Source organism: Lawsonibacter sp. (genome assembly GCF_022777125.1).
Lineage (GTDB): Bacteria > Bacillota > Clostridia > Oscillospirales > Oscillospiraceae > Lawsonibacter_A > Lawsonibacter_A hominis.
Window position 1 is genome coordinate 1 of sequence record NZ_JALFGV010000159.1, and the last position, 57,671, is coordinate 57,671.

The window sequence follows — 57,671 nt, forward strand, 5'->3', positions numbered from 1 at the left end:
GAGCAGGCGGGCAGCCAGATGGCGGCCATTCTGGCGCGGAACAACCGGCGGGAGCGATCCGGGACCGTCCAGGCCGCCCTGGAACGGGCGGCGGAGGAAAAAGGAGACAAAATGAAAGAAAACGGGTAGAAAGTTGCGAAATTGGCAAAAGCGATCCTTATACTCCACAATCGTTGCCGCGGCGAAGGCGCAGAAAATCGCGGTTTTACCTGCTTGACAAAAATTTTACCACATGGTATTTTTAAATTACCAAATACGGGAACGATCCGGCGCAGAATTGCTGAAGATTCAACGGCGGGACGGGTACGGCAAGGGCGCTGAGAGGTTGGTTCTCAGCGCCCTTGTTTATCGCCCGACTTCTCGTGCAGGAGGTGGAAGCAGAAGGAAAGCAGGTTGCATCAGGATGGTATCATCATTCATAAGGAGGAAGGAAGAATGACTCAAAAGACCAAGTGCTCCAAGCGCGTGCGGGGAGTGTCCCTGCTGCTGGTGCTGGCGATGCTGGCGTCCCTGCTGATGCTGCCCACCTCCGCTGCCGAGACCGCTTCGCTGGAGGTATCCGGGAGCAGCATCTACCTGTCTGAGGAAGGACAGTCCTTTACCGCCAAGCTGACCGTTCCTGCCAGCCAGGTGAGCGGCGATGTTCAGGCCTGGGCCGAGGGCCTTACCTGGACCCTGAGCCGGGACAAGAGCGAGCAGGACCCTGCGCTCTACCCCTACTGCTACACCGGCGACGAGCTGAAGGACTGGCAGTCGTGGGGCACCAACGGTACCGACGGCGCCGGCTACTTTGAAGTGGGCGAGCCGGTTGCCGTCTCCGCCGATGGCAAGGTCACCGTCACCCTGACCTTCACCAACAACGCCTTTGTGGTGAACAAAGAGGGCGCCAACGCCCTGGGCGGGAACGGCGTATCGAACCGCAACGTGTATATGAGCTTCACCGGCGACTATGATCTGGCGGCCAGTGTTGACGGAAAAGTGCTGGCCAGCACCGTGATGGACGTCAGAATGTACGCCAGTTATCTGCATTATTACGAATCCTATGAGACACTGAAGGAGATCCAGAAACTGGCGGAAGAGAACGGCCGCTATCTGGGCATTGAGATTTACGGTGAGTCGGAAGGCGGCTATCCCCTGATTTATGCCTACCTGTCCGACAGCGAGAAATCTGTATCGGACTTTATGTCTACAAACGCGATTGCCGAGACCGATCCCGCCGCCCTGCAGGCGAAAATCAAGGAGGGCAAGCTGGGCGGCAAGGATTACCGCATCCCCTTCCTGATCAACAACGTGCACCCGGACGAAAACCCCGGCGCAGACGCCCATGTCAACCTGCTGCGCACGCTGGCCACAGAGGACACCATCAGCTACTGGACCCTCACCGGCCTGCTGGAGGGCGAGGTGGACACCTCCCTGTTTGACCCCAAGGTGGCTGCCATCGACGGCTTCACCGGCCTGGGCTCCCACCGGATCAGCGGCAGTGAGGAAACCGGCCACAATACCGGCAAAGAGGACGCCAGCGAATACTATACCATCAGCGATGAGATCGTGGTGGATGTGGACGAGATCCTGGATAACATCATCTTTGTCTGTGTCCCCAACGAGAATGCCGACGGCCGCACCTACAACTCCCGCCGCAACGGCAACGGCTTCGATCTGAACCGCGACGCATCCAACCAGACCCAGAACGAGACCTATTACCTCTACCAGGTGGTCAACAAGTGGAATCCCGTGGTCTTTGCCGAACTGCACGGCTACATGGAAGAGTACCTGATCGAGCCCTGCACGCCTCCCCATGAGCCCAATATGGAGTATGACATCCTGGTGGAGAACTTCCTGAGGGGCGCCGAGGCCTGGGGCAGGGCTTCCCTGGGCAGCATGTCCGCCGACGGCTCCTATGACTATAAGTTCCAGTCCTACTACACCCCCCTGCGCGACGACTTTACGCCCGGCGTGGGCTGGAGCGCCTGGGACGATCTGTGCACCAACTACGGCCCCAGCTATGCCATGCTCAACTGCGGCGCCATGGGCTACACGGTTGAGATCCCCTGCTCCAACGAGGCCAGCACCCGCGTTCTGGAGTACGGCCTGTACGGCATGATCGACTATGTGATGGAGCATAAGGACGACATCTACCGCAACCAGCTGGAGTTCTTCCGCCGCGGCGTGGAGAACGAGGACCACCGTGCCGACATGGAAAAGTGGTACGTGGACATGAGCAACAATACCCTGGAGAGCGACACCTGGCGCGTGCCCTACGCCGAGAACGGCAAATACTTCCCCGAGTATTACGTCATCCCCGTGGATGCCGAGAGCCAGCGCGACACTGCCGACGCCTGGGCCATGGGCGGCTTTTTGACCCGTAACGGCGTTGAGGTGCGCAGGCTGACCGCCGACGTCACCGTGGGCGGCACCACTTACAAGGCCGGGTCTCTTGTGGTGGATATGTACCAGGCCAAGCGCAACTATGCCAACACGGTGCTGTGGCAGGGCGCCGACGCCTCCAGCTCCGGCTTCCCCGACCTGTATTCCGAGTCTGTCTCCAACTTCCCCGAGATGCGCGGCTTTGACTGCGTCCCCGTCGCCACCGTGGGCGCGTTCAGCGGCAAGCTTTCCGACGTGCTCACCGACTTTGCCGGCGAGAGCCTGCTCTCCGGCTCCGGCGCGGCTGTGGTCCTGTCCAACAACGGCGCCGAGGCCGTCCGCGCCGTTAACGCCCTGCTGGACGAGGGCAAGACCGTCGGTATGATCACCGAGGGCGCGTATCAGGGCGACTTCCTGGTCAGCAACGCGGTCTTTGCCTCCGTGAAGGACGAGTTCGTCCTCACCGGCACCGCCGTCAGTGAGCTGCCCGTGGCCTATGCCATTTCGAAGCCCACCGTTTTCCTGGCCGGACGCTATGATGCGTTCTCCGGCTATCAGATCACCGAGGGCTATTATGCGCAGTGGTTCTCGGACGGCTACGGATTCATCAATTACCGCAACGTCCACCAGAACGGCACCTCCAACTACGATGTGATGGCCTATGACAAGCAGCTGGGCTTTACCATTACCGACGAGCCGGCCCAGGCGGACGTGATCGTGGGCAACGTGGCCCTGAATCAGGGAGAGAGCGGTGCGGCCGCCGTGGCCGCCGTCAAGGCGGGGGTCCCCTACATCGCCACCGGCACCAGCCCCCTGAAGTACATCCAGGAAAACCTGATCACCGATCTGGAGTATGCCAGCCTGGGCATGGAGGCCCTGCACACGGTGGAGTATCCCACCGCCAGCCTGATCACCGCCAGCCAGGTCAAGGATGCGGACAATGTCATCTATACCTACAACTGCGGCGTGATCACCTCCGTACCCGAGGGCGCGCAGGTGCTCATCAAGGCTGCCGATCAGGACGCCTTCCTTGCCGGCTGCTGCCTCAATGAGGACGGTACCCCCCTGGATGGCTATGTGGAGGCCTTCGCCATCGAGCGCTCGGGCATGGACATCACCGTCTTTGCCAACTCCACCAATAACCGCGCGCACCAGCAGGACGACTATCAGTTCGTCACCAACGCCATCTATGCCAAGAGCCTGACCGGGGCCGCCCTGACCGCGGCCGCCCTGGACCAGCCCGCGCCCAAGGGCTTCTCCGACGTGAGCGCCGGCTATTGGGCCGCAGAGGGCATCCGCTACGCGGTGGCCAACGGCCTGATGACGGGCACCTCCGCCACCACCTTCGCGCCGGCCGCTACCACCACCCGCGGCATGCTGATGACCGTGCTGGCCCGTCAGGCCGGCGAAGATACCACCGGCGGCAGCGTGTGGTACGAGAAGGGGATGGAATGGGCCAAGACCGCGGGCGTGTCCGACGGCACCAACCCCGGCGGCGCCATCACCCGCGAGCAGCTGGCCACCATGCTCTACCGCTATGCGCAGAGCAGGGGGGACGACGTGAGCATCGGCGCGGATACCAACATCCTCAGTTACAATGACGCCCAGGAGATCAGCGAGTGGGCCATTCCCGCCATGCAGTGGGCCGCGGGCGAGGGGATCATCACCGGTAAGACCGGCGGTCTGCTGGACCCCGCCGGCACCGCCTCCCGCGCCGAAATGGCCGTCATCCTCATGCGCTTCCTGGAAGCGTAAGCAGACCGGTCTCCGGAATCAAAACAGAAACAGCCGCCCGCCTTCCAACGGAAGGCGGGCGGCTGCGTTATGCGCTATTCCGCAGCGGCGGGGGGGAGGGGGATCTCGGGCATCAGTTCCGCCGAGACGATGGTGAGCATCTCCTCCAGCTTGGCGGCTTCCTCGGGAGAAAAACGCTCCTGGATCCGGCCCATCACCGTGTTCAGATATCGGTAACTGATGTTGTAGTAGTCGATATACTTTTGGGTGACTTCCAGATGGTACTCGCGCTTGTCGTCGGGGGACTGGACCTTGCGGACATACCCCTTCTGGATCAGACTGTTGACCTTATAGGCGGCGTTTGGGGGCGAGATCGCCACAAAGCGGGAGAATTCGTTGATGGTGGGCTTGCCCAGGGCCATGATGATCTCCATGCAGAAGGTCTCCACCGTGGTGAGGCTGGCCTCCCGCTTCTGAAAGCGGGCGAAGACCGCCCGGTAAAAATGCAGCTTGAACTTGGTGTATACCTGGTTGAAGGCTGCCTCCAGCATATGCCACACTCCTCTGATCTGCTTCGTTCCAGCACAGTATAGCAGATTGCGGCCCATCCGGCAAGTCAGCCGACGGCAAAGGTCAGCTCCGCCTGACAGGCAAGCTTGCCCGCCACCCTGGCCTCCGCCTTGCCGAAGCCCACGCCGCCCCGCTGCTCCACCAGCGTGCAGGAGAGCTCCAGCACGTCGCCGGGGACCACCTGCCGCCGGAAGCGGCAGCGCTTTACTCCGCCGAAGAACGCCAGCTTTCCCCGGTTTTCCGGCAGAGACAGGGCGGCCACCGCGCCGGTCTGGGCCAGAGCCTCCAGAATGAGCACCCCCGGCAGGATCGGGCGGCCGGGGAAGTGCCCGGCAAAAAAGGGCTCGTCCAGGGCGACGCATTTGTACCCCCTTGCCCACACGCCGGGTTCGTAATCGGTGATGCGGTCCACCAGCAGAAAGGGCGGCCGGTGGGGCAGGATGTCCATGATCTGGACCGTGTTCAGTTCCATGCGCATCCCTCCCAGCGCCGCAGCAGCAGGCTGACGTTGTGGCCGCCGAACCCCAGCGAGTTGGACATGGCGTATTCCACCCCGGCCGCCCGTCCGGCGTTTGGCACTACGTCCAGATCGCAGGCCGGGTCGGGCTTCTGATAGTGGATGGTGGGGGGGAGGAAGCCGTCCCGCAGGGCCAGGGCGGTAAAGAGCGCCTCCACGGCGCCGGAGGCCCCCAGCAGATGGCCGGTCATGGATTTGGTGGAGCTGATGGCTAGGCGCCGGGCGTGAGGGCCGAAGGCGGCTTTGATAGCGGCGGTCTCGCAGGCGTCGTTGAGCGGGGTGGAGGTGCCGTGTGCGTTGAGATAGCCCACCTGCTCCGGAGCGATCCCGGCATCCGCCAGGGCGGCGCGCATGCAGGCGGCGGCTCCCGCTCCGCCCGGGGCGGGGGCTGTGATGTGGTGTGCGTCACAGGTGGCGCCGTATCCGACCACCTCGGCCAGGATATCGGCCCCGCGCCGCTGTGCATGGGAGAGCTCCTCCAACAGCAGGATGCCCGCCCCCTCTCCCATCACGAAGCCGGAGCGCTCCGCGTCGAAGGGGATCGAGGCACGCTCCGGGTCGGGGCAGAGGGTCAGCGCATGCATGGAGGTGAAGCCGCCGATGCCGGAGGGAGTGATAGCCGCCTCCGCTCCGCCGCAGAGCATCACCTCGGCATAGCCGTCCCGAATGTGGCGGAAGGCGTCGCCCACGGCGTTGGAGCCGCCCGCGCAGGCGGCCGCCGGACAGGCGCACATGCCCTGAAAGCCGTACCGGATGGCGATGTGCCCCGCCGCCAGATTGGTGATGGTCATGGGGATGTAGAAGGGGGAAATGCGCTCGAAGCCCTTTTCCGCGCCCTTTTGGATTTCCCGCTCCAGGGTGGACAGACCGCCGATGCCGCTGGAGACCAGCACACCGCAGCGGGCCGGGTCCTCCCGCTCCGCGTTCAGGCCGCTGGCGGTCATGGCCTCGGCGGCGGCGGCCAGGGCAAACTGGGCAAAGCGGTCCAGCTTGCGGACGTCCCGTTTGTCGATGCAGTCTTCGGGGACAAAATGCTTGACCTCGGCGGCCAGGCGGACCTTCTGTCCGCCGGCGTCATACAGGGTGATGGGGGACACGCCGCATACGCCGGCACGGGCGGCGGCCCAGCTCTCCGGGGCATTGCGGCCGATGGGGGTCAGCGCCCCCGCGCCGGTGATCACGACCCGTCGTTTTTCCATAGTCAATCTCCTTTTCAGACGGCTCCCCGGCGGCCTGCCGAAGAGCCTGTCGGCTGCGCGCCCAAGGCGCGCGGCGTGTGCCTTAAACGGCCATGCCACCGTCCACGCAGAGGACCTGCCCGGTGATGTAGGCCGCCTCGTCGCTGGCCAGAAAGGCCACGGCCCTGGCTACGTCCTCTGCCGCGCCCATACGGCCCATGGGAATGGAGGCGAGCAGGGCGGCCCGGGCCACTTCGGGCAGCGCGGCGGTCATATCTGTGTCGATCAGGCCGGGGGCCACCAGATTGACCGTGACGTTCCGGCTGGCCAGCTCCTTTGCAAGCGATTTGCCCAGGCCGATGAGGCCCGCCTTGCTGGCGGCGTAGTTGGTCTGGCCGGGGTTGCCCCGCAGCCCCACCACGCTGCTGACCGCCACGATGCGGCCGCAGCGCTGCTTTACCATGGGGCGGCAGGCGGCCTTCATGCAGAGGAAGGCGCCCTTCAGGTTGGTGTTTATCACCGTGTCGAAGTCCTCCTCCCGCAGGCGCAGCATCAGCTCGTCCCGGGCCACTCCGGCGTTGCAGACCAGAATGTCCAACCGGCCGAAGCGCTCCAGCACCGCCTGCAGCATAGCCTGACAGGCGGCGGAGCTGGCCACGTCGGCCTGAAGGGCGAAGGCCTGCGCGCCCACGGCGCGGCATGCCTGGACCGTTTGTTCGGCGGCGCCGGCGCTGCCGGAATAGTTGACGGCCACGCTGGCCCCCTGCCGGGCCAGCTCCAGACAGATGGCCCGCCCGATGCCGCGGCTGCCGCCGGTGACCAGCGCGGTTTTCCCGGTTAAACGCATGTGGATGCTCCTTTCAGGGCGGCCACCGCCGCCTCCAGTTCGTCCGCCGTCTCCACCGCCAGCGTGCGGATGGAGGGGGCGGCCTTTTTCACAAAGCCGGAGAGGACCCGGCCGGGGCCGATCTCCAGGACGGTGTCCACCCCCAGCGCCTCCAGACGGCGGATGGTGTCCTCCAGGTAGACGCTGCTCTGCACCTGCCGCTCCAGCAGGTCGGGAATGCTTTGGCCGGGGCGGAGACAGTCGCCGGTACAATTGAAGAGCACCGGAAACGCCATGGGGCCGAAGCGGAGGGAGCGAAACCGTTCCCGCAGCGCGTCCCCCGCGGGGGCCATCAGGGAGGTGTGAAATGCGCCCGAGACCCGCAGCGGCTGGCAGCGCCTGGCTCCGGCCTGCAGGGCCAGCACGCAGGCCCGTTCCACCGCCGCCGCGTCCCCGCCGATGACCAACTGGCCGGGACAGTTGTAGTTGGCGATGGATACCGTGCCGCAGGCCTGGGCCGCCGCGCAGACCTGCTGCAGAGCGGAACGGTCCAGCTTGAGCACGGCCGCCATGGTCCCCGGGCGGCCCCGGGCCGCCTGCTCCATGGCCCGGCCCCGGAAGCGGACCAGACCGATGGCGGTCTGGGCGTCAAACACCCCGGCGGCGTGGAGGGCGGAATATTCGCCCAGACTCAGGCCCGCGGCGTAATCCGGACGGATGCCCCTCTCCCGGAGCAGAGCGGTCATCCCCGCGGCAAAGGCCACCATGCAGGGCTGGGTGTGCTGGGTCTGCCCCAGCCGTTCCTCCGGCCCGAAAAAGCACAGCTCCTTTAACGCAAGGTCTGCCGGAGCGGCGTCGAATACCGCCCGGAACGCGGGGTAGGCCGCATACAGGTCGGCCCCCATGCCCGCGTGCTGGCTGCCCTGGCCGGCGTAGAGAAAAGCCAGCTTCATCTCAGCGCACCTCCTGCTCCAGCGCGGACAGCCGCTCCCGGCAGCCGTGCCACAGGTCTTCGAAAATGGCGCGCAGGGGGCGGATCTCCCGGAGCATGCCCGCCACCTGCCCCGCCATGAGGCTGCCGGTGCGGGTGTCCCCGTCGAAGACCGCCCGGCGCAGGCTGCCCAGCGTGAACCGCTCCAGCTCTTCCGTGCCGGCGCCGGCCTTTTCCCGGGCCAGATAGTCCCGTGCCATCTGGTTTTTCAAAAGACGCACGGGCGTGCCCCCAATGCGCCCGGTCACGGTGGTGGAGCTGTCCCGGGCCTTGAGCAGGGCCTGCTTGTAGTTGGCGTGGATAGGGCACTCCGCGCTGACCAGCAGGCAGGTGCCCAGCTGAGCGCCGCAGGCGCCCAGGGCGAAGGCGGCCAGCAGCTGGCGGCGTCCGCAATGCCGCCGGCGGCCACCACGGGGATGGACACCGCGTCGCACACCTGGGGCACCAGAGCCATGGTGGCGGCCTCGCCTACGTGGCCGCCGGACTCGGTGCCCTCGGCAATGACGCCGTTCGCCCCGGCCCGCTCCACCAGCTTGGCCAGCGCCACCGCCGCCACCACGGGGAAGACCTTGGCCCCGGCCTGCTTCCACAGGGGAAGATAGGGGGCGGGGTTGCCCGCCCCGGTGGTGATGAAGCCTACGTGCTCCTCCGCGGCGATCTGGGCCATGGCCCCGGCCTGGGGGTGCATGAGCATGATGTTCACGCCGAAGGGCTGGTCGGTCAGGCGGCGGCAGAGACGGATCTGCGCCCGAAAGGCGTCGGCGTCCATGCCGCCGCCGCCGATCAGACCCATGCCGCCGGCGTTGGAGACGGCGGCGGCGAAGGGGGCGGTGGCAATGTTGGCCATGCCGCCCTGGATCAGGGGAAATTCCGTCCCCAAAAGTTCGTTTAAGTTCATTGTCAGCCTCACAAGAATCCGCGCGCAGACACGCGCGGAATAGCGCCAGGGCGGCCCGCGGCATAAGACAAACGGCCCCCGAAAAGCCGCCGCTTTAGAACGTCAGCAGGACCCCGCCCCAGGTGAGCCCCGCGCCGAAGCCCGCGCAGATCACCTTCTGCCCGGCGCGCAGCAGGCCCGCCTGGGCCATCTCGTCCAGGGCGATGGGGATGCTGGCCGCGGAGGTGTTGCCGTAGCGGTCCATGTTCTGATAAAACCGCTCCAGCGGAAGGCCCAGCCGCCGGGCGGCGGCGGAGACGATGCGGGCGTTGGCCTGGTGGGGCACAAACCAGTCAATCTCCTCCCCACGCAGGGCGGACTGCTCCAGCAGGGTGCGCACGCAGCGGGGCAGGGCCTCCACGGCGAAGCGGAACACAGCCTGGCCGTCCATGTGGATGACGGGGTGCGCCGGTCCGGGGCCTTCGATCCACAGCGGGGCCGCGTCGCCCCGGCTGCCCAGGGTGCAGGCGTAGGGGACCTGATCCAGGGTGACCACCGCCGCCCCGGCTCCGTCGCCGAAAAGGACGCAGGTGTTCCGGTCGGTGAAGTCCGTAATGCGGCTGAGCTGCTCGGCCCCGATGACCAGCGCGTAGGGGCGCGCGTCCTGCAGCAGCAGCCCCCGGGCCGCCTGCAGCGCGTAAATAAAGCCGGTGCAGCCCGCGCTCAGGTCAAAGCAGGCCAGTTCCTCCGGCAGGCCCAGCCGCTGCTGGACCAGGCAGGAGACCGAGGGGGAGGCGTAGTCGGGCGTGACGGTGGCGGTGATACAGGCGCACAGCTGTCCGGGGTCCGCTCCGGCCCGCTCCAGCGCCAGCCGGGCAGCGTCCGCGGCCAGGGAGGCCGCCGTCTCCTCCCCGCAGCAGAAGCGCCGCTCCCGGATGCCGGTGCGGGAGGCGATCCAGGCGTCGCTGGTATCCACCCGGCGGGAGAGCGCGTCATTGGTGACGATCTGCCGGGGCAGCGCCCGGCCGGTCGCGCAGATGCGAAGGCCCTTCATGATCCGATCCTCCGGAATGTTTCATAGCGCCGGGCGGCGAAATGCCCTTCCCGCTCCACCTGACGCAGGTGCCGGGAGAGGGCGCGGTCCACCGTGGCAAACGCGGCGGCCGGGTCCAGATGGGCGCCCCCCTCGGGTTCGGGGAGGATCTCGTGGATCACGCCCAGCGACAAAAGGTCGGCAGCCGTGAGCTTCATTACCTCGGCGGCCTCTCCGCTGCGCCCGGCGTCCTTCCACAGGATGGAGGCAAAGCCCTCCGGCGAGAGGACGGAGTAGACCGCGTTTTCCAGCATCAGTACCCGGTTGGCCACGGCGAGGGCCAGCGCGCCGCCGCTGCCCCCCTCCCCGGTAATGACGCAGAGGACCGGCACCTCCAGCGTGGAGAGCAGGGACAGGCAGGAGGCGATGGCCTCCCCCTGGCCCCGGGCCTCGGCCTCCAGGCCGGGGTAAGCTCCGGGAGTATCCACAAAGGTGATGACCGGCCGCCCGAATTTTTCCGCCTGGCGGAAGAGCCGCCGGGCCTTCCGGTAGCCCTCCGGGCCGGGCATGCCGAAGTTGCATTTCAGGTTTTCGCTCAGGTCGCGGCCCTTGCGGTGGCCCACTACCGTGACGGGACGGCCGTGGTACAGGGCCACGCCGCCCAGAATGCTGGCGTCCTCCCGGCATTCAAAAAAGTCGGTGAACAGCGCGGCGATGTAGTCCGCCGTGCCGGGCCGCCCCGCATGGCGGGCCAGCGCGACCCGCTGCGCGGGCGTTTTATCCGCCATGGGCGCGCGCCTCCTTTCCATGCAGGCGCAGCAGCCGGGCAAGGGCCGCCCGCAGCTGGGCGCGGGGGACGATCTGGTCCAAAAAGCCGTGCTCCTGCAGGTATTCCGAACGCTGGAAGCCCTCGGGCAGGGTCTGACCAATGGTCTGCTGGATCACCCGGGGACCGGCAAAACCGATCAGCGCCCCCGGCTCGGCCAGGGTGTAGTCCCCCAGGGAGGCAAAGGAGGCGGTCACGCCGCTGGTGGTGGGGTGGGTGAGGATGGAAATGTACAGCCCGCCCGCCTGAGAAAACCGGGCCAGGGCCGCGGAGGTCTTGGCCATCTGCATCAGGGACACGATGCCCTTCTGCATCCGGGCCCCGCCGCTGGCGGAGCAGATGATGAGGGGGCGGCGGGTGCGCCCGGCGTACTCGACGGCGCGGGTAAGCTTTTCCACCACCGCCGCGCCCATGCTGCCCATCAGAAACTGACTGTCCAGCACGGCGGCCACCACGCTGCGGCCGTCGATCATTCCGCGGGCGGTGACCAGCGCCTCCGCAAGGCCGGTGGAGCGGCGGGCGGCGCGGAGCTTCTCCTCATAACCGGGAAAGTCCAGAGGATTGGCGGCGGTCAGCTTTTCGTCCAGCTCCTGGAAGCTGTGGGGGTCCAGCAGCAGGCTCAAACGCAGATAGGCCCCGATGGGGTGGTGGTACCCGCAGGCGGGGCAGACGTACAGCGAGCGGACCAGCACGCTCTTGGGCGTGACCCCGCCGCAGGCGGGACATTTGCCGAACACCGCCTTGGAGGGCTTGCGGCGGGGCACGTCCCGCTCCTTGCCCTCCCGCCGCTGCTTGAGCTGGATCAGACGGGCGCGGCGCTGGCTGAAATTGGGTTGTTCCATGGGTTACCTCCAAACGGACTGCAAAACAGCGGCAGTTCAACGGCGCCGCCTGGGCGGGGCTTATCCGCCCGCCCAGGCCAGCAGTTCGTCCATGTGCTGTTCCAGAAAGCCGGTATCGTAAGTTCCCTTCACAAACTTCGGGTGGTGGAGGATCAGGTGGGCCAGGTCGGCAGTGGCGGGGTAGCCCCCAATGACCAGCTCCTCCAGCGCCCGGCGCATCCGGCGGATGCACTCCAGCCGGGTGGGGGCGTAGACGATGAGCTTGGCCGCCAGGGAGTCGTAATGGGGGGGGGCAGGTCATAGCCGGGGAAGAGGGCGGTGTCCACCCGCACGCCGGGACCGCCGGGCAGGTGGAGGAACGCGGTGCGCCCCGGCGCGGGCGCAAAGTTCCGGCGGGGGTCCTCGGCGTTGATGCGGCACTCCATGGCGTGGCCGGAGGGCCTGAGCTGCTCCTGGGTCGCGCTCAGCGGCAGCCCTGCGGCGATGCGCAGCTGCTCCTGCACCAGATCCACGCCCGTGACGGCCTCGGTCACCGGGTGCTCCACCTGGATGCGGGTATTCATCTCGATAAAATAAAAATGGCCCGTCCGGTCCAGGACAAACTCCACCGTCCCGGCGCTGCGGTAGCCGGCGGCCACGGCGGCGGCCACGGCGGCCGCGCCCATGCTCCGGCGCAGGGCCTCGTCCAGCGCGCGGGAGGGGGACTCCTCGATGAGTTTTTGATTTTTTCGCTGGATGGAACAGTCCCGCTCCCCCAGATGCACCACATTTCCGTGGGCGTCGGCCAGGATCTGGAACTCGATGTGCCGGGGCGCCTGGATCAGCTTTTCCACATACAGCGCGCCGTCGCCGAAGCAGGCCTCGGCCTCGCCCCGGGCGGCGGCAAAGAGCGCGTCCATCTGCTCCGGGGAATCCAACCGCCGCATCCCGCGGCCGCCCCCTCCGGCAGAGGCCTTTACCAGCACGGGATAACCCACTGCGGCGTCGGCCGCGGCGGCCTGGGCGGCGTCGGCCACCGGTCCGTCCGAACCGGGGACGACCGGCACGCCGCTTTGCCGCATCAGCGTCCGCGCGGCGGCCTTGCTGCCCATCTGACGGATCACATCCCCGGGCGGGCCGATAAAGCACAGGTCGCACTTGGCGCAGAGGTCGGCAAACTCCGGGTTCTCCGACAGAAAGCCGTAGCCCGGGTGGACCGCGTCGCAGCCGGTCTCCAGGGCTGCGGTGAGGAGGGCGGACAGGTTCAGGTAGCTCTCCGCAGCGCGGGGCGGGCCCACGCACACCGACTGAGTGGCCAGCTGTACGTGCAGCGCCCCGGCGTCGGCGGTGGAATGGACGGCCACCGTCTCGATGTCCAGCTCCCGGCAGGTCCGGATGATCCGCACCGCGATTTCGCCCCGGTTGGCGATGAGTACCCGCCGGAACATCTCAAAGCTCCCGGACGCGGAACAGGGGGGCGCCGAACTCCGCCAGCTCCCCGTCCTTCCGCAGGACTTCCTCAATGACGCAATCGAAGGGCGCGGGCACCTGGCTCATCATCTTCATGGCCTCCAGCACGCATACGGTCCCGCCCTTGCGCACGGATGCGCCCACCGGGGCGAAGGGAGCCTCCCCCGGCGCGGGGGCGGCGTAAAAGGTGCCGACCAGCGGGGCGGTGATCAGGCATCCGGAGAGCTCCGGCGCCGGAGCGGGCGCATGAAGCTGGGTCTGTAGCGGAGCAGAGGACGCGGGCGCGGCGGAAGCGGGGCCTGCACCGGCGCTCTTTTCCAGCTTGACGCGCCCTCCTTCCAGCGCTACCTCCAGCCCGGTCAGGGGGGAGGCGGCAAAACGCTCCATCAGGGCGAACACTTGCTGCATGTCCATGGCTTACTTCTGGTGGGCCCCCAGATAACGGACGATATCGCCCACGGTCTTCACATTTTTCAGCTCCTCGTCGGGGATGGACACGCCCAGGGCCTCCTCGATGGCCATGTTCAGCTCCACGGCGTCCAGGGAGTCCGCCTCCAGGTCTTCCGCCAGGTCCGCCTCGGGGGTGACGGCCTCCAGATCGCAGCTCAGCGTCTCCGCGATGATATTACGTATCTGCTCAAACATAGGGAAAAGCTCCGTTCTGTTTTGAAAACCAGTTCTAAAAATATAAATTATTTTAATTAAAATTATTTACTAAATAATTTAACTAAAATAATTTAAGCGATATTGCAGCAGGTTTCCGGGAAGTGTCAAGTAAAATTTTGGCGCGAAAAAACGCGGCCATGCAATCTGCATGGCCGCGTAAGCGTGCCTCCAAGGGGAAAAAACCGCATTGGGGCGCCCGCTGCGGGGCGTTCCCGTGGGGAAACGATGGATCGGGCGGGACCGTCTGGTCACAGCAGTTCAAACGACAGCAGCTCCTGGGTACACTCGCGCTCCGGGTCGTCCAGGCCGCGTCCGTCTACCATCAATTCCCCCCGCTGATTGTCATAGGGGTCCTGCCGCCAGCCGGGCATGGGCGGGGTGAGGGGGGCGTAAAACTCGCTGTTGGCCACCATCCGCCAGGGGTCCAGATTGCCGAAATAGTGCCGGCGGCGCTGCGCCTGGCCCTGACGGCGGGCGGAGGAGCCGTAGGAGCAGTCGGCCCACAGCCAGCCGTGGGGGGCGATAAAGAACATGGCCCAGTCGTGGGGGCCGACGGAGTCGGGGCGGACCGCAAGGCCGCTCTGCCACCGGGCGGGGATGCCCACGATGCGGCACAGGGTGATGAACAGCAGAGCGAACACGCCGCAGTCCCCCCGCAGTTCCCGGGCGCAGGTGTCGGCGATGTCGTCCAGCTGCAGGTAGGCGGGCTGATAGCGGTAGTCGACATAGCCCGTTACATAGTCGTAGAGAGACCTGGCCTTTTCAACAGGGGAGGACAGGCCGTCCGTCAGGCGCTCGGCCAGCGCGCGCAGGTAGGGGGTAAAGACCACATGGGGCCACTGCTCCTCCAGGTCGAAGGAGGGTTGGACCCGGCTGGGACGGATGGTCAGGGGATCGATGTAAACCGCCCGGTAGAGATACCGGTAGGTGACCGTAAAGGAGTCACGTCCGCGGCTCTTCCACCAGATCGTACGCTGCGGCGCGTCCTCCGGGGCGCACACCCCGCCGGGTGTGGCGTCCAGGATCTGGATCTCACTCTGCTGGGGGCAGGCGGCGGGAATGGGCAGCCACGCCTGGACCTCCCGTCCCGCCGGATCGATCCGGGCACGGATACCGGCGCGCAGCGTGATGCGCGCGGTAAGAGCGCCCGCATCGCGCAGCCGCTCCAGCGTCAGCTCCCGCTCCGTCTGGTCCGTGTGCTCCTGATGCAGGCCGGGGGCCTGGGCGGGGTAGAGGCGCAAAGACTCCAAAAACCGCTCGTGATAGTGGGGAACGGAGCCGATCATACGCCAGTCAATGCGTCCGGCATCCACCAACCCGTCAAATTGTTCCTCGGAGCAGCCGGGCCATTCGGCGCGGATCATGGCCAGGGCCTGGGCACGGTCGTAGGGGTAGTCGCGGGGCAGACGTTCCAACCGCAGCCGTTCTACCATCAGGCGCTCCGCCAGCTCGGGCTGCCCGGCGGCGGACAGACGCAGGTCGATCAGACGTTTGGCCCCCTCCAGGTCACCCATGGCCTTCCGGCGGGCAATATCGGGGGGCAGGGCATCGGTCAGATGAACAAAGGCCTCGTTTTTCATCATGGGGCAGACCTCCCTTCCTTAGCCCTAGCATAGCACAAACGGGAGAATCTGCCAAGAGAAACCGCGGAAAAAGGGGAGGAAACGGCCGGAGGATTATGGAGCCTCTTGCTCCGAAGAAGGTCCGCGGGGAGGACCGGCAGGAGCGGGAACAGGGCAGGGCGCAGCTGATCCGGCGCGCCCCCCAGCCGTAAAGCGCAGGCCATAGCCGGTCGGCGTCAGTATAGCAGTACGCTCGTTTTCAAAAAGGAAGAACAGAGGGCATTCCTGGAGAGATGCCAGGACGGGCGGGCCATGGCTCTGACGGCTACCGCTCTGTCCCGCCGAATTCAGGATAGAGCCGCGGCAGTAAATAGGCCAGGGTAGCCATCTCATGGGCACAATGATTGGCAAGGCCGTACGCACGTTCTTCTGAAATACGCTCCCCTGCTTTTAGGAGAACGACAGGTTTACCGTTGAGAAAATGGAGCCCTACCCAAAAGCGGGAGCGGTACTCAATTCCCTCCGGCGTCTTCCGGACATAATGCATAACGACAACAGGAAGCGGCCGGTCAGCGGGGGAACCGTCGGCCGGTTTGATCAGGCCGTTGGAGCCTCGGATAAGAACGATGTCGTCTTGCTGTGCCACGCGCCGGAGATCAAACCCAAAGAGCGCCGGATTCATCCGCCCCACAAAATAGAAATCCTCCAGACCCATGCCTACATTTTCCTGGGCCCAGGAAGGGCCCACACGGATGTGGCTTCCGGGGCACCAAAGCTTATAGCGCAGATCTTCCTGCTCGTGCCAAGGCCCCCACCAGTTATTTGCCTGAGGGGTCACGCCGGGCATTTTGGTCAGTGCTGCGGCATACCCCACCCCGTTGGGCAGTACGCAGTAACCGCTCTCGCGGGGCAGGTAACCCGGCTCCAAAAGTGCGTCCACCTGGTCGGGCAGCAAGGCGTCGGCGGGATCCATCGGCGCACCCCAGACGATCTGGGCCATGGTTTCCGGTGCGGGAGACTTGGCCCCTTCATAGTAGTATTTGGAATACGGCTTGCGTGTCTCGGCGTCGCTCAAGGGGGGAAGCTGAAGGGGGGGCGGCAGAACGAACCTAATAACACATCCTTTTTCAGTCCGTATGGATAGGGCCGGGCGGCAGCCGTTCCGGCCGCCGCCCGGCCCTTATAAGAGCGAGCTAGGACATTAGACTGGGCAGAAGCAGAGAAAGCTGGGGGATATACATGACCAAAACCGTGGCCGCAAAGGTAGCGATGACATAGGGCCAGATACCCTTCATCAATGTGATCAGCGGTACTTCCTTTACTCTGGCCCCGATGACGAACAGACAGATGCCGACGGGCGGAGTAATGGAGCCCAGCGCCACGCACATGGTAGACAGAATGCCGAACCAGACCAGGTCGAACCCGAGCGCGGAGACCGCAGGCGCAAACAGTGGAATGGTAAGCATCATGATGACAGGGGTGTCGATAAAGCAGCCCAGGACCAGATAGATGATTACGATGACCCATATGATGGCCATGGGGGGGAGCGCCAGGCCGGTGACCCAGGAGGAGAGCATGGCGGGGAGCTTGGACAGCCCCATGAAAGCATTAAACAGCTGAATGCCGATAAACATGAAGAACAGGCCGGAGGCCTGTACGGCGCTCTCCTTTAACGTCTGCAGGATCTTTTTTCCTCCGGCGCGGTGCTTGCAGATCACGATAATAAGGCAGACGATAACACTGATGCCGGCCGCCTCATTCACCGTGGTAATGCCGCCCCAGATGCACACCATGATAAAGACGACCAAAAGAAGGATCGGCCAAGCGGCTTTTAAGGAACGAAGCTTTTCCGTCAGAGTCGTCTTCTCTGCGCGCGGGGCCCAAGCGGGTCTGAGTTTGACTAAAACGGCCGTGGTGATACACAGCAGGAGGGTCAAAAGGATTCCAGGCAGCCATCCGGCCATAAAGAGCTTGCCAACGGAGGTCTGGGCCAGGATGCCGTAAATGATGATCGGCGTACTGGGCGGAATCAGAATCGCGAGAGGGCCGGCGGCGGCAATGGAACACAGACCCAGCTTGGGCTCATAGCCATACCGCTTCATTTCAGGCCATGCGACTTGACTCATGACCATTGCCGTCGCTTGCCCGGAACCACAGATAGCTCCAAAAATCGCACTGGCCACAGTGCTTGTGATGGCCAAGCCGCCGGGCAGGCGCCCAAACCACTTGCGGGCAGCACCGTATGCGTCCGTAGTCAGTGCTCCCATTACCGCAAAATCACCCATCAGCATAAACATGGGCAAGACTGCGAGGGAGTAAGACATGGCGGTTGTAACCGGAATCGTCTGCAGATAAGTCAGACCGCCGCCAAATCCCAAGATCATGACCACGCCGATAAAGCCGGAAATAAAGAAGGAGAAGGCGAGGTTTACGCCGGCAAACATCAAAATGAGCATCAATAAGATACCCACGATACCGGCGATCGTCGTCATTTGCACGTCTCAGTTCCCTCCTCTCCGGTAACGCCGGCATTACGCGTGCTATTCCAGCAGATGAAATCGTGCAGGTCGGTTATGACTAGGATCAGCAGCTCTAAGGCAATAAGAACATATCCGACCAGAGCGATCGCATAAAAGGGGCCGTAAGGGATCTTGAGCACAGGCGTTCCCACACTGGAACGGGCCAGCTGCTTTGCGGAGGAGAGCGCCAGCTGCCAGATCAACAGACCGCTCATTCCGCAGCAAAGTGCATTTCCAACAGCGGTCACCAGAAGCTGGATACGGGGCGAAAGCCGCTCCACGATGACCGGAACCGCGATACAGCGGCGCAGCTTGATGGCCAGGGCCAGGCCGGTATACACAAAAATCGACATGGAAACCTCAATAATCTCTTGGGCGCCCGTTAAAGGATGGTGGAAAAAATAGCGGCCGATTACATCCACAAAGCTGACCGATGCCATAAAGAAGAGGACCGCTGCGGAGATCCAGGCAAACAGATTGCTAACCATATGTACGGCCTTTGCCGCCATAATCAACATTTTTTTCATAGCATGTCTCCTAAATGGGGCCCCGGCCGTTCGGATATGAATGGCCGAGGCCCATATCGGCATGTCGGGACTTATTTAAGGTTGTATTCGCAGCGCTCGATGACCCGTTCGGTCAGATCCATGATTGCAGTACCGTCGTGACCGGCGGAGTTCAGGCCTGTCACAAATTGTTCACGCAGGGGCGCCACAGCGTCCTGCAGCTCCTGCTGGAACTCCGGCGTAATGGAGTACAGCTCCATACCGCCTGCCACGCAGGCCTCGATGCCGTCGGAATAGGTCTGCTGTACTTTGTTGATGACACGGTAACGCTGCTCTTCGCAGGCTTCCATGAGCGAGAGCTTCAGACTGTCCGGAAGGCTGTTGTACGCATCCTCGTTCATAGCCAAAAACAGCAGGCCGCCATGGACGGGGTATTCCATGATGTAGTCCAAGACGTCATACAGCGCATTGACCTGCATCAGATGGGGGCTGGTCATGGCCCCGTCAACAATGCCGCGGTCCAGGGACAGGTACACGTCGGACATCGGCATTGCCACAGCAGAAGAGCCGAAAGACTCAAGCATATCCACCGCGATACCGGAGACCGCCCGCAGCTTTAACCCATTGAAAGAGCCCATGCTCTCGATTTTGCTGTTCTTGACCGCCAGCATCTGCATATCGGTCGGCGCGAACATCAGCGGAACCGTCTCGTTGTTAAACTCGTCCAGATAGCCTTCATAGTAGAGAGAATAAATAATTTCACTGACCGTGCTGGGGTTGGAGGCAAGGAAGGGGACCTGTACGATATCCGCCACAGGGAACTCGCCGGCCGTCTGGGCCGCGGCATTAAAGTACATCTCGACCGTCCCGTTTCGCGTCATCGCCAGGGCGTCTGCGGCAGTACCAAGGCTGCTCATATCATAGAGGGTAATCTGAATGCGGCCGCCGGTTTTTTCTTCCACAAGGGCAGGGAAATCCTCCATAAAGGGCTGGTCGGCATTCATAATGCTCAGCTTGAATTCGTAAATCTGACCGTCATCTGCAGCGGTACTGCCGCCCGATTCGCTGCCGCCGCTGCATGCGGCTAAGGAAAAGATCATTCCCAGCGCAAGGACTAAACTCAGAATCTTTTTCATATTGTTCTCCTTTCCAATCATCCGTCGCGTTTTCTATTGTACGTCAAGTCGAAGGGACCGTCTATACCCGTATTTCCCACACAGGCATATTTGGCGCTCACAGGTCCGCCGAGGGGTTGTTTTCAATGACGCCGGGCTTTTTGCCATGGGCAAATTCAAACTTGCTGGTGGCGGTGTCGCCGGGGAAATACTCGTCCTTAAATTCCCCCATGGCCCAGTCCATCATGGTACCCGTATAGGTCTCGTAGGGCTTGGGATTGACCGGGAAAGGCTCCCGCGCGGTGAGCGTGTCGTAGGGGTGGAAGAACGTGATGGGCTCCGTCTGGAACTGATGCCGTTTCGGGGGGCCGGTCATGATGTCCTGCCAGCAGTCGGTCCAGCTCTTGTAGTAATCGCAGCGGAAGGTGCGCCACCACTTCATATGCCAGATCTTCCAGGCACCGTTTTCCTTGATGAAATCCACGCTATAGCTGCCCCAGCACCAGAAACCGTGCGGGACGCGCTGCGCGTCGACCTGAGTCTCGAAGCCCGGGGAGTGCCAGGTGCCCTTTGCGGTCTGACCGTCTCCCGCCACCTCGATGACCGGGGTGGCCAGGGTGTGGATAAACATGGTGCCCACCGGCTCCTCCTTCATGACGGTGCCGAACAGATACTGGACCGCCTCGGCGCCCACCCAGACGCCCCAGTCGGATACCTCCATGGATACGTCCGGCATGGTCAGCGCAAAGCAGTCGATTGGGGTGCGCCACATCGTCAGGGGATTGTGTACCACCTCGTAGCGGCCCATGATCTTCTGGATCTCGTTGACCGCCTGAAGACGCTCCAGCTCCCTTTGGCAGGATTGGAGCAGCGCTTCCATTTCCTTGTGTTCCAATGCGTTCCCTCCTTGTTAGTAATCCAGATAGCGCGGGACGATGTCCCGATAACGCGCCACTAAACTGTCCCAGTTTTTTGGCAGCTCCACTTTGGTGCAGGATGGGCCGCCGTGATCGCCGCCGCCGGTGACCGCCACGCCCCACTGGGCGCCCGCCACCACGATGAACATGTGCGCATCGTTCCAGAACCGCCGGGCGGAGTAGCTGCCGTCCAGGGGCGTCTCCACCGGAATGCCTCCGTCCTTGCGGGGCTCATGGTTGCTCTCCACCAGCCAGCGCAGGTTCCACTCGTCGGCGGGGACGCGGTTGTATTCCACCACATAATCCAGAATGCGCTGCTTGGTCCAGCCCGCCTGGGCAAACATGGCGGCAATCTCGGGGGAGAGAATAAACACCCCGCCGGTCCACCAGCCGAAGGCCTTGACCTGGCACATGCTCTTGAGGAAGCTCTCCGGCGTGAACGCTCCGCCCAGACCGCCTCCGCCCAGCGTCTGCACATCGGCCGGCCAGAACATGGTAACGGTGGAGTCCTCCGCCGTAAAGCCGTACCGGGTCTGGAGCGGTTCCCAGGGGCTCTGCGCTTCGTTTTCCGCGATGCATACGCCGCCGCGCCCCACCGTGCCCATGGCGGACATGTCCTCCATCCCCTGGCGCACGCCGCCGATATTCATGGTGATGTAGGCCAGCGCCCGCGGGATGGCGGTGTTGGGCTTGTAATAGGGGCTGAGGACGGCCCGGCCGCTGTGAAGGTGGATGTCCTTTGCGACCCTGCCGTTGACAAAGGTGAACGGCATCCAGTTGGCGTTGGAGCAGGTCCAGCCGCACAGCTGGATGTTGGGCGCCAGCATGCCCCGGACGGCCGCAAGAATGACCGGCAGATAAGTGGGCAGACACCCGGCCATGACCGCATTGACGGCCACCTTTTCCACTGTGGCGATGCCGTTCATGGGGGGAATCGTTCCCAGAACCGTGTCGGGGGACAGATCGGTGCCGGTCAGCATCTCATCCACGGCCTCACGGGTGGGAGGGACGATCGGCAGGCCGGTGGTCCAGCCCAGCTTGTAGAATTGGTCGTTGACCTCCTGAAGGGTACCGGTAAAGGTATAGCTGGAATAATCCCGGGCCCGGGTCGGGCGGGCCTCCTCCTCGGTGAGCGGGGCCGTCAGCGCGGCGGCGATTTGGTCGGTCACCCGGCGTACCTCAGGGCGGACGACCCGCTCGAGCAGCGCGTCGTCGATGACCTTCTCGCCCGACAGATCGCCAAAGGACATCTCTACCAGCCGCAGGCCGGGCACCCCCTGGGAGGCGGCGCCCCGTTTGGAGGAATTTTGAAAGGACCGGCAGAGAAGGTCTACCGTGGGTTTGCCCTGTTTTTCAAAGAAAGCGGCGTTTTTTGCCAAAAATAGGGAACAAGACCCGGCGTCGCCGTAGGCGGTGATGACGGCGTCAACCCCGGAGGCCCATGCTGCGGCCTGCGCCGCATATGCGTCGTCCTGGATCAGCTCGGTAATCTCCTTGAGGTATTGAAAATGAGTAAAGGTCACGCCGGAAAAACGTGCCGAAAGCTCCCGGGCGACCTCATCCAGGATCTTGATGGCGTGTCCCTTGAAGTGGGCGTACAGGCCGATGGTTTTTCCCGCCAGAGTGTCCAACCGGGGCGAGAGCCCGCGGGGCTGCCGGGATTCGGCTGCGGCCCAGGGGCTGAGAACTGTGTATTCCAAGCGCAGGCACTTCCTTCCATACCAAATGGGATAGACAAAATCACTATCCTTGTGATTGGATTATAGGGCTGAGTTATCAAAAACGACAACCACCCGTTTGGGTAGTAACTTTCCAGTAACTTTCGCAAAGTAAAACGGGAAAGCGCCTTGCCATCCCAAAGCGGTTGTGCTAAAGTAGAAAAAAAGGAGGGCGGGCCCATGTCGCTACAGGAGCTTTTGCGGGATATTTGCGCGGAATATGGGAGCCGCATCGCCATCGCGTCCGACGGACCGCCCATACCGTACGCTGTGCTGCGGCGGCGCATCGATTCCATCAGCCGGAGCCTGCTGGAACTGGGCTGCGGGCCCGGCGCGCATATCGTCTATTTGCGGTGTGCGGGGCATGCCTATGTGGAGCTCTTGTTCGCCGCAGCACAGATCGGCGCCGTTTTTTGCCCGGTCAGTCCGCGGACGGAGCCGGAGCGCCTGCTGGCGCGGCTGAAGCGGTTTGCGCCCGATCTGGTGGTGGCGGACCGGGACGTTGTGGCGGGACTCCGGGAGGAGCTGTCCCCCCTGCTGCCCCTGCGGCGGGTGGTGGTCTACCCGGCCTCCCGCCGGTTTTTGTCCTACCAGAGCTTAACCCGCAAACAGCTGGTGCTGGGCCGGTATCCGGTGGAGGACGCAGCGCCCGTGACGGCGCTGCTGGATGAGGGGAGCGAGCGGATCCGCACGGTATCCTATGGCGAACTGGGCGCCTATCTGGCGCACTGCCGCGGGGCGCTGCGGCATCCGCCGGGCACCGCGCTGCTGTGCGTGCCGTATCCCTGCCTGACCTATGTACAGGAGATCTGCCTGGGACTGGCCTGCGGGGATACCCTGCTGCCGATGGAGTCCTTTGAACCCAAGGATTTTATCAAGACCGTCAGCGGCCGTCCGGTGGACAGCGTTTACCTGACGCCCAGCATCATCAATGCGGTCAGCATGGATTCCAGATTCCTGATTGGCAACTTTTCCCGGCTGCGCCGGGTACGGATCGGACAGGCATACTTTGACCGGGATACCGCGGCGCGGATGCAGGGGCTGCTTGAGCCGGACTGTGTGGTGGAGAAGGATACCGGGTTTCCGGAGAGCGTGACCCGGCTCACGCTGCATGCCGCCGAACTGTGCCCCGAGGAGTGGGATGCCGCCGCCGTACCCATCAACTCCATCGGACGGCCGGTCGAGGGGGTGGAGGTCTGTCCTGCGCTTCCGGGGGCCTGTACGGCGGGAGAGCCTGGGCTGCTGCAATTCCGCCGGTCTGAGGATGCGCCCTGGCAGACGCTTGGACGGGGATGGGTGGATCGGGAAGGGCTGGTCCGCCTGAGCTGGGAGATGGAGTGCCCGCCGCTTCCGGAAAACGCCCCGTTTGCAGGGCTGCGTACCGGCGTTTCCAATCGTTCTGAATTTGAGCAGGCCGCCCGGGCGCTGGCGCTGACCACCTATTTGGAGGTCTTCGACGCCTTTGCCCACATCTCCGCCAGCAGTGCGGCCGAGGCCTTCGAACGGGCCTGCTGTCAGGCCGTTCTGAATCATTTCGGCTGTGCGGCCGCCGCGCTGTCGATCCCGCGCCGGAGCGTCCAGGCGAGCATTGTGCGCGCTTCCGTCATCTGGGAGGCGGAGCATACCTGTGTCTCCCACGGCCATCCGGACGCCTTTTGGGTGCGGGATGGGACAAAAATCCGCCTGGCGTCCCCGGGGGAGGCCTGTTTCCCGGCGGGGTGCTACCTGGTCTGCCATCCGATTTATTCCCGGGGCTGCCAGCTGATGGGGGAGCTGTACCTGGCCTTTCCGGAGGACCGCCTCCCCACGCCGGAGGGAGGGGCCAAGCTGTGCGTGGCGCTGCGCCATCTTGCGGTTTTGCTGGAATCCCATCGGGATCTGGCGGAGACGGCCGTCCGGCTGGAGCTTTACCGGCGGGCCATGGAGCTGGCCGGAGACGGCATCGGCATCAGCGGCCTGGAGGTCAAGCCAACGCTGCTTTTCGTCAATCCCAAGTCGGCGCGGTTTATCAATCTGGGCAAGAGCGACGCCGCCTTCGGCGTCCTGCTGGAAAAGATCCAGACGGCCAATCTGCAGGATCTGCGCCAAGGGGGGAAGAACAGCAGCTCCCGTTCCTTTTTTTACACCGATCCGGAGCATGGAAAGACCTGGGTGAACTACCGCACGGAAAAGGTCGTTGTGGATGGGGAGCCCTATGCCATCGCATTCTGCAACATGCGGGAGAGCGGCGGAGAAGCCCGGCACCTGGAGGGACTGCTCAGCGAGCGGGAGCTGGAGATCGTACGGCTCATCACGGAGGGGCTGACCAACAAGGAGATCGCCGGGCGGGTCGGCATCTCGGTCAACACGGTCAAATACCATGTTGCCCGCATCTATGAGAAGATGCAGGTCACCAACCGGACGGAACTGCTGTCGAGCACCTATCTGCGCAAACAATAAAGGATGAGCCGCGCCGTCCCGGGCGGGTACGCCGCGGCTCATCCGGTCAACCCCGGGGGCGGGGCGGGGGAGAGCGTGCACGTGTACGGGACAGACCGCCCTGCGGGCGCAGGGGGGCGTCTGGCGCCGAATGCGGCCGGACGGTTTGGGCGAACGGCTGGCACAGCGGCGCTGCAGGTCCGGTGCCGGAAGGCCGGGGCCGGATCAGGGCGCTCGGATCCTCAGGTTCAGCAGCAGCGAAAGAAGGGAGCAGGCCGGCAGCAGGGCCGCCGGGGCGGCGCAGGAGCCGGAAGCGGTCACCATGGCCCGGCGAGGGTGGCTGTAAAGGAGGTCGGGATGAGCATGGTATTGGCGATGCTGAAGTTCATCGCGAAATGCTTTGTCCCATAAAAGGCGCTGACAAAAGCGGAGGAGATGGGAGGCGAGCAGCCGTAGGACGGGCCCGCCAGACAGATCCCGGCCGCGCACAGAAAAAGCGCATGGTCGGGATAAAGTTCAGCGCCAGCTGAGAGACGCTCCGGATGAACGCCTGGGCCAGCGGAGCCTTCAGGATGGACCAGGCGTAAAGGATGCCCGCGAAGGGCATGCATCCCACGCCGCACAGCAGATAGGGGCGGCGCACCGGCGCGCGGCTACGGGCCTGTTCCGATTCTGTACGCCTGCTCGTTCGGTTTTCCCGTCGCCTATCCCTTGCTGGAGGCTGCCGCTTCGATCATGAGCGGAAGGACCTGGAACAGGTCGGCAGGGATGCCGTAGTCGGCCACCTCAAAAATGGGGGCGGCGGGATTTTGATTCACCGCCACGATGCACGCGGCGTCCTGCATGCCCGCCTTATGCTGGATGGCCCCGGAAATGCCCAGGGCAATGTACAGCCGGGGCCGGACGGTCTTGCCGGTCTGGCCCACCTGGTGGTCCGCGCCGATCCAGCCCGCGTCCACGCAGGCGCGGGAGGCGCCCACCACGCCGCCCAGGGCGTCGGCCAGCTGCTGGGCCAGCGCCAGGCCGGTTTTTACGTCCCTGCTGATGCCGTAGCCCACGCTGACCACGACCTCCGCGCCGATCAGGTCCACGGCGGCCTTGGCCTGCTTGACCACCTCCAGCACACGGGTCTTCTGATCGCGCTCATCCAGCGTGACAGGGCAAAGCTCCACCCGGCAGGCGTCGGCCTTGGACTGGTCGAAGGGGGCGCACTGCATCACGCCGGGCCGGACGGTGGACATCTGGGGCCGGAACCGGGGGCAGATGATGGTGGCCATCAGGTGGCCGCCGAAAGCAGGACGGGTCATCTTCAGACCCTTGTCGGTCAGGTCCCACTTCATACCGTCCACATCCAGGGTGGAGGTACGCTTTAAAAATTCCTGATACTTGGCCACATCCACATCCAGGTGGGTACAGTCGGCGGTAAGGCCGGTGTGCAGGCGGGCCGCGCAGCGGGGGCCCAGGTCCCGGCCGATGTTGGTGGCGCCGATGAGCACGATTTCCGGCTTGCGCTCCATGACCATGCCGCAGACCACCTTGGTATAGGCGTCGGTGGTGTAATCCTTCAGCAGGGGGTGCTGGCATACATATACCCGGTCGGCCCCATAGCCGCCCAGCGTGGGGGCCAGCGCCGCCACGCCGTCGCCCAGCAGCAGGCCGCAGAGCTCCACGCCCAGATCGTCGGCCAGCTTGCGGCCTTCGGAGAGCAGCTCGAAGCAGGTGGGGTTGAGCTCCCCGCCGCGCTGCTCGCAGAATACCCACACGCCCCGGAAGGCGGCGGGGTCGGTATTATGAAATTCAGTCATTTCCGCATCCTCCCTCAAATCATGTGCTGTTTTTCCAGCGCGGCGAAGAGCTGCGCCACCGCCTCTTTCGGGGAACCCTCCAGCAGGACGCCCGCGCCCTTCACCGGGGGCGAGAAGGACTTGTACACGTTGGTGGGGGAACCCTTCAGGCCGATGGTGTCCGGCTCGATGAGGGGCTCGTCCTTCAAAGCCGCATAGTCAAGGACCCGATAAGGCTTCTGATCGCACTCCAGAATGCCCTTGACGGTCATATACCGGGGGGTATTCAGCTCCTTGATACAGGTGATCAGGCAGGGCGTGGACACCTGGATGTTCATATAGCCGTCCTCCAGCATGCGGCGGACGGTGAGCGTGCGGCCCTCCTTCCGGATGTCGGCGGCATAGGTCACCTGCGGCAGGCCCAGCTTTTCCGCGATCTGGGGACCCACCTGGGCGGTGTCGCCGTCGATGGCCTGACGGCCGCAGAAGATCACGTCCTCCTCATCCAGACCCAGGTGCGCGATGGCGGCGGCAATGATCTGGGAGGTGGCGAAGGTATCCGAACCGCCGAACTCCCGGCCGGAGATGAGCACCGCCTCGTCGCAGCCCATGGCCAGCAGCTCCCGCAGCATCCCGGCGGCGGGGGGCGGGCCCATGGAGATCACCACCACCCTGGCTTCCGGATACTGGTCCTTGAGGGTCAGGGCGGCCTCCACCGCGTTCCGGTCGTCCGGATTGGTGATGGCGGCCATGCTGGAGCGGTCCATGGTGCCGTCGGCCTTGACCGCCACCTTGCCGGAGGTGTCCGGCACCTGCTTGACGCAGACAATGAATTTCATACCCTTCTCCTCCTTACTTGAGCAGGCTGCCCGAGATGACCATCTGCTGTACCTGCGAGGTGCCCTCGTAGATGCTGGTGATGCGGGCGTCCCGGTAGAAGCGCTCCACCTTGTATTCCTTGATGTAGCCGTAGCCCCCGTGGATCTGCACGGCCTTGTAGGCCGCGCGGTTGCACATCTCGGCCGCGTACAGCTTGCTCATGGCGCACAGCTTGGCGCTCTCCGGGTCCCCCGCATCCTTGCGCACGGCGGTGGAGTAGACCAGCTGGCGCGCGGCCTCGATCTCGGTGGCCATGTCGGCCAGCATGAAGCTGATGGCCTGGAATTTGGCGATGGGCTTGCCGAACTGCTTGCGCTCTTTGGCGTACTTGACGGACGCGTCCAGGCAGCCCTGGGCGATGCCCACCGCTTGGGCGGCCATGCCCAGGCGCCCGCCGTCCAGGGTCTTCATCGCGGTGGAGAAGCCCTTGTGCAGCGGGCCCAGCAGGTCGCTTTTGTGGACATGCACATCCTCCAGGATGATGTCGCTGGTGGGGTAGCCCACGATGCCCATCTTGTGCTCGGGCTTGCCGCAGGATACGCCGGGCAGCTTCATGTCCACAAGGAACATGGAGATGCCCTTGGAGCCTTTCTGGCTGGGATCGGTCTTGGCGTAGACCACCGCGTAATCCGCGAAGGGCGCGCCGGAAATGAAGGTCTTGCGGCCGTTGAGAATAAATTCGTCCCCAGCCTGCACGGCGGAGGTCAGGGTCCCGCCCGCGTCGGAGCCGGCGCCCGGTTCGGTCAGGGCGAAGACCAGGATCTTTTCTCCCTTGGCCACGGGGATCACGTAGTTCCGCTTCTGCTCCTCGGTGCCGCAGTAGAGCAGCGGACCCGCCCCCAGGGAGTTGGAGGTGTTGGCATAGATGGACAGCACCGGGGACACCCGGGCGAACTCCTCCACCATCATGGCATAGGCCAGACTGTCGCCGCCCTGGCCGCCGTATTCCACCGGGATCTTGACGCCCAGAAAGCCGCAGCGCGCCATCTTATCATGAATGGCGCGGTCAAATTCCCCGGTCTCCTCCAGCCGGTCCAGCAGCTCGTCCGTGAACTCCGTTTCCGCAAACTGCCGGAAAAGTTTGCGCAACATCTGTTGCTTTTCGGTCAATACCATTTTGTCAGCCTCCTTATGCTCGGATCGATTGGCCCAGGCCGCCCCAGTGTTCCTGGAAAATAGCCGGGTCCATGGTTTTCAAATTCTGGGCGAGCACCGGAACAAAGTCCATGTGGGCCAGGATATCCCGCTCCAGGTCGATGCCCGGGGCGATCTCGATCAGCGTCATTTTGCCGCCGATGAGCTGAAACACGCAGCGCTCGGTCACATACAGGATGGTCTGATCCGGCCGGGCATAGGGACCAGAAAAGGTGATCTGCTCCACCTGACGGATAAACTTTTTGGCCTTGCCCTCCTCGGCGATGACCAGCTTGCCGTCCTGTACCAGCACCTTGCTCTTGGCCATAAAGCTGCCGCAGAAGACCACCTTTTTGGCGCTTTGGGTGATATTGATGAAGCCGCCGGGTCCGGTAAGGCGGGCGCCGAACTTGGAAACGTTCAAATTGCCCGCCTCGTCGGCCTGGGCCAGGCCCAGCACAGTGATGTCCAGTCCGCCGCCGTCGATCATGTCGAACATGTCGTTGTGGAGCATGGTGCACTCCGGGTTATAGGCGCTGCCGAAGTTGGGCAGCGCGGCGGGCACCCCGCCCACCGCGCCGGTCTCCGCGGTGAGGGTGATCTGGTCGGTATATCCCTCCTCAGCCACCACCAGGGCCACGTCCGCGGGAATGCCGACCCCCAGATTGACCACGCTGCCAGCGCGCAGCTCCATGGCGCAGCGGCGGCAGAGCACCTTGCGGTCCGACATGGGCAGCTTGGGCAGAGCCTGCACCGGCTTTTTGATCTGACCGGAGAAGGCGGGCTCAAAGTAGACCCCCTCGGCCTGCCAGCAGGCCATGGGGTCGGTGGCCTGGACCACATAGTCCACCAGAATGCCGGGGATCTTGACCTGCTTGGGGTCCATCGTGCCCTTTCGGGCCACGTATTCCACCTGCACAATGACGATGCCGCCGCTGTTTTTGGCGGCCATGGCCACCGCAAGGCCCTCGTTGAGCACGCTCTCGTGTTCAAAGGTGATGTTGCCGTTTTCGTCGGCGGTGGTGCCCCGCAGCAGCGCTACGTTCAGGGGAAAGCTCTTGTAAAACAGGTACTCCTCGCCGGCCAGCTCTACCAGTTCCACCAGGTCTTCCGTGGTTGCCTGGTTCATCTTGCCGCCCTCGACGCGGGGGTCTACAAAAGTGCCGAGGCCGACCTTGGTCAGTAGACCGGGCCGTCCGGCGGCGATTTCCCGCCACAGGTTTACGATGACGCCCTGGGGAAGACAGTGACACTGAATTTTGTTTTGCCGCACCAGCTCGTTCAGGGAGAAGGCCGAGCCAATGTGGGCGCCGCACCACTTGGCGATCAGTCCCTCTCCGGCCTCGCCGAACCGGGTCACGCCGCGGTTGCCCTGATCCTGGGCGGGGCCGTCGGGCCGCTTCGTGCGGTCCCAACCCAAAAACTGGTTGCCGTAGCCCCAGTCTCCCATGGCACTGCCCTGCTTCAGATTCAGGTTTCGGGGGTGCCCCGTCTCCCGGAAGCGGTCCCGGATGGCACAGGCCACCTCCTCCGGCCAGCCGGACAGTCCCATGCCCGCCAGGCCAACGGTGGCCCCGTCCGGGATCCGTTCGGCGGCCTCTTGGGCGGTAAGAAATGTAGCCATACTGCTGCCTCCTTTTGTGAAATTGTTTTATGAATATGTTCAGCGAACTTGTTCGTTAATTATGTCACGAGGCAAAACGAAATGCAATAGGGCGGCCCCAAAAAAGCGGGTCAAATCAGAAAATTGTAAAAAAAGCCAAATAAGCTTGCTCAAATTGGGTGAACCGTCCAAAAAAAGGCCCTCCCGCACTTGGCAGGAGGGCCTGATTTTGATATAATCGTTGCAGAGAAATGGGGGGCGCAGGGATTGGAAGAGCATAAAAAGACCCGCAGGCAGCAGGCGGAGGAGACGAAGCGCCATATCTTTGAAGTGGCCTTGGCGCTGCTGGACCGCCGTGCGTTTGAGCAGATCAAGGTCCGGGATATCGTGGAGGCCGCCCAGGTCTCGGTGGGGACCTTCTATAACTATTATGCAACCAAGCTGGATGTGTACTATGAGACCTACCAGCTGGCCGACGAGTACTTTGAGGACGTGGTGGCGCCCGCTCTTATCCAGCCCACCGCACGGGAGCGGATCCTGTATTTTTTTGACGAATATGCCCGCTATTCCAGCGAGATCACCGATATCTCCCTGACCAAGCTGCTCTACAACTCCAACAACAAGTGCTTTGACCGCCCCTCTGAACAGGGGATCCGAAGGGTGCTGGGAGAACAGGTGCAGCAGGGACTGCAGGCCGGAGAGTTCCACAGTGAAGAAGGGGCGGCCGCCATGGTGGACTTTCTGATGATCGCTGCCCGGGGGCTGGTGTACAACTGGTGCACCCACGACGGCGGCTATCCGATTCGGCCGGCGATGAAACGCTATGTGGAACGCCTGCTGCGGGCCTGGGACTGAACAGGGCCCAAGGGGGACAAGCTGAGGGACGCGCTGCGGAAAATCCGCAGCGCGTCCCTTCCTTCTGCTGATACCGCCCGCTCAGAACAGCTCGGCGGCGCGGAGGATGAGGGTGGCCAGCTCGGCGCGGGAGGCGGTGCCCTGGGGATTCAGAGCGCCCGCGCCGTTTCCGGTGAGTACGCCCGACCCGCAGGCCCACTGCATGGCGGGGAGCGCAAAGACGCTGATCTGGCCGGCATCGGCGTAACGGAGGAGATCGGCGTCCGCTTCCACGCTCACGTCTGCGCCTGCGGCCTGGGCATACCGGTAGAGCATGGTCACGGTCTGCTCACGGGTCAGGGCGGCGTTGGGGGAGAAGGCGGCGGCGGAGGTGCCGGAGGTCACGCCGTGCTCGGCGGCCCAGGCCACCGCATCGGCGCAGTAGGAGTCCGCGGCTACGTCGGTAAAAGAGGCGGCTTCCGCCTCCGGCAGGCCGGCCAGACGGTGGAGCACGGTGACCAGCATGCCGCGGGTGGTGGTACCGGCAGGGGCAAAAGTGGTGCCGGAGGTGCCGGTAAACAGGCCCTGGGCGGTGGCCTGCCCCACGGCCTCGGCGTACCAGTCGCCGCCGCCCACGTCGGTGTATTTGGCGTCGGCCAGCGCTTTGGCGTCGCCGGCGGTCTTCACGCTGCCGGCGTACACGCCGCCCAGCAGGGAGGAAAAGGCCATATTGCTGATGAAGTTGAACTCATCCCGCTGGTGGAGCTTGTTGGTCAGGGTATTGGCGAAGAGCGCCAGGTTCAGGCCGTCCTTCTGGTAGGAGATGGCCTGGATGGAGTTGTCCAGGAAGTCGTCGTAATGTTCGCCGCCGCCCACCAGGAAACCCTCCAGCGGCTCCCGGGCGCCGTCCAGCCGGATCAGGACCTGGGCGCCTTCCGGAATGGCGGAGAAGTAGCCCGCGCCGTAGCCATAGAGCAGCTCGTCGCCCTCGCTCACATAGCTGGCGGTGATCAGGCTCTGGGTGGGATAGGTCACATAGGCCAGGGCGTCCATGGATTCGCTGCTGACGGTCTCACGGACCAGCGAGCCTGTGCTCAGCAGACAGCCGGGGATCTGGTTGCCCCTGCGGTCGGTATAGCCGGTGATGGCGCTGATGGCGTTGGAGCCGTAACCGATATAGGCCGCGCCGTTCTCCACGGCGGCTAGGCCTGCCTCGTCCAGGGCGGCGGCGCCGATGACGAGAGTGGCCAGGGAGGCGTCGTCCGTCACCTGGAAGCCCAGCAGCTCCATCGCCTGGCGGTCATAGTTATACTGGTAGGAGCCGCTGACCAGGCTGGTCTTGACAAAGCCGGTGCGGCTGTCGGAGGGCTTGCCGCTGATGTAGACCACGGGAGCCTTGGTGATGGTCAGGGACAGGGGCGCGTCGGCCTCGGCCACGCCGGCGCCGGAGAGGCGGTATTGGGTGCAGACGCTCCGCCAGTCGGAATAATCGCACAGGAAGCTGCCGGCCTGTTCGCCGGAGAGGATCATCCCCACCCCTTTGCCCGCCTGGAGCAGGGCGTTGACGGCGGCGGTGGAGTCCTCGGAGGCATTGGAGAGGATCACCTTGGCGCCCTCCACACCGGTGAAGCTGGAGGTGACGTTGGCCAGATAGCGCACGCAGTCCGCGTGGTCCATCCAGTCGCCGCAGGCGGCCCGGATGGTCCGGTAGGCCGTAGGCTCGGCGCAGGTGACCATGTCGAAGCCGCGGGTCTTGGCAAAGGCAGTGATGCCCTCGGAATAGAGGACGGGCCAGCCGGTGATGACGGTGCCGTCATACAGCGCGCCGTTGGCCACGCTCCGCTTGGCCTGGTACAGGGAGACCACCATGGTCCCGGCGGGATAGCGCACACCACTGTAGGAGAAGGCCGTTTCGGAGACCAGGATCTTTACGTCGTTGCGGGAGAGCCATTCCATCATGTCGGCGGCGGCCTGCAGGTTGGACTGATTGGCGCCGTCCAGGGGGATGATGTAGCACTCCGGATAGAAATTGCCGTTCTGACCCGCGCCGTCATACTCGGGACGGAACAGCTCGGCCTCGGCGCCCTCCACGTCATACTGGTCGCAGAACCACTGGCCTACCAGCTCGTAGGCGTCGGAGTTGGCGTTGGTCACGCCCCGCTCAAAAATTTTGGTCTGGGCCAGCAGATACTCCTGCTTGTTCTCTGCAATGTAGGCGGATTGGCCCAGTTGGCCGTACGCCACCGCGGCGGCCGCGTCGTCGTTATACGCGGGCACTTCTACGGTATAGGCCACGGTGCCGTGGAGCATGGCGTACTGGGGGGTGTAGGAGGTGGACATATCGTCCCAGGGATCGTACCAGCAGGTCTGGTCGGCCCCGTCGGCGGCCTTGGCGCCGGTGTAGCTCAGGTAATCGCGCTGGGGGATGACATAGCTGTTGTAGCCGTCGTTGTTGGCCACCGCGGCGATGCCGAGCGCCTCGCCGCCGGCCATCAGATGCTCGGCTAGCAGATCGTACTCAAAGTTGGGCTCGTGGGGGGGATCGCAGGGCTCGCACTGGAACTGCTTCACGCGGCCGTGGAACTCGGTGAAGCTGACGGGGTTCCAGGCGGCGATAAGCTGCGTCATGTTCTGGGTCTCCGCCTGGGTCTGGAAGGAGTTGTCGCGGTTCAGGTCAAAGCCGCCGGAGGAGGTGCGGGTCAGATAGGTGCGCCCCTCCACGTTTTCCTCTGGGACGATGAGGAAGAACACGTCGGAGAGCAGCTCGTCCACGTCCACGGTTTCGGTCTCTATGGTATAGTACTTGGCCAGATCCACCACGCCGGAGACGTTCAGACCCTCGCCCTTGAGATAGCCCAGGTAAGTGGCGGTGTCGGCCACCAGGTCGGGCACGGCCACGGAGCCCTCCGCTCCCACGGGACCCATCTGGGCGGCCAGCTCGGCTTCACCTTCAGCGGTAAAGCCGGTGAGCCGGTCGTAATCCAGCTTGCCGTCGTCGGCGGCGGCCTCCAGCAGCATCCAGGCAAATTTCAGGATGCCGTCGGAAGCGGCCGCCTCGTTGGCGTGAACGTTGGAATACAGCACGGGCACCTGATAGTCGCCCAGGGTACCGGCCTCAAGCTTGGCGATGAGGGCGGAGGGATCGTGCTCCGCCTCTTCCTGGATGGACTGCCACTTGGCCACGGCGTCCGGATTCTTCGCCACGATCAGATAAGGCATGTCCAGAGGCTCCAGGCCATTGTCGCCCTGGCTTTTGCCCATGGAACGCTTCTCCACATACAGGTCGGTGTTTTCCGCGGCGTAGGAGACCATCGCGTCGATCTGGGCGTAGATCTCAGGCATCGTGTGGAAGTTGTCGTAGGGGGTGATTTTCACGGGGGCCGAGCCAAGCGCCTTGCCGTCCACCAGGGCGGTCAGGCGGAAGTAGCCGCATACGTCCAGGTAAGCGCCGCCATTGGAGTGGGGAACGCTCGCATCGCTGCCAAAGTAGCAGACGCTGTCGAAACTTACGCTCAGATACACCTGGCCGTCCACCGTCTCGGCGAAGGAGACCACATTGGTGAAAAAGGGCGTCTCTCCGTCGGAGCAGACCCAGTCGGACAGGCCGCCGCCCGCCGTCTGGTTGGGATACAGCACAGGGTCCAGATAGGCCTTGCCGCTGTCGCGCAGCAGGGACCACTCGGCCTTCCCGGCGGCCTGGGCGGCCGCCTCTTCGGTCATGCTCACGGGGATCCTGGCTTGGAAGGAGCGGGCGGCGGAGAGGTTAATGCAGTCTTCGCCGCCGTCTTCCGAGACGTTGGCCACGCTCCCGGCGGGAGCGGCGGTCTCCTCCGCGGCGTACGCCGGAACGGCGCACAGAGAGACCAGCAGCGCGGCGGCCGTCCATACAGACAGCAGCCGGCTTTGCAGGGACAGGAGTTTCTTCATAGGGGTCACCGTTCTCTTCCTTCTGTGGAATTTTGCAAGCGGCCTTGCAATGCAGGGGATAAAATGAATAATATCCGTCTAATAGCGAATAATTATTGGTGAAAAGATAACACCATATGCGGGGGCTGTCAAGACTAAAACGCACTATTTCAAAAAATATGGAAAGGAGGACGGGAATACCGCGCCGCCCTCAAAATAAATGGCCAGATAAATATTCATATATTTCGGTTACCGCTATGTCTACGGAAGCAGGCGCCGTTCCGTTTCTTGGCCCGGCCGCTCCTACCTGGAACGGGCGGGCCTTGCTGTGCCGGGCCCCTGCCGGGGCGGCGCAGGGAAGGGCTTTGCCCATGGGCGGACAGGGCAGAAAAAAGAGGATTGACAGACCGAAGATCGGAACGTATGATATATTACAGATATATCACAAACGCTGGGATCGTGGGAAAGGGGTTTTGAATGATGAGACGGCTGACCTATGCCGCCCTGAAGGAAGGGGACGGCGGCATCCTCCGGCAGGCGCCCGAGCGGGTGCTTCAATTTGGCGAGGGGAATTTCCTCCGGGGCTTTGCCGACGATTTCATCGACCGGATGAATGAACGGGCGGGATTTTACGGAAGAGTGGTGGTGGTCCCGCCGGCCTCCGCGGGAAAGGCCGGGCGCATCAACGCCCAGCAGGGGCTCTACCAGCTCTGCCTGCGGGGAAAGCAGAACGGCGCGTTGGTGGAGGAGCGGCGGATGATCCGCTGTATCAGCCGGGCGCTGGATGTGTTTGCGGATTGGGACGAGCTGCTGCGCACCGCCTGCCAACCGGAACTGCGCTTTGTGATCTCCAACACGACTGAGGCAGGCATCGTCTACGACCCGGCCTGTCGATGGGACGACCGGCCCCCCGCCTCTTTTCCCGCCAAGCTGACCCGGCTGCTGTGGGAGCGCTGGCGCTCCGGGGTGTCGGGCTGGGTACTGCTGCCCTGCGAGCTCATTGCGGATAACGGAGCCGTACTGCGGGAGTATGTGCTCCGCCACGCCGCCGACTGGGGGCTGGAGGAGGCCTTCCGGCACTGGCTGGAGACGGAAAACCACTTTTGCAGCACGCTGGTGGACCGCATCGTTACCGGCTATCCCAAGCAATGGGCGGCGCAGCTGGACGAGGAGAACGGCTACGCCGACGCCCTGCTGGACACGGCGGAACCCTTCGGACTGTGGGTCATTGAGGCCCCGGAGGCCCTGGCGGAGGAGTTCCCCGCCCCCCAGACGGGCCTGCCGGTGAAGTTTGTCTCCGACCATCACCCGTACAAAGAGCAGAAGGTGCGCATCCTCAACGGCGGTCACACCGCAATGGTGCCCGCCGCGTTCCTGGCGGGACATGATATCGTTCGCACCTGTATGGAGGACCCCGCTGTCCGCGCCTTTTTGGAAGGGGCCCTCTATGAAGAGATCATCCCCACGCTCTCCCTGCCGCGGGAGGACTGCGAGGCCTTTGCCCGGGCGGTGGAGGAGCGCTTCGCCAACCCCTACATCGACCACCGCCTGCTGGACATCGCCCTGAACAGCGTGTCCAAGTGGCGGGCCCGGGTGCTGCCCAGCGTAAGGGCCTATCCGGCGGGGGGCGGGCGCCTGCCCGTGCGGCTCACCTTCTCCTTCGCCGCCCTGGCCGCATTCTACACCCAGGGCATGCGGAACGGCGTACCCTATCCCGTCCGGGATGACGCCGCCGTAATGGGATTCTTCCGCCAGACGAAAGGCCTGGCTCCGGAAGCGCTGATCCGGGCGCTGGCGGCGCGCACCGATTTCTGGGGAGAGGACCTGAACGCCCTGCCCGGCTTTGTCCCGGCGGCGGGACGGGCTCTGGAGCGCATCCGCGCCTGCGGCATGGCCGCCGCCCTGGCCCGGTGCCAGGAGGAGGCGGGCCTATGAGCGTGCTGCGTATCCATCCCAGGGACAACGTGGCCGTCGCCCTTGCTCCTGTTGCGGCGGGGGAGCGGGCGGTCTATGCCCGGGGGCAGGCGGTCACCGCGCTGGAGGAGATCCCGCAGGGCCATAAACTGGCGCTGGCCCCCATCGCCGCCGGGGAGGCGGTGATCAAGTACGGTTATCCGATCGGCCGGGCCAAGACCGACATCGCCCCCGGCGCCTGGGTGCATACCCATAACCTGGGCACCGGCCTGAGCGAGGACGTAACGGCGGCGGCGGAGGTGGACGCCTCTGCGCCGGCGCCGCTGCCGCCCCGCACGTTCCGGGGATACCGCCGCCCCGACGCAAGCGTGGGCGTGCGCAACGAGATCTGGATCGTGCCCACAGTGGGCTGCGTCAACGGCGTGGCCCAGGCGCTAGCCCGGGCGGCGGAGCCCTATGCCCGGGGGAGGGTGGACGGCGTATACGCCTGGCCTCATCCCTACGGCTGTTCCCAGATGGGGGACGACCAGGCGTATACCCGGCGGATCCTATGCGGCCTGATCCGCCACCCCAACGCGGGGGGCGTGCTGGTGTTGGGGCTGGGGTGTGAAAACAGCGGGATCTCCGTACTCCGGGACCTGCTGGGCGGCTGGGACGCGGAGCGCACGGCGTTTTTGGAATGCCAGGCCGCGCAGGACGAGCAGCGGGAGGGCGAAGCCCTGCTGCGCGCGCTCATCGACCGGGCCGCCGGAGATGCGCGGGAGGAGATCGGAGCCGGCGAGCTGATCGTGGGGTTGAAATGCGGGGGCTCCGACGGGCTGTCCGGCGTCACCGCCAATCCGCTGGTGGGTCGGGTGGCCGACCGCCTGGTGGCCATGGGGGGCACCGCGCTGCTGGCGGAGATCCCGGAGATGTTCGGGGCGGAAGGGGTGCTCTTCCGCCGCTGCGCCGACGAAGCGGCTGCACGGGCCCTGCCGGAACTGGTGGGGGACTTCAAAGACTATTTCGTACGTCACGGCCAGGTGGTCTACGAAAATCCCTCGCCCGGCAACAAGGCGGGGGGCATCACCACCCTGGAGGAAAAATCCCTGGGCTGCGTCCAGAAGGGCGGCAGCGCTCCCGTCAGCGATGTGCTGCGCTATGGCGAAGCGGTAAAAAAGCGCGGCCTGTGCGTGCTCCAGACTCCGGGCAACGACCTGGTGTCCACGACCGCCCTGGCGGCGGCGGGAGCCCAGCTGATCCTGTTCACCACCGGCCGGGGGACCCCCTTCGGCGCGCCGGTGCCCACCCTCAAGATCGCCACCAATACCGCGCTGGCGGGCCATAAGGCAAACTGGATCGACTACAGCGCGGGCGGTCTGGCCCAGGGCGGGGATTGGGAGCAGCATACGCAGGCGCTGCTGCAAACGGTGCTGGACACGGCCTCCGGCGCCCTTACCCGGTCGGAGCGGGCGGGCTACCGGGACCTGGCCATCTGGAAGGACGGCGTGACGCTTTGATCCGTTGCTCCCTGCAAAAGCGGCAACGTCCGAGGGGCGGACCCAATTGGGTCCGCCCCTCGGACGTTGCCGCAAAGTGCGATGTCGGTTCACGCCGTGCGCGCCGCTGCAAGAAGGGGATCAAACTTGCTCCCGCCGCTCCGGCGGCGGAAAGCGGCGGGGCTTTTTGCGCCCGCCTCCGGCAAAGCGCTGTCCGGTCCGATCAAAACGAGGTGTGCATCATGGTGTTGATGGCCTCCTGATAGGACAGATGGATGTGATCGGAGAGCAGCCGGCAGGACGTTTCCAGGTCCTGCTCCAGGATGGCGTTCAGGATGTCGATATGCTCCCGGTTGCTCGCCCGGTACCGGGCAGGCCGCCAAGCGGTGACCCGGATCAGGTTCAGGTAGTCCACAATGCTGCGCATCAGGTTGGTGGCATATTGATTGCGCAGAGTATCCACCAACTCCAGGTGAAAGCGGTTATCCAGCTCGATCAGCGGGGCCGCCGTTTCGGCGGAATTTCCCGCGCTGTCGTCCTCATGCTGGAGCAGCAGGGCACGCATGTCCATGGCCCACTGGGGGTCCACCATGGAGAAGCACTGGCGGAGGATCATAGGCTCCAGCAGGGAGCGGATCTCGAAAATATCATGGATATCCTTGGGCGTGGGGCGGGTGATCTCAATGCCCTTTCTGGGGTGTACGGTGACCAGCTTATCTTGCGCCAGAGCCAAAATGGCCTCCCGCACCGGTGTGCGGCCCAGCTCCAGCAGCTCCTGAAGCTGGGATTCGTTGATAAATTGTCCGGGGGTCAGGTCCTTTTGCAGGATCATGGTCTTGATCTGGTCGTACGCGACCTGAGACAGGCGTTCCCGATTTTGGGAAGGCGCTTTTGCCATAAGGCACCTCCAGCTGTAATATATCAAATGATTGAAAAAGGATAATAAGTAATATATCACGAACAAGGACAGTATACCAGCGCATTCCAGAAATGTCAAGGGCGCAGGCAGGCAAAATGTCAAGGTCTCCTGTACAAAAGCAACAGATGGTTTGCGGAATGAAATACTTTTTTAGCGAAATGGTCGGTTTTCTGCTTGACACCGGGAAAAAACTATGTTATGGTTTGCTACAAGAGATATATCACAAATATATCATTAGCACAGGACGGAACTTTGGACAGAACGGCAAAACCCGTTGAAACGGGACGGAGGATGGAAGCATGAGACCATTCCTGGACGAGGATTTTCTGCTGGATACACAGACAGCCAGAGAGCTTTACCACGGTGTGGCGGAGGGGCTGCCCATTTTGGATTACCACTGCCATGTCAGCCCCCGGGAGATCGCGGAGGATCGCGTCTTTCACAACCTGACGCAGCTGTGGCTGGAAGGGGACCATTACAAGTGGCGGCTGATGCGCGCCAACGGTGTGCCGGAGCGGCTCATCACCGGGGAGGCTCCGGACGAGGAGAAATTCCAGGCCTGGGCCGCCACCCTGGAGCGGGCGGTGGGCAATCCCCTTTATCATTGGAGCCATCTGGAGCTCAAACGCTACTTCGGTTATGAAGGACACCTGACCGGGGCCAACGCCAAGGCGGTTTGGGATCACTGCCAGGCGGTGATCGGAGACGGGCTGCACGTGCGCGGCATCCTGAAGCAGTCCAACGTGACCCTTGTGTGTACCACCGACGATCCGGCGGATACGCTGGAGTGGCACGAGAAGCTTGCCGCGGATCCCTCCCTGGAGACCAAGGTCCTTCCGGCGTTCCGGCCGGACAAGGCGGTGAATTTGGAGCAGGAGGGCTTTCCTGCCTACCTGGAGCGTCTTTCCGCCGCCGCGGGGATGGAGATTCACGATTGGCGGAGCCTCACCGCCGCCCTGGACCGGCGGATGGATTTTTTCACCGACCACGGCTGCGCGGTGGCCGACCACGGCCTGGACAATCTCTGCTTCCGCACTGCCGGGGTACCGGCGCTGGACGCCATCCTGAAGCGGCGTCTGGCCGGAGAGCGGGCGACGGAAACGGAATTGTGGCAGTACAAAACGGCGCTGCTGCTGTTTTTTGGCCGGGGGTATGCCAAACGGAACTGGGCCATGCAGCTGCACTTTGCCGCCCAGCGCAACAACAATGCCCGCATGTTCCGCCGGCTGGGACCGGACACCGGTTACGACAGCATCGGCCCCGCGGTGAACCTGCCCGGTCTGGCCGCCTTCCTGGATGCGCTGGAGGAGAACGGCGAGCTGCCCCGGACCATTCTCTATTCCCTGGACCCCAACGACAATGCGGGCCTTGTGAGTCTGATGGGCTGCTATCAGGGCGATGGGGCGCGCGGCAAGCTTCAGCACGGCTCGGCCTGGTGGTTCAACGACTGCAGGGACGGCATGGAGGCCCAGATCCGGAACCTGGCCGCCGGCGGCGTGCTGGGCAACTTTATCGGGATGCTCACCGACTCCCGCAGCTTTTTGTCCTATACCCGGCATGAGTACTTCCGCCGCATCCTGTGCGGCGTGCTGGGCCGCTGGGTGGAGGAGGGACAGCTTCCGGACGACCGGCACGCTCTGGAGGGCCTGGTGGCCGACATCTCTTACCGCAACAGCGTTTCCTATTTCGGCTTTGGCCGCTATCACTTACGGGGGGCAGAAACGTTATGAGTATGATCAGCGTCAAAGGACTCCAGAAAAACTTCGGCAAGCATGAGGTCCTCAAGGGCATCGACATCGACATACAGCCCGGCGAGGTGGTGGCCATCGTGGGCCCCTCCGGCTGCGGCAAATCCACCTTCCTGCGCTGCCTCAACCTGTTGGAAAAGCCCTCCGGCGGCCAGATCCTCTACCATGACGTGGATCTGGTCTCCGCCCCGCCCAAGCAGACCAATCAGGTCCTGCTGGGGATGGGCATGGTCTTCCAGCAGTTCAACCTCTTCCCGCACAAGACGGTGCTGGACAACATCATGCTGGCCCCGGTCAAGGTGCAGGGCGTCGGCAAGCAGGAGGCCGAGCAGAAGGCCATGGAACTGCTGAAAACGGTGGGGCTGGAAGACAAGCGGGACGCCTATCCCAACCAGCTCTCCGGAGGCCAGCAGCAGCGTATCGCCATCGCCCGCTCCCTGGCCCTGCAGCCTGAGGTCATGCTCTTCGACGAGCCCACCTCCGCCCTGGACCCCGAGATGGTGGGCGAGGTGCTGGACGTCATGAAAAAGCTGGCCGCCGACGGCATGACCATGCTGGTGGTCACCCACGAGATGGGCTTTGCCCGCGAGGCGGCCGACCGGGTCATCTTCATTGACGGCGGTGTCATCGTGGAGGACAGCGCGCCCGAGGAATTCTTCGCACACCCCAAGAACAAGCGTCTTCAGGATTTCCTGAGCAAGATGCTTTGATCAAACCCAAAACACAGATACTATAACTAGGAGGAACGAACCATGTCTCTCATTCAGGTAGCCCGGTACAGCGACGTCAAGTACGATTTCAAGGACGGCTATGCCTGCGTACCCGTGCTGGAGGGGGCCTTCGACCAGGCCCGCTTCGCCCACTGCGCGCTCCAGAGCGGCCACTCCATTACCCCCGACGTGTACTCCGTCACCGAGCACAACCAGCTCTTCATTTTTACCAAGGGCAAGGGCTATGTGACCACTCCCCGCCAGGCCTGGAACGTGACCGAGCCCGGCGTATTCGTCCCCGAGTTCGACAGCGAGCGCTTCACCATCACCTGCTCCGCCGACAGCAAGCAGCCCCTTGAATTCCTGCACATCGTCACCGAGCTCAACGATTACGACAAGACCTGCCTGGTGGAATCCCGCATGGCGCTGCCCCGGTTGCGCACCATCAGCCAGGGCTGGACCTATGACGAGGACTTCAAGGACAACTCCGTCACCACTTCCATGATGCTGCTGGAGCACCGCAATCTGGGCCGCCTGTCCATGGGCTGCGTCAAGGGCAGCGGCCCCATCGAGATCGGCCAGCACATCCATAACGAACTGGCCCAGTGGTACTTCCCGCTGCCCGGCTCTGAGTTCATCTACACCGCCGGCGGCGAGGAAGTGCACATGACCGGCGGCGACCTGTCCTTTACGCCCACCGGCTTCTGGCACGGCAGCAAGGTGGAGGCCGGCAAGAAGTGCGACTACATCTGGTTCGAGATGTGCATCGACGGCTATCCCGGAGAGATCAAGTAAGACCCGGAACAAAACGCCCGTCCGACTGCGTTGCTACCTTATATAATAATTCACTGTAAAGGGGAATTTACCATGGCTCTGGTCAAGATTTCGAAAGGTGCGGATATCCAGCACAAGTATACCGACGGCGTGTCCCGCGTGAGCGTTCTGGAGGGCGCTTACAAGGACGCTGCCGTAGAGCGGGTCTCCCTCCGGCCCGGCGCGGACTTTACCCCGGAGACCTACACCCGGGAGCAGCACAACCAGGTCTTCCTGGTGACCGCCGGCAAGGGCTACATCGTCACGCCCCGCCGCGTCTTCAACATCACCGAGGTGTGCGTCTTCGTACCCGACTTCGACAAGGAGAGCTTCACCTTCCACTGCGCTGCCGACGCGAAGGAAACGATGGAGATCGTCCACTTCGTCACCGAGCTCAACGATTACGACAAGACCTGCCTGCGCGAGGCCCACATGAGCCTGCCCCGCTTCCGCGGCGTGTCGGAGGCCTGGCATTACAAGGAGAACTTTACCGGGGCCGATATCCAGCAGATGATGCTGCTGGAGCACCGCAACCTGGGCCGCCTGTCCATGGGCGCCAACTTCGGCACCGGCCCCAACTACATCGGCCAGCATATCCATAACGAGCTGGAGCAGTGGTACATCATGCTGCCCGGCGCCAGCTTCACCTACACCGCCGAGAACGAGAAGGTACACGTGCAGGGCGGCGACATCACCTATACCCCCCACGGCTCCCACCATGGCAGCGAGTGCGCCGAGGGCGAGAAGTTCGCCTATGTGTGGTTTGAGCTGTGCGAGAACGGCTATCCCGGCGAGATCAAGTAAGCGATGTACGGCAAGGCGCGGCTTCTGGGCTCCAACGGCCAGTACAGCCGCTATCCTCTGGAGTTTTTCACCGCCGAAATGGGGCGGCTGGGCCTTCACAGACTGGACTTTGTCCCCCAGACGCCCCATTTCTTCTGCGGATACCGGGGCCATGAGGACCCCGCCCGCCTGAAGGCCGCCCTGAAGCGGGCGGGCCTTCAGGCTGCGGTCCTGTCGCCGCCGGCCTACCGCTGCGCCATCACCGCCCCGGAGGGGGAGCAGCGGGAAGCCACGCTGCGTTACTATGAAAGCTGTATCGCCCTGGCCGCCGGGCTTGGGTGCGACCGGCTGGTGCTGGATGCCTCCGGCGCCTGCTGGGACCGGAAGGACGAACTGCTCTGGCGCAGTGCCGCCGATACCCTTTATCATCTCTGCCCCGCGGCGCAGGCGGCGGGGGTGCGCCTGCTGCTGGCCCCCGTCATGGGCGCGGAGACGCCCCTCATCGCCGAGTCGCCCATTCTCAACACCGCGGCGGAGCTGGACGCCATGCTGCATCAGCTCAATCATCCCAGCCTCGGGGTGTGCCTGGACACCAACATTATGAGCGCCTGCGGGGATACGGTCTATGATTGGTTCGGCCGTTTCCGGGACAAGATTGGCCTGGTGCGGCTGTGCGACGGGAACTACCACGGCTGGCGGGCCTGGGGCGAGGGCGTGCTGCCGATGCAGCGGTATCTGCACGCACTGGACGCTATGGGCTATCGGGGCGACATTTCCCTGCGCCTGCCCGGCGAGCGGTATCTCGCCCAGCCGGCCTATCCGGATGAGCGGGCCCTGGCCGCCCTGTGCGGGGAGGTGGGGGCATGAAGGGGATCCAACGCGGCCAGCTGGTCAATATGAACCAGCACTACCGCCGCTTCTCTCTGGACTATTTCCTGGACTGCCAGCAGCGCCTGGGCGTCGGGCAGATCGAGCTCTGGTGCGGCGCGGCCCACTTCTGGCTGGACCACGAGGGCTACGGCGATGTAAACGCCCTGCGTTCCAAGCTGTGGGACCACGATGTCCGGGTCGTGTCCATCACCGCCCCCAGCATGGCCTATCAGTATCAGTATGCGTCCCAGGAGCCGGAGTGCCTGGAGTACTCCTTCCGCTATTTTTCCAACGCCATCCATCTGGCGGCCGAGGTGGGCGCGGACCGGGTCGTGGTCAACTCCGGCTGGGGATACTTCGGCGAGGACGAGCAGACCATGTGGAACCGCTGCCGCGATCATCTGGGCCGCCTGTGCCGGGTGGCCGAGCGGGAAGGCATCCTGCTGGTCATGGAGTCCCTGCGCAGGGATGAGAGCAACCTGGTCTATAATCTGGAGCGGGCAGAGCGGATGTACCGCGAGATCGCTCATCCCAGCCTGAAGATGATGGTGGACAGCATCGCCACCGGCGCGGCGGGGGAGAAGCTGGAGGACTGGTTCCAGGCCTTCGGGAGCGATCTGATCCACATGCATTTTTTGGACGGCGACCCCTGGCTCCACAATGTGTGGGGCGACGGCAACACCGCCCTGGCCCGGCAGATCCAAATCATGAACGACCACGACTTCACCGGGTATCTGGTGCAGGAGGTGGCCGACGAGCACTACTTTACCGATCCCTACGCCGCCGACCGGAGGAATTTTCGGGTCCTGGAGCGGTTTATCGAGGACTGAGAACTTTCGCCGGCCGGTCCCGGACGAAAGCCCGCGGCGCCCTGCGGGCCTGAACTGCGTATTTCTCAGCGCGGCGCGCTGAAAAATAAAAAATTTGAAAAGGAAAAGGTGAAACAGAATGAAAGCGAAGAAAATCCTTACCGGCGTCCTGGCTCTTGCAATGATCGCCTCCCTGTCCGCTTGCGGCGGCGGCGGAAGCGCCGCCACGCCCGCCCCGGAGACGAGCGCCCCCGAGACCACCGCTCCTGAGACGAGCGCCCCCGAGACCACCGCCCCCGAGGGGGACGGCTCCCTTCAGCGGGTGCTGGACGCCGGCAAGCTGGGCATCGGCGCCGAGGGCAACTGGATCCCCTATGTGTACAACGAGGACGGCACCGGCGAGCTCACCGGCTTTGAGGTGGAGGTTGCCAAGCAGATCGCCTCCCGCCTGGGCGTGGAGCCGGACTTCCAGATCTCCGACAGCTGGGATCCCGTGCTGGCGGGCCTGGACGCGGGCCGCTATGACATCGTGATCTGCGGCGTGAACCCCAACCCCGAGCGCCAGGAGAAGTACGCCGTCACCGCTTCCTATGCCGAGAACCCCTACTGCCTGGTGGTCAATGCGGACAACACCGAGATTACCTCCTTCGAGGATCTCTCCGGCAAGCTGTGCATCAACTCCCCCTCTTCCGCCGCAGGCAAGATCGCCCAGAGCTATGGCGCCACGACTGCCGACGGCGACCTGACCGCCGCCATGGAGCAGCTGAATACCGGCCGTGCCGACGGCACCATCAATAACGTGGCCGCTGTGGACGAGTATATGAAGAGCCGTCCCGAGGTCAATGTGAAGATCGCCGCCATCTACGAGCCTGCCGAGGGCGAGGAGTATATGGTCGAGTCCGCCGGTATGCTGCGCAAGGAGGATCAGGAGCTGTGCGACAAGATCTCCGAGATCATCGGCGAGATGATCGACGACGGTACCCTCTATGACCTGACCGTCCAATACTTCGGCGAGACCGTGGCCGACAGCACCAGTCTGTATCAGAAGTAATCCGCATAGTTCCGGGGCGCCGCCGTATGCGGCGGCGCCCTTCTTTTTTACCAAACAAGGAGGCGGGCTGCCATGGAAATTATTCAATTGCTGGTCGAGTCCTTCTGGCCCATGTTCAAAGCGGGCCTGTTGATCTCTGTCCCGCTGATGCTGGTCTCGTTTGCACTGGGCCTGGTATTGGCATTCGTCCTGGCGCTGATGCGCATGTCCAAGATCGCACCCTTCAAGGCCATCGCCTGGTTTGTGGTGTGGGTGATCCGCGGCACGCCTCTGCTGGTCCAGATTTTTGTGATCTATTTCGGACTGCCCTCCGTGGGGCTTGTGCTGAAACCGATCCCCTCTGCCATCCTGGCCCTGGTCATCAGCCAGGGCGCCTACAATTCCGAGGTCATCCGCGCCGCTCTGGGCTCCATCCCCAAGGGACAGTTCGAGGCCTGCAAGGCCCTGGGACTGAACAAGCTCCAGACCATGACCCAGATCATTATCCCCCAGGCGGCCCTGGTGGCCGTCCCCGCTCTGGCCAACTCCTTCATCAGTCTGCTGAAGGATACCTCTCTGGTCTCTTCCATCACGGTGGCGGAGATCCTGATGACGGCCAAGAGCATCATCGCCGTCAAGTTCCAGCCCCTGCTGCTCTATTGCGAGGCGGCGTTTGTCTACCTGATCTTCAGCACCGTGCTCACCCAGCTCCAGGGCATGCTGGAGAAAAAGCTGGGCAAGCACCTGGTGGACACCAGGGCTTGACGGGAAAGGCAAAGAGATATGTTACATTTGAATCTTCAGGGACTGCAGGACCGGGAGGGCTGGGAAGCCGCGGGGATCGCCCTGCCCCGGTACGACGCGGCGGCCGTGAAGGCCCGCACCCGCCTGAGACCCGTCTGGGTCCATTTCGGCGCGGGCAACATCTTCCGCGGCTTCCTGGCCGCCCTGCAGCAGACCCTTTTGAACGCCGGGCTCACCGATACCGGCATCCTGGCGGCCGAATCCTTCGACGTTCAGATCATCGACAAGGTGTATGACCCCTACGACGATTTGAGCCTGCTGGTGCGCCTGCGCGCCGACGGCTCCTACGAAAAGGAAGTCGTGGCCAGCGTGGCCCGCGGCCTCAAGGCCGACTGCACGGGGGGAGAGTGGGCTGATCTGGTGCAGGTGTTCCAGTCGCCCGGTCTCCAGCTGGCCAGCTTCACCATTACCGAGAAGGGCTATGCCCTGACCGACCTGTCCGGCAAGGCCCTGCCCGTGGCGGAGCACGATTTTGCCGCCGGGCCGGACGCGCCCCGGCACACCATGTCCATCGCCGCGGCGCTGCTGTACCGCCGCTTCCAGGCGGGCGGGCATCCCATCGCCATGGTGAGTATGGACAACTGTTCCCAAAACGGGAAAAAGCTGCGGGAAGGGGTATTTGCCGCAGCACAGGCCTGGAAGAAGGCCGGCTTCGTCTCGGACGCTTTCCTGGAATGGCTTTCCGACGAAACGAACGTCACCTTCCCCTGGTCCATGATCGACAAGATCACGCCCCACCCCTCCGAGACGGTCCAAGCGGCGCTGGAAAAACTGGGAGTGGAGGGGATGAACATCTTCCAGACCAATACCGGGACCCGGATCGCCCCCTTCGTCAACGCGGAGATCACCGAGTATCTGGTGCTGGAGGACGCCTTCCCCAACGGACGCCCGCCCCTGGAAAAAGCGGGGGTGTATTTTGCCGACCGCGCCACGGTCGAGAAGGCGGAGAAAATGAAGGTGGGCACCTGCCTCAATCCCCTGCACACCGCGCTGGCGGTATACGGCTGCCTGCTGGGCTATTCCTCCATTGCCGCCGAGATGGCGGACCCGGACCTGAAGGCGCTGGTAGAGCACATCGCCGCCGAGGGCCTGAAGGTGGTGGAAGACCCCGGCATCCTCAGCCCTCGGAAGTTCATCGACGAGGTGCTGAACGAGCGCTTCCCCAATCCGGCCATTCCCGACACGCCCCAGCGCATCGCCGCGGATACCTCTCAGAAGCTGCCCGTCCGCTACGGCGGCACCCTGCAGCGCTATGTCCGCCGGCCTGACCTGGACGTGTCCTCCCTGGTGTATGCTCCCCTGGTCTTTGCCGGCTGGTGCCGGTATCTGCTGGGTGTGGACGACCAGGGCGGGGAGATGCCTGTGAGCCCCGATCCCATGGCGCCCCAGCTCCGGGCCCTGCTGGCCGGGATCGAAGCGGGCCGGCCGGAGACCTGCTCGGACCAGCTGCGCCCCATCCTGTCCAACGCCGCCATCTTCGGCGTGGACCTGTACCAGGCGGGATTGGGGGAAAAGACCGAAGCCGCGTTCCGGGCCATGCTGGCGGGCCCCGGCGCGGTCCGCGCCACCCTGCGCCGGTATTTGAGTGAGAGAGCATGAGGAGCGATCATCCATGAAGATGACATTTCGCTGGTACGGGAGCCAGATGGACCCCATACCGCTGCGTTATATCAAGCAGATTCCCAATATGAGCGGCGTGGTCAGTTCCCTGATGGACCTGCCTGCCGGGGCCCTTTGGCCCGCCGAGCGCATCCAGGCTCTGAAACAGGAGGTCCAGGACGCCGGGCTGGAGCTGGAGGTGATCGAGAGCGTCAACGTCCACGAGGACATCAAGCTGGGCCTGCCCAGCCGGGACGCGTACATCGACCGTTACCGCACGACCATTGAGCGCCTGGGTCAGGCGGGCGTGAAGGTCATCTGCTACAATTTTATGCCGGTCTTCGACTGGACCCGCAGCGACCTGTTCAAGCCCCGCGCCGACGGCGCCACCGTCCTGGCCTACGATCAGGCGGTGATCGACAAGATCACCGATCCCCAGGCCTTTGCCGATCAGATCCAGCAGGGGGCCGGCGCGTTTGAGATGGCCGGGTGGGAGCCGGAACGCATGGCGGAGATCAAGAGCCTCTTCGCCCAGTATCAAAGCGTCTCCCATGAGGATCTGTTCCGCAACTTGAAGTACTTCCTGGAGGCCATTATTCCCGTGTGTGAGCAGTACGACGTCAAAATGGCCATCCACCCGGACGATCCCCCCTGGGATATCTTCGGACTGCCCCGCATCTGTACCGGCTGGGACAATGTGGAGCGCATCCTCTCCCTGGTGGACAGCCCCTACAACGGCCTGACCCTGTGCTCCGGCTCCATGGGCTCCAATCCTTGCAACGACATCCCCGCCATGGTACGGGAATTCGGCGGGCGCGGGCGCGTCCACTTTGCCCACGTGCGCAACATCAAGTTTACCGGCCCCGGCCAGTTTGAGGAGGCGGCCCACTTCTCCGCCGACGGCAGCCTGGATCTGTACGAGATCATGAGGGCCTATTCCGACATCGGCTTCGAAGGCTATATCCGCCCCGACCACGGCCGCATGATCTGGGACGAAAAGGGCCGGGCCGGCTACGGCCTGTACGACCGGGCCCTGGGCGTGGCCTACCTGAACGGCTTGTGGGAGGCCATCCAAAAGGACCGGAGATAAACAGAAAGCACACCGCATTCGTGCGCGTCCCGGCATGCCGGACGGTTACGGCGCCGGATGCGGTGCTTTCCATGCATCCGTAAACTTGCAGAAAAGAAGGTTAAGCATATGAATCCCATTCTGGAACAGATCTCCAACATCGGCATTGTGCCCGTGATCGCCATCGACGACGCGAAGAAGGCGGTGCCGCTGGCGAGGGCGCTGGTGGCGGGCGGCCTGCCGGTGGCGGAAGTGACCTTCCGCACCGCCGCGGCCGAGGAGGCCATGCGCTCCATCACGCGGGAGGTCCCCGAGATGCTGGTGGGCGCGGGCACCGTGCTGACCCGCGAGCAGGTGGACCGGGCCCTGGACGCGGGGGCGAAATTCATCGTCAGCCCCGGTTTTAATCCGGACACCGTAAGGTATGTCCTTTCCAAGGGGGCCCTGATGGTCCCCGGCACCGCCACACCCGGCGAGATGGAGCAGGCCATGAGCCTGGGCCTGGACGTGGTAAAGTTCTTTCCCGCCGAACAGAACGGCGGCGTGGCCAAGCTCAAGGCGATCGCCGGGCCGTATAAGACCCTGAAGTGGATGCCCACCGGCGGGGTCAATGCAAAGAACCTGATGGACTACCTCTCCTTCGACCAGATCGTGGCCTGCGGGGGCACCTGGATGGTGAAGAAGGACCTGATCGCGGCCGAAAACTGGGACGAAATCACCCGAATGACGCGGGAGGCGGTACGCACCATGCTGGGCTTCTCCCTGCACCATGTGGGCGTCAACTGCGGCAGCGAGGAGGAGGCGGACCGGCTGGCCCGGACGCTGTGCGCCTTTTTCGGCTTTACGTATCAGATGGGCAACTCCTCCGTACAGGCCCTGCCTGCGGTGGAGTGCACCAAGACTCCCGGCCCCGGCGCCCACGGTCATATCGCCATCGGCACCAACAGCGTGGACCGGGCGGTCTATCACCTGGGCCTTCAGGGCATCCGGTGCCGGGAGGAGACCCGCAAGACCGACGCCAGGGGCAAGACGAAGGCCATCTATGTGGACGGCGCGTTCGGCGGGTTTGCCATTCATCTGGTGCAGGCGTAAAGCGGGCAGAGAGACTGTTTCGATCGTTTGATAATAAGGAGGTCCCTTGCTATGAAGAAACGCGTCATTACCTTCGGTGAGATTATGCTGCGGCTGGCGCCCAACGGGTACTACCGCTTTTTCCAGGACGATCAGCTCCAGGCCACCTTCGGCGGCGGGGAGGCCAACGTGGCCGTGTCCCTGGCCAACTACGGCATGGACGCCGCCTTTGTCACCAAGCTGCCCGCCCACGCCATCGGGCAGGGGGCGGTGAACGCCCTGCGTGGCCTGGGGGTGGACACCTCCCAAATCGTCCGGGGCGGCGCGCGCGTGGGCATCTACTTCCTGGAGAAGGGGGCTTCCCAGCGGGGCAGCGTGTGCATCTACGACCGGGCCCATTCCGCCATTCAGGAGGCGCAGCCCTCCGATTTTGACTGGGACGCCATTTTTGACGGGGCGGACTGGTTCCATTTTACCGGAATTACGCCCGCCCTGGGCCCCAATCTGGTGGAGATCTGCAAGCAGGCCTGCATCGCGGCCAAACAGCGCGGCGTAACCATCTCCTGCGACCTGAACTACCGCGGCAAGCTGTGGACCCGGGAGCAGGCCCGCGCGGCCATGACCGGGCTGTGCCAATACGTGGATGTATGCATCTCCAACGAGGAGGATGCGAAGGACGTCTTCGGCATCGAGGCGGAGAACACCGACGTCACCGGCGGAAAGCTCAATAAAGAGGGCTACCGGAGCGTCGCCAAGCAGCTGGCGGATCAGTTCGGCTTTGCGAAGGTGGCCATCACCCTGCGCACTTCCATCTCCGCCAGCGACAACGACTGGGCCGGAATGCTGTACGACGGGGAGCGGTACTGTTTCTCCAAGGAGTACCACCTGCACATCGTGGACCGGGTGGGCGGCGGCGACAGCTTCGGCGGCGGGTTGATCTACGCCCTGCTCAGCGGGAAGGACACCCAGGCGGCCATCGAGTTCGCGGTGGCGGCTTCGGCCCTGAAGCACTCCGTCGAGGGGGACTTCAACCGGGTCACCCTGGCCGAGGTGGAGAAGCTGGCCGGCGGCGACGGCTCCGGCCGGGTGCAGCGCTGACCGATCCAAAAACGGGGCGGAGCGATCATCCCCGGTCAAGCGATCAGACAGCGGCGGGCGCAAACGCGCCCGCCGCTGTTTTATAGGTTGCATTTTCGGTCGGAAGCCGCTATAATTTATTGTAGTTATGGAAACCAATGCAAATGATGGAGGTACCCGTTATGAAAGGAAAGCGATGGATCGCACTTGCAATGGCGCTCGTGATGACGCTCTCCCTGCTGACCGTATCCGCCGGAGCGGTCAGCTTTACCGACATGGTGGGCCACTGGGCCAAGGAAGACGTGGAGGCCCTGGCTACCGCTGGTGTCGTGAACGGTACCAGCGCCACCACGTTCTCGCCGGACCGGAAGATGACCGCCTGTGAGGCGCTGCTCTTCTGCTCCCGGACCACCGGTGTGTCCAAGAGCGACAAGACCAGGATCTATGCCGCCTGGGCGGCGCGCCTGAAGAAGCTGCTGCCGCAGGATATGATCTCCTGGGCGGCGGAGGAGATGGCGGTGTGCCTGGAGACCGGCATCCTCTCGGAGAGCGAGCTGGCCGCCCTGACCAGCACCGGAAACATCTCCCGGGCGATCACCCGGGAGAATCTGGCCATGTACCTGGTGCGGGCCATGCAGCTGGCCCCGCTGGCCCAGAGCCTGACCAGCTATTCCATGAGTTTTGCCGACACCGCCTCCATTTCCGCTGCCCTGAAGCCCTATGTTTACCTGCTCAATATGTACGGCATCGTCCGGGGCGACCAGGCCAACCGGTTCCTGCCCAACGGCGATCTGACCCGGGCCGAGATGGCCACCATGCTCCGCCGGGCCATTGACTTTATGGAGGAGCGGGGCATCTATGCCGAGCTGCCCGCCTATACCAGCTATGACTGGATGGGCGGCACCATTACCGCCGTTACCACCGGCAGCAGCGGCGTGGTCCTGCTGACGCTGAGCAACGAACTCTCCGGCGCCCGCACCATCTCCCTGCCCGCCGGCGTGGAGATCTATGAGAACAATATGCTCACCACCTCCTCCGCACTGAAGGTGGGGCAGTATGTGCGCGTCAACCTGTCCGCCAGCGGAACGCCGGAGTCCGTGCGGGTGGGCGGCGCCCTGACGGTCTACACCGGCGCCGTCACCAGCCTGAACGCGGACGAGGTCACCATCAGCGTCAGCGGCGCCCCCCGGGCGATGACCATCGACCGCTTCACTGAAGTCCAGGCGGGCAAGAGCGTGGGCGGAGCGGAGGTCATCGACCTGGACGGCGGGTATACCGAGGCCGTCTGCTCTGTGGACAGCCAGGGCCGCCTGGTCCAGCTCCGGCTCTCCGGCGGCACCGCCCCGGCGGAAGGCCTGATCGCCAGTGTGGAGGCCAATGTAGGCGGCGGCCAGCTGCTGCGGGTGACCGGTTTCAACGGCGTGACCACCCAGTACACGCTGCCGGCCGACGCCGCCGTCACCATCAACGGGACGGTGGGCGCCATGAGCGGCCGGTATGTGGACAGCTATGTCAGCATGCAGGTGTCCAACGAGACGGAATACGAGCTGGTATCCGTTGCGGTGGATACCGTCACCAAGTACATCCAGGGCTCTCTGCGCACCTACAGCGTGGGTACCCGGTATGACACCGTTACGGTCACGGATCTGGAGACCGGCAAGTCCACCACGTATGATATGGCCGCCAGCGCTGTGGTGCGCTATGAGGGCAAAACGGCCGCGCTTTCCGGGCTGAGCCGCAACCTCTTTGTCACCGCCTGCATCAGCGGCGACGGGATCACCCTGCTGGATGCCTACCCTGCCTCCACGGAGACGAAAGGCACCATCCGATCCATCTCCTTCGGCACGCCCACCGCGCTCACCGTGGAGACCGACGCCGGGGCCCAGGTGTCCTTTGATCTGGATTTGACCGCTCTGCCGGAGATCTACCGGGATGATAAGGTCAGCTCCATCGACAAGATCAAGGTGGGGGACGATATCACCGTCACCGTGCGTTATAACCAGGTGGAGACCCTGGACTGCTATTCTCAGAGCGCCAACGTCTCCGGCACGATCACCCGCATCACCATGGAGAGCAGCGGCGTGACCATGGATTTGAAGCTGAAGGACGGCGCCAGCGTTTCCTACACCGTGGCCGACGGGGTGAGCGTCACGCAGGACGATACGGCCATCTCCCTTTACGCCCTCAAGCCGGATTATGAGGTCTCCCTGGTGGTCAGCGGCGATACGGTGCTCTCCATCCGGGTGGACAAGGGCAGCAGCACCAGCAGCATGCTCTCCGGTACCGTTCTGGTCCCCAGCGTCAAGGAAGAATCCCTGATGATCCAGCAGGCCGACGGAACCCCCATTACGGTCGACGTGTCCCGCGCCAGTTTCCTCACCGCCAACGGCGCGGCCACCTATCTGGAGGCGCTGACGGTGAATGACGAAGTGCAGATCTACGGCAGCTACAGCGGCGCCAACTTTGTGGCCACTCTGGTCATCGTACTCTGAGCCGCCGCTGCCGAACAAACCGGCGCGCCCGTTAAGCGGGAGCTTATCAAACAGCTTTGGCGGCAGGAACATTCCTGCCGCCATTTTTTGCGCAGCACACCGCAAAGCGGTATAAAAGTGCGCATTTGCGCGGCGTCTTTGGCTTCGAGTTGCCTTAGGGCATCACCGCACAATTCCCCACGCACATTTTGGCGGCCGATTTGCCCCACAAATGCGTTGCAAAACCTTGCAATACACAAAGTATTCCTGCGGTTTTGCGCCTTTTTGCGGCACAAATTTTTGCGCCAATCCGCACGCGTTGAATGATGCGGTAATGCCTTAGTTAAAAAGAGATAGATCAGGCTCTGCGGAAGGCAAACATTATGTATGGCCATTCTCCCTATTTTGTGCAAGGATTGAGAGGACAACAGGTAAGAGATGCTTTATTATGACATACAGATACGGAGGTGCCGCAATGGATTGGGTTGAAGGACTAAATCAAAGTGTCAGGTATATTGAGGAGCATTTGACAGATGAGATTGACTCTGGACAACTTGGACGGATAGCCTGCTGCTCAACATATCACTATCAGAGGATGTTTACTTATATGGCGGGCATTTCTCTGGCAGAGTATATCCGAAGAAGAAAAATGTCATTGGCAGCAGTTGAGCTGCAAGACGGCAAGAAGAGGATTATTGATGTTGCCGCCAAATATGGCTATAGTTCTCCGACGGCATTTAACAGAGCGTTTCAGTCCTTTCACGGAATTGCGCCGTCCTCGCTCAAAAATACCGACGCATTGGTAAAGTCCTTCTCTCCCATTGCATTTTACATTACAGTGAAGGGAGCAACAGAGATGAATTATCGAATTGAAACCAAGGGTGCTTTTCGCATCATCGGTGTATCCGCGCCGCTTGATCGGGAAATGGAAAAGAACTTTATGGTCGTACCGAAGCTGTGGCAGGATGCCGCCGCAGATGGAACGATACAAAAGCTGGCAGGTAGGATGGACGCGCCACCCATTGGACTTTTGGGAGTCAGCGCCTGCAATGATGAAGAGCAGTGGAAATATTTTATTGCTGTTTCAAGCACAAAGGAAAATGGGGAATTTGAGGAGTATATCATACCCGCATCCACATGGGCCATCTTCTCCGCAACAGGTGATAACCAGTCTGTTCAAGAGTTGGAACGACGCATTATTACAGAGTGGCTTCCGGGTTCCGGATATGAATATGCCGATGCTCCGGATATAGAGGTTTATCTGAATCCGGATCCTCAAAACGCACAGTATGAGGTATGGATCCCAGTGGTAAGGAAAGGAGAATAAACAGGTAGATCAACCGGAGAAACGCATCCTGCCGCTTCGATAGACCGGCAGAATGCGTTTCTTCCTGTTTTATGGGCCCCCCGTTGGGAGCGCCATAAGCTGTTCCGGGGGCATGCCCAACAGCAGCAGGGTTCCGGCTGTGGCCAGGAAGGGCAGAGGGGAGGCTTCCGGCGGGAAGGGGAGCACCATCTCCTGCTGCTCCACCACCGTTCCCTGCAGCGTCACCAGCTCCCGCTGCAGTGCCAGGCAGATCCGATCCCCTTCCAAACTGGAAAAGGTCAGGGTGTCCCGAGGGGAGGTGCCGTAGCTGACCGCCTGGCCGGTGCGCAATGCGCGGGCCAGCGGGCCTGCACCACCAGGCAGCAGCACCGTCCGGCAGTCCACGGCGCCCGCGCCCGCCCAGCCCAGCGCGCCGGGGGAGACCACCAGCAGATCCAGCACGCCTTCCGCCAGCTCCGCCGGATGACGGCCGCTCCGCAGCCGGGCCGCCGATGGCGGGAGGCGCCGGGCCACCGCATCCAGAATCCCTTCGTCCCGCTCCCAAATTCCCACTTCGATCACATCGCACACCACCTTTATAGACGAGAGTGTATGGAAAATCTGGAATTTTATACAGCGGGGACGTCCGGCGCTGGAACGTGCTTGACTTTTGCAGCAGGAATGCATAAAATAATACGAACCAAACTAACTGCAAAGGATTGAGATAGATATGGCACAGGACAAGAAGCAGGTGGAGCAGATCACCGATATGGAGGTGGATTTTGCCCAGTGGTATACCGATGTGTGCCGAAAGGCCGACCTGATCGACTATACCAGCGTAAAGGGCATGTTTATCCTCCGTCCCTACGGCTACGCCATCTGGGAGAATATCCAGGCGGAAATGGACCGGCGCTTTAAGGAGACCGGGCACGTAAACGTGTCCATGCCCCTGCTCATCCCCGAATCCCTGCTCCAGAAGGAGAAGGACCACGTGGAAGGCTTTGCCCCCGAGTGTGCCTGGGTGACCCACGGCGGGAGTGAGAAGCTGGACGAGCGCCTGTGCGTGCGCCCCACGTCTGAGACGCTGTTTTGCGAACACTGGAGCCATATCGTCCACTCCTGGCGGGACCTGCCGCTGCTGTATAACCAGTGGTGCTCCGTGCTGCGCTGGGAGAAGACCACCCGCCCCTTCCTGCGCCACCGGGAATTCCTGTGGCAGGAGGGCCACACCCTCCACGCCACCGCCGAGGAGGCCATCGCCGAGACCGAGCAGATGCACCGCATCTACGCCGACATCTGCGAGAACGTGCTGGCCATGCCGGTGGTCATGGGCATGAAGACCGACAAGGAGAAGTTCGCCGGGGCGGAGCGCACGTACACCATCGAGTGCATGATGCACGACAAGAAGGCCCTGCAGAACGGCACCAGCCACTACTTCGGAAACGGCTTCCCCACCGCCTTCGACATCACCTTCACCGACAAGGAAAACAAGCAGTGCCATCCCTATGAGACTTCCTGGGGCTTCACCACCCGCACCATCGGCGGCGTCATCATGACCCACGGCGACAACCGGGGCCTGGTGCTGCCCCCCCGGGTAGCCCCCATTCAGGTGGTCGTCATCCCCGTGGCCCAGCATAAGCAGGGCGTACTGGAGGCCAACCGGGCCGTTATGGACCGGCTGAAGTCCGCCGGTTTCCGGGTGAAGCTGGACGACTCCGACCAGTCTGCGGGCTGGAAATTTGCCGAGTATGAGATGAAGGGCGTGCCCCTGCGCCTGGAGCTGGGGCCCAAGGACATGGAGAAAAACCAGTGCGTCCTGGTGCGCCGGGACAGCGGCGAGAAGAGCTTTGTCTCCCTGGACAACATCGAGCAGACCGTGGCGCAGATGCTGGACGCCATTCACGACGGCCTGTACGCCAAGGCCAAGAAGAACCTGGAGGACAACACCTACGCCTGTGCCACGCTGGAGGAGGTCAAGGAGAAGATGGCCGCCCAGGGCGGCTTCGCCAAGACCATGTGGTGCGGCGACGAGGCCTGCGAGGTGCGGATGAAGGAGGAGGCCGGAGTGTCCTCCCGCTGTATCCCCTTTGAGCAGGAGCATCTGGGCGATACCTGCGCCATCTGCGGGAAACCGGCCAAGCATATGGTCTACTGGGGCGTGGCCTACTAAGCGGGCGCTGGATCCGAGCGGTCCGGCCCGCGGGGAAACGATAAAAGCACGGCATATGCGCGCTTTTGCGCGCATATGCCGTGCTTTTTTGACCCGGGCGAGGAGATCGGTTCCCCGGCCCTTACTGCAGATAGAGCGCCTGGAGCTGGGCGAGCTGAGCTTCGGTGAGGGCCATGCCGTCCTCGGCCGTGAGGAAGGCGTGCATGGAGCCGTACTTGGAGTCGATGGCGTCCAGCATGGCGGCCATGGCGTCATAATTTAC

At 63.5% G+C, this 57,671-nt stretch carries 45 protein-coding genes and 2 pseudogenes (1 of these 47 running past the window's edge); 20 read left to right on the forward strand and 27 right to left on the reverse strand.

Annotation, left to right across the window (positions count from 1 at the left end):
* The first annotated feature begins 435 nt into the window (after positions 1-435).
* Positions 436-4,119 (forward strand): S-layer homology domain-containing protein, encoded by a 3,684-nt coding sequence (locus MR825_RS13010; RefSeq protein ID WP_287881103.1) that lies wholly within the window; start codon positions 436-438, stop codon positions 4,117-4,119.
* Positions 4,120-4,193: 74 nt separating this feature from the next.
* Here the strand turns inward: MR825_RS13010 and MR825_RS13015 are convergent, their stop codons facing one another.
* The 19 genes and pseudogenes from MR825_RS13015 to MR825_RS13105 form a co-directional block, all read right to left on the reverse strand.
* Entirely contained in the window at positions 4,194-4,649 is a 456-nt protein-coding gene (locus MR825_RS13015; RefSeq protein WP_256176158.1) for a MarR family winged helix-turn-helix transcriptional regulator, read from the reverse strand.
* 65 nt (positions 4,650-4,714) lie between these two features.
* Positions 4,715-5,140, reverse strand: coding sequence for a 3-hydroxyacyl-ACP dehydratase FabZ (fabZ, locus tag MR825_RS13020; RefSeq protein ID WP_186907477.1), 426 nt, complete (start codon positions 5,138-5,140; stop codon positions 4,715-4,717).
* A complete protein-coding gene (gene fabF, locus MR825_RS13025; RefSeq protein WP_287881104.1) occupies positions 5,131-6,384 on the reverse strand; it encodes a beta-ketoacyl-ACP synthase II in 1,254 nt (417 codons plus the stop codon). Before fabF ends, fabZ begins: the two co-directional genes overlap by 10 nt.
* An 82-nt stretch (positions 6,385-6,466) precedes the next feature.
* Complete coding sequence (gene fabG / locus MR825_RS13030; RefSeq protein ID WP_186907479.1) at positions 6,467-7,210, reverse strand: 3-oxoacyl-[acyl-carrier-protein] reductase; 744 nt, start codon at positions 7,208-7,210, stop codon at positions 6,467-6,469.
* Positions 7,201-8,142, reverse strand: coding sequence for an ACP S-malonyltransferase (gene fabD / locus MR825_RS13035; protein ID WP_186907480.1), 942 nt, complete (start codon positions 8,140-8,142; stop codon positions 7,201-7,203). Before fabD ends, fabG begins: the two co-directional genes overlap by 10 nt.
* 1 nt (position 8,143) lies before the next feature.
* Positions 8,144-9,078, reverse strand: a pseudogene (locus MR825_RS13040) (nitronate monooxygenase).
* 94 nt (positions 9,079-9,172) lie between these two features.
* Positions 9,173-10,111, reverse strand: a complete 939-nt coding sequence (locus tag MR825_RS13045) for a beta-ketoacyl-ACP synthase III (RefSeq protein WP_287881105.1) — start codon at positions 10,109-10,111, stop codon at positions 9,173-9,175.
* A complete protein-coding gene (gene accA / locus MR825_RS13050) occupies positions 10,108-10,878 on the reverse strand; it encodes an acetyl-CoA carboxylase carboxyl transferase subunit alpha (protein WP_287881106.1) in 771 nt (256 codons plus the stop codon). Before accA ends, MR825_RS13045 begins: the two co-directional genes overlap by 4 nt.
* Positions 10,868-11,758, reverse strand: coding sequence for an acetyl-CoA carboxylase, carboxyltransferase subunit beta (gene accD / locus MR825_RS13055; RefSeq protein ID WP_287881107.1), 891 nt, complete (start codon positions 11,756-11,758; stop codon positions 10,868-10,870). Before accD ends, accA begins: the two co-directional genes overlap by 11 nt.
* A gap of 60 nt (positions 11,759-11,818) precedes the next feature.
* Positions 11,819-13,185, reverse strand: a pseudogene (gene accC / locus MR825_RS13060) (acetyl-CoA carboxylase biotin carboxylase subunit).
* Position 13,186: 1 nt separating this feature from the next.
* Positions 13,187-13,621 carry an acetyl-CoA carboxylase biotin carboxyl carrier protein gene (locus MR825_RS13065; RefSeq protein WP_287881108.1) on the reverse strand — a complete coding sequence of 145 codons (435 nt, stop codon included), beginning with the start codon at positions 13,619-13,621 and terminating at the stop codon, positions 13,187-13,189.
* 3 nt (positions 13,622-13,624) lie between these two features.
* Entirely contained in the window at positions 13,625-13,852 is a 228-nt protein-coding gene (gene acpP / locus MR825_RS13070) for an acyl carrier protein (protein ID WP_287881109.1), read from the reverse strand.
* 269 nt (positions 13,853-14,121) lie between these two features.
* The gene (locus MR825_RS13075) at positions 14,122-15,456 is read right to left on the reverse strand and encodes a transglutaminase-like domain-containing protein (protein ID WP_287881110.1); all 1,335 of its coding nucleotides are present in this window, start codon (positions 15,454-15,456) and stop codon (positions 14,122-14,124) included.
* Between the two features lie 304 nt (positions 15,457-15,760).
* Positions 15,761-16,510 carry a DAPG hydrolase family protein gene (locus tag MR825_RS13080; protein ID WP_287881111.1) on the reverse strand — a complete coding sequence of 250 codons (750 nt, stop codon included), beginning with the start codon at positions 16,508-16,510 and terminating at the stop codon, positions 15,761-15,763.
* A gap of 118 nt (positions 16,511-16,628) precedes the next feature.
* Positions 16,629-17,927 carry a TRAP transporter large permease gene (locus MR825_RS13085; RefSeq protein ID WP_243204743.1) on the reverse strand — a complete coding sequence of 433 codons (1,299 nt, stop codon included), beginning with the start codon at positions 17,925-17,927 and terminating at the stop codon, positions 16,629-16,631.
* On the reverse strand, positions 17,924-18,481 hold the full coding sequence (locus tag MR825_RS13090; protein WP_186907490.1) for a TRAP transporter small permease: 558 nt from the start codon (positions 18,479-18,481) through the stop codon (positions 17,924-17,926). Before MR825_RS13090 ends, MR825_RS13085 begins: the two co-directional genes overlap by 4 nt.
* A gap of 71 nt (positions 18,482-18,552) precedes the next feature.
* The gene (dctP, locus tag MR825_RS13095; RefSeq protein ID WP_287881112.1) at positions 18,553-19,596 is read right to left on the reverse strand and encodes a TRAP transporter substrate-binding protein DctP; all 1,044 of its coding nucleotides are present in this window, start codon (positions 19,594-19,596) and stop codon (positions 18,553-18,555) included.
* Positions 19,597-19,693: 97 nt separating this feature from the next.
* Positions 19,694-20,470, reverse strand: a complete 777-nt coding sequence (locus MR825_RS13100) for a nuclear transport factor 2 family protein (RefSeq protein WP_186907492.1) — start codon at positions 20,468-20,470, stop codon at positions 19,694-19,696.
* Between the two features lie 15 nt (positions 20,471-20,485).
* Positions 20,486-22,192 carry a UGSC family (seleno)protein gene (locus MR825_RS13105; protein ID WP_186907493.1) on the reverse strand — a complete coding sequence of 569 codons (1,707 nt, stop codon included), beginning with the start codon at positions 22,190-22,192 and terminating at the stop codon, positions 20,486-20,488.
* Positions 22,193-22,390: 198 nt separating this feature from the next.
* On the opposite strand from MR825_RS13105, the gene MR825_RS13110 reads away from it, so the two are divergent.
* Positions 22,391-24,649, forward strand: coding sequence for a LuxR C-terminal-related transcriptional regulator (locus MR825_RS13110; protein ID WP_186907494.1), 2,259 nt, complete (start codon positions 22,391-22,393; stop codon positions 24,647-24,649).
* Positions 24,650-25,332: 683 nt separating this feature from the next.
* Here MR825_RS13110 and acrA read toward each other — a convergent pair.
* From acrA to MR825_RS13130, 4 genes are read right to left on the reverse strand one after another with little or no spacing between them, the layout of a single operon-like run.
* Complete coding sequence (acrA, locus tag MR825_RS13115) at positions 25,333-26,433, reverse strand: acryloyl-CoA reductase electron transfer subunit beta (RefSeq protein WP_287881113.1); 1,101 nt, start codon at positions 26,431-26,433, stop codon at positions 25,333-25,335.
* A 14-nt stretch (positions 26,434-26,447) separates the two neighbouring features.
* Complete coding sequence (gene acrB, locus MR825_RS13120; RefSeq protein WP_287881114.1) at positions 26,448-27,251, reverse strand: acryloyl-CoA reductase electron transfer subunit gamma; 804 nt, start codon at positions 27,249-27,251, stop codon at positions 26,448-26,450.
* A 13-nt stretch (positions 27,252-27,264) separates the two neighbouring features.
* On the reverse strand, positions 27,265-28,407 hold the full coding sequence (locus MR825_RS13125) for an acyl-CoA dehydrogenase family protein (RefSeq protein WP_186907497.1): 1,143 nt from the start codon (positions 28,405-28,407) through the stop codon (positions 27,265-27,267).
* Between the two features lie 13 nt (positions 28,408-28,420).
* Complete coding sequence (locus MR825_RS13130) at positions 28,421-30,049, reverse strand: acyl CoA:acetate/3-ketoacid CoA transferase (protein ID WP_287881115.1); 1,629 nt, start codon at positions 30,047-30,049, stop codon at positions 28,421-28,423.
* A gap of 246 nt (positions 30,050-30,295) precedes the next feature.
* On the opposite strand from MR825_RS13130, the gene MR825_RS13135 reads away from it, so the two are divergent.
* Positions 30,296-30,883, forward strand: coding sequence for a TetR/AcrR family transcriptional regulator (locus MR825_RS13135; RefSeq protein WP_256176150.1), 588 nt, complete (start codon positions 30,296-30,298; stop codon positions 30,881-30,883).
* An 81-nt stretch (positions 30,884-30,964) separates the two neighbouring features.
* Here MR825_RS13135 and MR825_RS13140 read toward each other — a convergent pair whose 3' ends face one another.
* Positions 30,965-34,789, reverse strand: a complete 3,825-nt coding sequence (locus MR825_RS13140) for an S-layer homology domain-containing protein (protein WP_287881116.1) — start codon at positions 34,787-34,789, stop codon at positions 30,965-30,967.
* 459 nt (positions 34,790-35,248) lie between these two features.
* Here MR825_RS13140 and MR825_RS13145 point away from each other — a divergent pair, with 459 nt between their 5' ends.
* Together MR825_RS13145 and MR825_RS13150 are read left to right on the forward strand one after the other, a co-directional pair.
* Positions 35,249-36,703 (forward strand): tagaturonate reductase, encoded by a 1,455-nt coding sequence (locus tag MR825_RS13145; RefSeq protein WP_287881118.1) that lies wholly within the window; start codon positions 35,249-35,251, stop codon positions 36,701-36,703.
* Positions 36,700-38,181, forward strand: a complete 1,482-nt coding sequence (locus MR825_RS13150) for a UxaA family hydrolase (RefSeq protein WP_287881120.1) — start codon at positions 36,700-36,702, stop codon at positions 38,179-38,181. Before MR825_RS13145 ends, MR825_RS13150 begins: the two co-directional genes overlap by 4 nt.
* 202 nt (positions 38,182-38,383) lie before the next feature.
* On the opposite strand, the gene MR825_RS13155 is transcribed toward MR825_RS13150, so the two are convergent.
* A complete protein-coding gene (locus tag MR825_RS13155; RefSeq protein ID WP_287881122.1) occupies positions 38,384-39,058 on the reverse strand; it encodes a GntR family transcriptional regulator in 675 nt (224 codons plus the stop codon).
* A gap of 320 nt (positions 39,059-39,378) precedes the next feature.
* On the opposite strand from MR825_RS13155, the gene uxaC reads away from it, so the two are divergent.
* The 14 genes from uxaC (at position 39,379) to MR825_RS13225 (ending at position 55,260) form a co-directional block, all read left to right on the forward strand.
* On the forward strand, positions 39,379-40,809 hold the full coding sequence (gene uxaC, locus MR825_RS13160; RefSeq protein ID WP_287881124.1) for a glucuronate isomerase: 1,431 nt from the start codon (positions 39,379-39,381) through the stop codon (positions 40,807-40,809).
* Positions 40,810-40,811: 2 nt separating this feature from the next.
* Positions 40,812-41,537: an amino acid ABC transporter ATP-binding protein gene (locus tag MR825_RS13165; RefSeq protein WP_256176159.1), complete on the forward strand. Its 726-nt coding sequence runs from the start codon at positions 40,812-40,814 to the stop codon at positions 41,535-41,537.
* 42 nt (positions 41,538-41,579) lie between these two features.
* Positions 41,580-42,332 (forward strand): cupin domain-containing protein, encoded by a 753-nt coding sequence (locus MR825_RS13170; protein ID WP_186907505.1) that lies wholly within the window; start codon positions 41,580-41,582, stop codon positions 42,330-42,332.
* Positions 42,333-42,404: 72 nt separating this feature from the next.
* A complete protein-coding gene (locus MR825_RS13175; protein WP_186907506.1) occupies positions 42,405-43,154 on the forward strand; it encodes a cupin domain-containing protein in 750 nt (249 codons plus the stop codon).
* 3 nt (positions 43,155-43,157) lie between these two features.
* Positions 43,158-44,000: a sugar phosphate isomerase/epimerase family protein gene (locus tag MR825_RS13180; RefSeq protein WP_186907507.1), complete on the forward strand. Its 843-nt coding sequence runs from the start codon at positions 43,158-43,160 to the stop codon at positions 43,998-44,000.
* Positions 43,997-44,833, forward strand: a complete 837-nt coding sequence (locus tag MR825_RS13185) for a sugar phosphate isomerase/epimerase family protein (RefSeq protein WP_186907508.1) — start codon at positions 43,997-43,999, stop codon at positions 44,831-44,833. Before MR825_RS13180 ends, MR825_RS13185 begins: the two co-directional genes overlap by 4 nt.
* 118 nt (positions 44,834-44,951) lie before the next feature.
* Positions 44,952-45,863: a transporter substrate-binding domain-containing protein gene (locus MR825_RS13190; protein ID WP_186907509.1), complete on the forward strand. Its 912-nt coding sequence runs from the start codon at positions 44,952-44,954 to the stop codon at positions 45,861-45,863.
* Between the two features lie 72 nt (positions 45,864-45,935).
* Positions 45,936-46,607: an amino acid ABC transporter permease gene (locus MR825_RS13195; protein ID WP_287881127.1), complete on the forward strand. Its 672-nt coding sequence runs from the start codon at positions 45,936-45,938 to the stop codon at positions 46,605-46,607.
* An 18-nt stretch (positions 46,608-46,625) separates the two neighbouring features.
* Positions 46,626-48,245, forward strand: coding sequence for a mannitol dehydrogenase family protein (locus MR825_RS13200; protein WP_287881129.1), 1,620 nt, complete (start codon positions 46,626-46,628; stop codon positions 48,243-48,245).
* Between the two features lie 13 nt (positions 48,246-48,258).
* The gene (gene uxuA / locus MR825_RS13205) at positions 48,259-49,335 is read left to right on the forward strand and encodes a mannonate dehydratase (RefSeq protein WP_287881131.1); all 1,077 of its coding nucleotides are present in this window, start codon (positions 48,259-48,261) and stop codon (positions 49,333-49,335) included.
* 108 nt (positions 49,336-49,443) lie between these two features.
* Positions 49,444-50,406, forward strand: a complete 963-nt coding sequence (eda, locus tag MR825_RS13210; protein WP_256176142.1) for a bifunctional 4-hydroxy-2-oxoglutarate aldolase/2-dehydro-3-deoxy-phosphogluconate aldolase — start codon at positions 49,444-49,446, stop codon at positions 50,404-50,406.
* 51 nt (positions 50,407-50,457) lie between these two features.
* Positions 50,458-51,483 carry a sugar kinase gene (locus tag MR825_RS13215; RefSeq protein ID WP_287881132.1) on the forward strand — a complete coding sequence of 342 codons (1,026 nt, stop codon included), beginning with the start codon at positions 50,458-50,460 and terminating at the stop codon, positions 51,481-51,483.
* Between the two features lie 161 nt (positions 51,484-51,644).
* Positions 51,645-53,954, forward strand: coding sequence for an S-layer homology domain-containing protein (locus MR825_RS13220; protein WP_287881133.1), 2,310 nt, complete (start codon positions 51,645-51,647; stop codon positions 53,952-53,954).
* 454 nt (positions 53,955-54,408) lie between these two features.
* Positions 54,409-55,260, forward strand: a complete 852-nt coding sequence (locus tag MR825_RS13225; protein ID WP_256176139.1) for an AraC family transcriptional regulator — start codon at positions 54,409-54,411, stop codon at positions 55,258-55,260.
* Positions 55,261-55,329: 69 nt separating this feature from the next.
* Here the strand turns inward: MR825_RS13225 and MR825_RS13230 are convergent, their stop codons facing one another.
* The gene (locus MR825_RS13230) at positions 55,330-55,821 is read right to left on the reverse strand and encodes a hypothetical protein (protein WP_287881135.1); all 492 of its coding nucleotides are present in this window, start codon (positions 55,819-55,821) and stop codon (positions 55,330-55,332) included.
* A 148-nt stretch (positions 55,822-55,969) separates the two neighbouring features.
* On the opposite strand from MR825_RS13230, the gene proS reads away from it, so the two are divergent.
* Positions 55,970-57,409: a proline--tRNA ligase gene (gene proS, locus MR825_RS13235; RefSeq protein ID WP_186907517.1), complete on the forward strand. Its 1,440-nt coding sequence runs from the start codon at positions 55,970-55,972 to the stop codon at positions 57,407-57,409.
* A 121-nt stretch (positions 57,410-57,530) separates the two neighbouring features.
* Here the strand turns inward: proS and MR825_RS13240 are convergent, their stop codons facing one another.
* Positions 57,531-57,671, reverse strand: partial view of a tyrosine-protein phosphatase gene (locus MR825_RS13240; RefSeq protein ID WP_186907518.1) — the end only. It continues 1,182 nt past the right edge of the window; 141 of the gene's 1,323 nt are visible here — the last part of the coding sequence; its start codon lies off the right edge, out of view — the gene reads right to left on this strand; it ends in the stop codon at positions 57,531-57,533.

Excerpts from the sequence above, each read along its gene's own strand:
- MR825_RS13090 (WP_186907490.1), bottom strand. The coding sequence starts at position 18,481 with ATGAAAAAAATGTTGATTATGGCGGCAAAGGCCGTACATATGGTTAGC.
- fabZ (WP_186907477.1), bottom strand. The coding sequence starts at position 5,140 with ATGGAACTGAACACGGTCCAGATCATGGACATCCTGCCCCACCGGCCG.
- eda (WP_256176142.1), top strand. The coding sequence starts at position 49,444 with ATGAATCCCATTCTGGAACAGATCTCCAACATCGGCATTGTGCCCGTG.
- fabG (WP_186907479.1), bottom strand. The coding sequence starts at position 7,210 with ATGCGTTTAACCGGGAAAACCGCGCTGGTCACCGGCGGCAGCCGCGGC.
- acrA (WP_287881113.1), bottom strand. The coding sequence starts at position 26,433 with ATGACTGAATTTCATAATACCGACCCCGCCGCCTTCCGGGGCGTGTGG.
- MR825_RS13110 (WP_186907494.1), top strand. The coding sequence starts at position 22,391 with ATGTCGCTACAGGAGCTTTTGCGGGATATTTGCGCGGAATATGGGAGC.
- MR825_RS13150 (WP_287881120.1), top strand. The coding sequence starts at position 36,700 with ATGAGCGTGCTGCGTATCCATCCCAGGGACAACGTGGCCGTCGCCCTT.
- MR825_RS13180 (WP_186907507.1), top strand. The coding sequence starts at position 43,158 with ATGTACGGCAAGGCGCGGCTTCTGGGCTCCAACGGCCAGTACAGCCGC.
- MR825_RS13215 (WP_287881132.1), top strand. The coding sequence starts at position 50,458 with ATGAAGAAACGCGTCATTACCTTCGGTGAGATTATGCTGCGGCTGGCG.
- MR825_RS13065 (WP_287881108.1), bottom strand. The coding sequence starts at position 13,621 with ATGGACATGCAGCAAGTGTTCGCCCTGATGGAGCGTTTTGCCGCCTCC.
- MR825_RS13175 (WP_186907506.1), top strand. The coding sequence starts at position 42,405 with ATGGCTCTGGTCAAGATTTCGAAAGGTGCGGATATCCAGCACAAGTAT.
- uxuA (WP_287881131.1), top strand. The coding sequence starts at position 48,259 with ATGAAGATGACATTTCGCTGGTACGGGAGCCAGATGGACCCCATACCG.
- MR825_RS13130 (WP_287881115.1), bottom strand. The coding sequence starts at position 30,049 with ATGGCTACATTTCTTACCGCCCAAGAGGCCGCCGAACGGATCCCGGAC.
- fabF (WP_287881104.1), bottom strand. The coding sequence starts at position 6,384 with ATGGAAAAACGACGGGTCGTGATCACCGGCGCGGGGGCGCTGACCCCC.
- MR825_RS13085 (WP_243204743.1), bottom strand. The coding sequence starts at position 17,927 with ATGACGACGATCGCCGGTATCGTGGGTATCTTATTGATGCTCATTTTG.
- MR825_RS13195 (WP_287881127.1), top strand. The coding sequence starts at position 45,936 with ATGGAAATTATTCAATTGCTGGTCGAGTCCTTCTGGCCCATGTTCAAA.
- MR825_RS13165 (WP_256176159.1), top strand. The coding sequence starts at position 40,812 with ATGATCAGCGTCAAAGGACTCCAGAAAAACTTCGGCAAGCATGAGGTC.
- MR825_RS13225 (WP_256176139.1), top strand. The coding sequence starts at position 54,409 with ATGGATTGGGTTGAAGGACTAAATCAAAGTGTCAGGTATATTGAGGAG.
- fabD (WP_186907480.1), bottom strand. The coding sequence starts at position 8,142 with ATGAAGCTGGCTTTTCTCTACGCCGGCCAGGGCAGCCAGCACGCGGGC.
- MR825_RS13200 (WP_287881129.1), top strand. The coding sequence starts at position 46,626 with ATGTTACATTTGAATCTTCAGGGACTGCAGGACCGGGAGGGCTGGGAA.
- accA (WP_287881106.1), bottom strand. The coding sequence starts at position 10,878 with ATGGCGGATAAAACGCCCGCGCAGCGGGTCGCGCTGGCCCGCCATGCG.
- MR825_RS13145 (WP_287881118.1), top strand. The coding sequence starts at position 35,249 with ATGAGACGGCTGACCTATGCCGCCCTGAAGGAAGGGGACGGCGGCATC.
- accD (WP_287881107.1), bottom strand. The coding sequence starts at position 11,758 with ATGGAACAACCCAATTTCAGCCAGCGCCGCGCCCGTCTGATCCAGCTC.
- MR825_RS13010 (WP_287881103.1), top strand. The coding sequence starts at position 436 with ATGACTCAAAAGACCAAGTGCTCCAAGCGCGTGCGGGGAGTGTCCCTG.
- MR825_RS13140 (WP_287881116.1), bottom strand. The coding sequence starts at position 34,789 with ATGAAGAAACTCCTGTCCCTGCAAAGCCGGCTGCTGTCTGTATGGACG.
- MR825_RS13170 (WP_186907505.1), top strand. The coding sequence starts at position 41,580 with ATGTCTCTCATTCAGGTAGCCCGGTACAGCGACGTCAAGTACGATTTC.
- dctP (WP_287881112.1), bottom strand. The coding sequence starts at position 19,596 with ATGAAAAAGATTCTGAGTTTAGTCCTTGCGCTGGGAATGATCTTTTCC.
- proS (WP_186907517.1), top strand. The coding sequence starts at position 55,970 with ATGGCACAGGACAAGAAGCAGGTGGAGCAGATCACCGATATGGAGGTG.
- MR825_RS13045 (WP_287881105.1), bottom strand. The coding sequence starts at position 10,111 with ATGAAGGGCCTTCGCATCTGCGCGACCGGCCGGGCGCTGCCCCGGCAG.
- MR825_RS13155 (WP_287881122.1), bottom strand. The coding sequence starts at position 39,058 with ATGGCAAAAGCGCCTTCCCAAAATCGGGAACGCCTGTCTCAGGTCGCG.
- acpP (WP_287881109.1), bottom strand. The coding sequence starts at position 13,852 with ATGTTTGAGCAGATACGTAATATCATCGCGGAGACGCTGAGCTGCGAT.
- MR825_RS13185 (WP_186907508.1), top strand. The coding sequence starts at position 43,997 with ATGAAGGGGATCCAACGCGGCCAGCTGGTCAATATGAACCAGCACTAC.
- MR825_RS13015 (WP_256176158.1), bottom strand. The coding sequence starts at position 4,649 with ATGCTGGAGGCAGCCTTCAACCAGGTATACACCAAGTTCAAGCTGCAT.
- MR825_RS13220 (WP_287881133.1), top strand. The coding sequence starts at position 51,645 with ATGAAAGGAAAGCGATGGATCGCACTTGCAATGGCGCTCGTGATGACG.
- MR825_RS13125 (WP_186907497.1), bottom strand. The coding sequence starts at position 28,407 with ATGGTATTGACCGAAAAGCAACAGATGTTGCGCAAACTTTTCCGGCAG.
- uxaC (WP_287881124.1), top strand. The coding sequence starts at position 39,379 with ATGAGACCATTCCTGGACGAGGATTTTCTGCTGGATACACAGACAGCC.
- MR825_RS13190 (WP_186907509.1), top strand. The coding sequence starts at position 44,952 with ATGAAAGCGAAGAAAATCCTTACCGGCGTCCTGGCTCTTGCAATGATC.
- MR825_RS13075 (WP_287881110.1), bottom strand. The coding sequence starts at position 15,456 with ATGATGAAAAACGAGGCCTTTGTTCATCTGACCGATGCCCTGCCCCCC.
- acrB (WP_287881114.1), bottom strand. The coding sequence starts at position 27,251 with ATGAAATTCATTGTCTGCGTCAAGCAGGTGCCGGACACCTCCGGCAAG.